Source organism: Paraburkholderia sp. RL17-368-BIF-A (genome assembly GCF_046054045.1).
Taxonomy (GTDB): domain Bacteria; phylum Pseudomonadota; class Gammaproteobacteria; order Burkholderiales; family Burkholderiaceae; genus Paraburkholderia; species Paraburkholderia graminis.
This window is the reverse complement of sequence record NZ_JARESN010000006.1, coordinates 284,313-341,078: the sequence shown is the minus strand read 5'-3', so window position 1 is coordinate 341,078 and position 56,766 is coordinate 284,313. Positions and strand designations below refer to the sequence as shown.

At 62.3% G+C, this 56,766-nt stretch carries 53 protein-coding genes and 1 riboswitch (2 of these 54 running past the window's edge); of the genes, 30 read left to right on the top strand and 23 right to left on the bottom strand.

Annotation, left to right across the window (positions count from 1 at the left end):
* On the bottom strand, window positions 1–78 hold the 5' end (the start) of the coding sequence (locus tag P0D87_RS13700) for a hypothetical protein (RefSeq protein ID WP_029968999.1). Its footprint begins 195 nt before the window's first position; the window shows 78 of its 273 coding nt (coding positions 1–78); it begins with the start codon at window positions 76–78; the stop codon falls past the left edge of the window.
* Window positions 79–348: 270 nt separating this feature from the next.
* On the opposite strand from P0D87_RS13700, the gene P0D87_RS13695 reads away from it, so the two are divergent.
* Entirely contained in the window at window positions 349–564 is a 216-nt protein-coding gene (locus tag P0D87_RS13695) for a hypothetical protein (RefSeq protein WP_006050340.1), read from the top strand.
* A 1-nt stretch (window position 565) separates the two neighbouring features.
* On the opposite strand, the gene P0D87_RS13690 is transcribed toward P0D87_RS13695, so the two are convergent.
* Window positions 566–2,059, bottom strand: coding sequence for an MFS transporter (locus P0D87_RS13690; protein ID WP_006050341.1), 1,494 nt, complete (start codon window positions 2,057–2,059; stop codon window positions 566–568).
* A gap of 277 nt (window positions 2,060–2,336) precedes the next feature.
* Between P0D87_RS13690 and P0D87_RS13685 the strand changes: the two genes are divergently transcribed.
* The 6 genes from P0D87_RS13685 (at window position 2,337) to P0D87_RS13660 (ending at window position 8,519) form a co-directional block, all read left to right on the top strand.
* Window positions 2,337–3,404, top strand: a complete 1,068-nt coding sequence (locus P0D87_RS13685) for an ABC transporter substrate-binding protein (RefSeq protein ID WP_053860559.1) — start codon at window positions 2,337–2,339, stop codon at window positions 3,402–3,404.
* Between the two features lie 16 nt (window positions 3,405–3,420).
* The gene (locus tag P0D87_RS13680; RefSeq protein WP_053860558.1) at window positions 3,421–4,284 is read left to right on the top strand and encodes an ABC transporter permease; all 864 of its coding nucleotides are present in this window, start codon (window positions 3,421–3,423) and stop codon (window positions 4,282–4,284) included.
* Between the two features lie 63 nt (window positions 4,285–4,347).
* Complete coding sequence (locus P0D87_RS13675; RefSeq protein ID WP_082367219.1) at window positions 4,348–5,238, top strand: ABC transporter permease; 891 nt, start codon at window positions 4,348–4,350, stop codon at window positions 5,236–5,238.
* 37 nt (window positions 5,239–5,275) lie between these two features.
* Window positions 5,276–6,118 (top strand): ABC transporter ATP-binding protein, encoded by an 843-nt coding sequence (locus P0D87_RS13670; RefSeq protein ID WP_408636850.1) that lies wholly within the window; start codon window positions 5,276–5,278, stop codon window positions 6,116–6,118.
* Window positions 6,119–6,163: 45 nt separating this feature from the next.
* Window positions 6,164–7,540 carry an LLM class flavin-dependent oxidoreductase gene (locus P0D87_RS13665; protein WP_053860556.1) on the top strand — a complete coding sequence of 459 codons (1,377 nt, stop codon included), beginning with the start codon at window positions 6,164–6,166 and terminating at the stop codon, window positions 7,538–7,540.
* Window positions 7,541–7,571: 31 nt separating this feature from the next.
* On the top strand, window positions 7,572–8,519 hold the full coding sequence (locus tag P0D87_RS13660) for a TauD/TfdA dioxygenase family protein (RefSeq protein ID WP_053860555.1): 948 nt from the start codon (window positions 7,572–7,574) through the stop codon (window positions 8,517–8,519).
* 42 nt (window positions 8,520–8,561) lie between these two features.
* Here P0D87_RS13660 and P0D87_RS13655 read toward each other — a convergent pair whose 3' ends face one another.
* On the bottom strand, window positions 8,562–9,020 hold the full coding sequence (locus P0D87_RS13655; RefSeq protein WP_044021358.1) for an MEKHLA domain-containing protein: 459 nt from the start codon (window positions 9,018–9,020) through the stop codon (window positions 8,562–8,564).
* Window positions 9,021–9,318: 298 nt separating this feature from the next.
* Window positions 9,319–9,418, top strand: a riboswitch (guanidine-I (ykkC/yxkD leader).
* 59 nt (window positions 9,419–9,477) lie between these two features.
* On the opposite strand from P0D87_RS13655, the gene P0D87_RS13650 reads away from it, so the two are divergent.
* The 7 genes from P0D87_RS13650 to atzF all read left to right on the top strand — a co-directional run bounded on the left by P0D87_RS13650 (window position 9,478) and on the right by atzF (window position 19,174).
* Entirely contained in the window at window positions 9,478–10,548 is a 1,071-nt protein-coding gene (locus tag P0D87_RS13650) for a putative urea ABC transporter substrate-binding protein (RefSeq protein ID WP_006050349.1), read from the top strand.
* 35 nt (window positions 10,549–10,583) lie between these two features.
* Window positions 10,584–11,396: an ABC transporter permease gene (locus P0D87_RS13645; RefSeq protein ID WP_006050350.1), complete on the top strand. Its 813-nt coding sequence runs from the start codon at window positions 10,584–10,586 to the stop codon at window positions 11,394–11,396.
* On the top strand, window positions 11,393–12,184 hold the full coding sequence (locus P0D87_RS13640; protein WP_006050351.1) for an ABC transporter ATP-binding protein: 792 nt from the start codon (window positions 11,393–11,395) through the stop codon (window positions 12,182–12,184). Before P0D87_RS13645 ends, P0D87_RS13640 begins: the two co-directional genes overlap by 4 nt.
* A 15-nt stretch (window positions 12,185–12,199) precedes the next feature.
* Window positions 12,200–12,904 carry an urea amidolyase associated protein UAAP1 gene (locus P0D87_RS13635; RefSeq protein WP_006050352.1) on the top strand — a complete coding sequence of 235 codons (705 nt, stop codon included), beginning with the start codon at window positions 12,200–12,202 and terminating at the stop codon, window positions 12,902–12,904.
* Window positions 12,905–12,919: 15 nt separating this feature from the next.
* Window positions 12,920–13,561 carry an urea amidolyase associated protein UAAP2 gene (locus P0D87_RS13630; RefSeq protein WP_006050353.1) on the top strand — a complete coding sequence of 214 codons (642 nt, stop codon included), beginning with the start codon at window positions 12,920–12,922 and terminating at the stop codon, window positions 13,559–13,561.
* Between the two features lie 184 nt (window positions 13,562–13,745).
* A complete protein-coding gene (uca, locus tag P0D87_RS13625; RefSeq protein WP_053860554.1) occupies window positions 13,746–17,348 on the top strand; it encodes an urea carboxylase in 3,603 nt (1,200 codons plus the stop codon).
* Between the two features lie 20 nt (window positions 17,349–17,368).
* Window positions 17,369–19,174: an allophanate hydrolase gene (atzF, locus tag P0D87_RS13620; protein WP_171800544.1), complete on the top strand. Its 1,806-nt coding sequence runs from the start codon at window positions 17,369–17,371 to the stop codon at window positions 19,172–19,174.
* Window positions 19,175–19,179: 5 nt separating this feature from the next.
* On the opposite strand, the gene P0D87_RS13615 is transcribed toward atzF, so the two are convergent.
* The 3 genes from P0D87_RS13615 to P0D87_RS13605 form a co-directional block, all read right to left on the bottom strand.
* On the bottom strand, window positions 19,180–20,358 hold the full coding sequence (locus P0D87_RS13615; protein ID WP_053860552.1) for a fumarylacetoacetate hydrolase family protein: 1,179 nt from the start codon (window positions 20,356–20,358) through the stop codon (window positions 19,180–19,182).
* A gap of 76 nt (window positions 20,359–20,434) precedes the next feature.
* Entirely contained in the window at window positions 20,435–22,219 is a 1,785-nt protein-coding gene (locus tag P0D87_RS13610; RefSeq protein WP_053860551.1) for an IlvD/Edd family dehydratase, read from the bottom strand.
* 158 nt (window positions 22,220–22,377) lie between these two features.
* Window positions 22,378–23,433, bottom strand: a complete 1,056-nt coding sequence (locus P0D87_RS13605; protein WP_171800545.1) for a LacI family DNA-binding transcriptional regulator — start codon at window positions 23,431–23,433, stop codon at window positions 22,378–22,380.
* A 352-nt stretch (window positions 23,434–23,785) separates the two neighbouring features.
* On the opposite strand from P0D87_RS13605, the gene P0D87_RS13600 reads away from it, so the two are divergent.
* Window positions 23,786–25,138: an MFS transporter gene (locus P0D87_RS13600; protein ID WP_053860550.1), complete on the top strand. Its 1,353-nt coding sequence runs from the start codon at window positions 23,786–23,788 to the stop codon at window positions 25,136–25,138.
* A gap of 49 nt (window positions 25,139–25,187) precedes the next feature.
* Here the strand turns inward: P0D87_RS13600 and P0D87_RS13595 are convergent, their stop codons facing one another.
* Both P0D87_RS13595 and P0D87_RS13590 read right to left on the bottom strand, forming a co-directional pair.
* A complete protein-coding gene (locus P0D87_RS13595) occupies window positions 25,188–25,544 on the bottom strand; it encodes a hypothetical protein (RefSeq protein ID WP_307259111.1) in 357 nt (118 codons plus the stop codon).
* A gap of 88 nt (window positions 25,545–25,632) precedes the next feature.
* The gene (locus tag P0D87_RS13590; RefSeq protein WP_053860549.1) at window positions 25,633–26,616 is read right to left on the bottom strand and encodes a LysR family transcriptional regulator; all 984 of its coding nucleotides are present in this window, start codon (window positions 26,614–26,616) and stop codon (window positions 25,633–25,635) included.
* Window positions 26,617–26,719: 103 nt separating this feature from the next.
* On the opposite strand from P0D87_RS13590, the gene P0D87_RS13585 reads away from it, so the two are divergent.
* Window positions 26,720–27,466 carry an SDR family oxidoreductase gene (locus tag P0D87_RS13585; protein ID WP_053860548.1) on the top strand — a complete coding sequence of 249 codons (747 nt, stop codon included), beginning with the start codon at window positions 26,720–26,722 and terminating at the stop codon, window positions 27,464–27,466.
* 66 nt (window positions 27,467–27,532) lie between these two features.
* On the opposite strand, the gene P0D87_RS13580 is transcribed toward P0D87_RS13585, so the two are convergent.
* Window positions 27,533–28,486: a LysR substrate-binding domain-containing protein gene (locus tag P0D87_RS13580; protein WP_053860547.1), complete on the bottom strand. Its 954-nt coding sequence runs from the start codon at window positions 28,484–28,486 to the stop codon at window positions 27,533–27,535.
* 158 nt (window positions 28,487–28,644) lie between these two features.
* On the opposite strand from P0D87_RS13580, the gene P0D87_RS13575 reads away from it, so the two are divergent.
* From P0D87_RS13575 to P0D87_RS13535, 9 genes are all read left to right on the top strand, one after another.
* On the top strand, window positions 28,645–29,703 hold the full coding sequence (locus tag P0D87_RS13575; RefSeq protein WP_029968964.1) for an ABC transporter substrate-binding protein: 1,059 nt from the start codon (window positions 28,645–28,647) through the stop codon (window positions 29,701–29,703).
* A 60-nt stretch (window positions 29,704–29,763) separates the two neighbouring features.
* Complete coding sequence (locus P0D87_RS13570; protein ID WP_006050364.1) at window positions 29,764–30,843, top strand: ABC transporter ATP-binding protein; 1,080 nt, start codon at window positions 29,764–29,766, stop codon at window positions 30,841–30,843.
* Window positions 30,830–31,702, top strand: a complete 873-nt coding sequence (locus P0D87_RS13565; RefSeq protein WP_053860546.1) for an ABC transporter permease — start codon at window positions 30,830–30,832, stop codon at window positions 31,700–31,702. The genes P0D87_RS13570 and P0D87_RS13565 overlap by 14 nt, the downstream gene beginning before the upstream one ends.
* A gap of 16 nt (window positions 31,703–31,718) precedes the next feature.
* A complete protein-coding gene (locus tag P0D87_RS13560) occupies window positions 31,719–32,516 on the top strand; it encodes an ABC transporter permease (protein WP_006050366.1) in 798 nt (265 codons plus the stop codon).
* Window positions 32,513–33,664: an NAD(P)/FAD-dependent oxidoreductase gene (locus tag P0D87_RS13555; RefSeq protein WP_006050367.1), complete on the top strand. Its 1,152-nt coding sequence runs from the start codon at window positions 32,513–32,515 to the stop codon at window positions 33,662–33,664. Before P0D87_RS13560 ends, P0D87_RS13555 begins: the two co-directional genes overlap by 4 nt.
* Window positions 33,665–33,671: 7 nt before the next feature.
* Entirely contained in the window at window positions 33,672–34,055 is a 384-nt protein-coding gene (locus P0D87_RS13550) for a (2Fe-2S)-binding protein (RefSeq protein ID WP_053860545.1), read from the top strand.
* Window positions 34,045–35,475, top strand: coding sequence for an FAD/NAD(P)-dependent oxidoreductase (locus P0D87_RS13545; protein ID WP_053860544.1), 1,431 nt, complete (start codon window positions 34,045–34,047; stop codon window positions 35,473–35,475). The genes P0D87_RS13550 and P0D87_RS13545 overlap by 11 nt, the downstream gene beginning before the upstream one ends.
* A complete protein-coding gene (locus tag P0D87_RS13540; protein ID WP_408636847.1) occupies window positions 35,468–36,640 on the top strand; it encodes an NAD(P)/FAD-dependent oxidoreductase in 1,173 nt (390 codons plus the stop codon). Before P0D87_RS13545 ends, P0D87_RS13540 begins: the two co-directional genes overlap by 8 nt.
* 81 nt (window positions 36,641–36,721) lie before the next feature.
* Complete coding sequence (locus P0D87_RS13535; RefSeq protein WP_006050371.1) at window positions 36,722–37,075, top strand: RidA family protein; 354 nt, start codon at window positions 36,722–36,724, stop codon at window positions 37,073–37,075.
* A gap of 132 nt (window positions 37,076–37,207) precedes the next feature.
* Here P0D87_RS13535 and P0D87_RS13530 read toward each other — a convergent pair whose 3' ends face one another.
* Window positions 37,208–37,807, bottom strand: coding sequence for an NADPH-dependent F420 reductase (locus P0D87_RS13530; RefSeq protein WP_053860542.1), 600 nt, complete (start codon window positions 37,805–37,807; stop codon window positions 37,208–37,210).
* A 102-nt stretch (window positions 37,808–37,909) separates the two neighbouring features.
* Window positions 37,910–38,644 (bottom strand): SDR family NAD(P)-dependent oxidoreductase, encoded by a 735-nt coding sequence (locus P0D87_RS13525; protein WP_006050373.1) that lies wholly within the window; start codon window positions 38,642–38,644, stop codon window positions 37,910–37,912.
* A 128-nt stretch (window positions 38,645–38,772) separates the two neighbouring features.
* Between P0D87_RS13525 and P0D87_RS13520 the strand changes: the two genes are divergently transcribed.
* Both P0D87_RS13520 and P0D87_RS13515 read left to right on the top strand, forming a co-directional pair.
* Window positions 38,773–39,348, top strand: coding sequence for a TetR/AcrR family transcriptional regulator (locus P0D87_RS13520; RefSeq protein WP_053860541.1), 576 nt, complete (start codon window positions 38,773–38,775; stop codon window positions 39,346–39,348).
* Window positions 39,349–39,501: 153 nt separating this feature from the next.
* Window positions 39,502–40,557 carry an LLM class flavin-dependent oxidoreductase gene (locus P0D87_RS13515; RefSeq protein WP_053860540.1) on the top strand — a complete coding sequence of 352 codons (1,056 nt, stop codon included), beginning with the start codon at window positions 39,502–39,504 and terminating at the stop codon, window positions 40,555–40,557.
* A gap of 79 nt (window positions 40,558–40,636) precedes the next feature.
* On the opposite strand, the gene P0D87_RS13510 is transcribed toward P0D87_RS13515, so the two are convergent.
* The 9 genes from P0D87_RS13510 to P0D87_RS13470 form a co-directional block, all read right to left on the bottom strand.
* Window positions 40,637–41,881: an acyl-CoA dehydrogenase family protein gene (locus P0D87_RS13510; RefSeq protein ID WP_053860890.1), complete on the bottom strand. Its 1,245-nt coding sequence runs from the start codon at window positions 41,879–41,881 to the stop codon at window positions 40,637–40,639.
* A gap of 14 nt (window positions 41,882–41,895) precedes the next feature.
* Window positions 41,896–42,900, bottom strand: a complete 1,005-nt coding sequence (locus tag P0D87_RS13505; protein ID WP_006050377.1) for an NrtA/SsuA/CpmA family ABC transporter substrate-binding protein — start codon at window positions 42,898–42,900, stop codon at window positions 41,896–41,898.
* Window positions 42,901–42,933: 33 nt separating this feature from the next.
* Window positions 42,934–43,614: an ABC transporter ATP-binding protein gene (locus tag P0D87_RS13500; protein WP_051153974.1), complete on the bottom strand. Its 681-nt coding sequence runs from the start codon at window positions 43,612–43,614 to the stop codon at window positions 42,934–42,936.
* Window positions 43,615–43,676: 62 nt separating this feature from the next.
* A complete protein-coding gene (locus tag P0D87_RS13495; protein WP_053860539.1) occupies window positions 43,677–44,516 on the bottom strand; it encodes an ABC transporter permease subunit in 840 nt (279 codons plus the stop codon).
* Between the two features lie 282 nt (window positions 44,517–44,798).
* Window positions 44,799–46,886 (bottom strand): HAD family hydrolase, encoded by a 2,088-nt coding sequence (locus P0D87_RS13490; protein WP_053860538.1) that lies wholly within the window; start codon window positions 46,884–46,886, stop codon window positions 44,799–44,801.
* 122 nt (window positions 46,887–47,008) lie between these two features.
* Entirely contained in the window at window positions 47,009–47,461 is a 453-nt protein-coding gene (locus P0D87_RS13485) for a hypothetical protein (RefSeq protein WP_006050381.1), read from the bottom strand.
* 68 nt (window positions 47,462–47,529) lie between these two features.
* Entirely contained in the window at window positions 47,530–48,576 is a 1,047-nt protein-coding gene (locus tag P0D87_RS13480) for a glycosyltransferase family A protein (RefSeq protein ID WP_053860537.1), read from the bottom strand.
* A gap of 48 nt (window positions 48,577–48,624) precedes the next feature.
* A complete protein-coding gene (locus P0D87_RS13475; RefSeq protein ID WP_006050383.1) occupies window positions 48,625–49,677 on the bottom strand; it encodes a glycosyltransferase family 2 protein in 1,053 nt (350 codons plus the stop codon).
* 562 nt (window positions 49,678–50,239) lie between these two features.
* Window positions 50,240–50,692 carry a winged helix-turn-helix transcriptional regulator gene (locus P0D87_RS13470; RefSeq protein WP_006050384.1) on the bottom strand — a complete coding sequence of 151 codons (453 nt, stop codon included), beginning with the start codon at window positions 50,690–50,692 and terminating at the stop codon, window positions 50,240–50,242.
* Window positions 50,693–50,840: 148 nt separating this feature from the next.
* Between P0D87_RS13470 and P0D87_RS13465 the strand changes: the two genes are divergently transcribed.
* Complete coding sequence (locus tag P0D87_RS13465) at window positions 50,841–52,070, top strand: MFS transporter (protein ID WP_053860536.1); 1,230 nt, start codon at window positions 50,841–50,843, stop codon at window positions 52,068–52,070.
* Window positions 52,071–52,168: 98 nt separating this feature from the next.
* Here P0D87_RS13465 and P0D87_RS13460 read toward each other — a convergent pair whose 3' ends face one another.
* On the bottom strand, window positions 52,169–52,582 hold the full coding sequence (locus P0D87_RS13460) for a VOC family protein (RefSeq protein ID WP_053860889.1): 414 nt from the start codon (window positions 52,580–52,582) through the stop codon (window positions 52,169–52,171).
* A gap of 176 nt (window positions 52,583–52,758) precedes the next feature.
* Complete coding sequence (locus P0D87_RS13455; RefSeq protein WP_053860888.1) at window positions 52,759–53,334, bottom strand: TetR/AcrR family transcriptional regulator; 576 nt, start codon at window positions 53,332–53,334, stop codon at window positions 52,759–52,761.
* A gap of 189 nt (window positions 53,335–53,523) precedes the next feature.
* Between P0D87_RS13455 and P0D87_RS13450 the strand changes: the two genes are divergently transcribed.
* Window positions 53,524–54,933, top strand: a complete 1,410-nt coding sequence (locus P0D87_RS13450; RefSeq protein ID WP_053860535.1) for an amidase — start codon at window positions 53,524–53,526, stop codon at window positions 54,931–54,933.
* Window positions 54,934–55,205: 272 nt separating this feature from the next.
* A complete protein-coding gene (locus P0D87_RS13445; RefSeq protein WP_053860534.1) occupies window positions 55,206–56,102 on the top strand; it encodes an oxidoreductase in 897 nt (298 codons plus the stop codon).
* Window positions 56,103–56,147: 45 nt separating this feature from the next.
* Here P0D87_RS13445 and P0D87_RS13440 read toward each other — a convergent pair whose 3' ends face one another.
* On the bottom strand, window positions 56,148–56,766 hold the 3' portion of the coding sequence (locus P0D87_RS13440; RefSeq protein ID WP_053860533.1) for a FadR/GntR family transcriptional regulator. The gene runs 137 nt beyond the window's last position; 619 of the gene's 756 nt are visible here — the last part of the coding sequence; the start codon falls outside the window, past its right edge; its stop codon occupies window positions 56,148–56,150.

Genomic DNA, 56,766 nt, shown 5'->3' with positions numbered 1-56,766 from the left:
GACGATTTCCTGCAACCGATGGATTCGCCGGCTTACCTCCTGCTGAAGCTGCGAGGCATTGAGCGTCTTGCGTATCATCCAGGCCCCCTTCCGTTTATTCGCGCCAGTCTAGCGCAACCGACGCGCGCCGCGACGCGGCGCCGGAATGGAAAGCGGGACCTGATGAGTGTTGGTATCGGACGAGTAAAACGATGCGGGCTGTCTGGGCAGACCCAACATCGATTTGCCGTTACGCTCCCGCCCTTCCCATGGAATGCCCGCCCACTCTGGCTCGGCGGGCGGTGAGCATAAGCGCATCACTGTCGGCACAGTAGTTGCAAATGCTAGCCGCATCACCAGGAGACAGTCATGATGCGGCTCTTTGCAAACTCATTCCGAGCGAACGCGGCCTATAAAAACGGCATCGTCGTGATCGGCGCATGCGCGGTCATCGCAATCTGCGTAACCGGACTTGCGGCACTTACAGGCATGCTGCCGGAATCGGAATCGGTCGCCGTCACCGTGACTGCCATGCCGTTGGTGGACCTGCAGACTGCGCTGTCGCGCGACATCGTCAGCCCATGACCTAACGCGCGGCGGTGACACCGCCCGGCTCCGCGTAGTCTTCGGCATCGATGTCGTAGCCCGACGGCTCCCAGCGGATTGCGAGCAGCACGAGCAACGAAGTCAGCGGCGCGATGGCGATCAACCAGAAGACCTTCGTGCCAAACGCGGCAGCGAGCACCGGAAATAGAAACAGCGAGACCGTCGACGCCGAACGCACCAGCGTCTGGTTAAAACCGACGCCGATTCCGCGCAGCGAGGTCGGATAGCTCAGCGACGCATAAGTCATCGAATGCGAGCCGGGTCCGAAACCTTGTCCGAACAGATAGCCGCCGAGCAGCAGAATCGCGACCACCACGAGCGCACCGCTGCCCGGTTTGCCGATCAGCGCGAGTCCGATCAGCGACGCGAATTGCAGCGCGTGCCCGAGCACAGTCATTTTCCACGCGCCGACGGTCGGCGCGGTGCGCACGCCGATCAGCCCGCCTACAAATGCAAATGCGAGATTCAGCGCGAGCGCCGCGACGATCGTCGTGAGCGGCCCCTGCTGGAAGAAACTCGTGATAATGACCGGCAAGCCGAAGATGATCGCGTTATAGCCGAATGACGAAGCACTGCCGATCACCGCGGCAAGAATCGTCCGGCGACGGTAAGTGGCGTTGAACAGAACCCCGTAATTGCGCCACGATGCCGCGCGCGGCGCCTTCTGCGGCGTCGCGCTTCGTTCGACTACTGTGTCGATGCCGTAAGAGCGCTTCAGGATGCGCGCGGCCTCTTCGAGATCGCCCTGATTCGCGGCCCAAACAGGCGACTCGCTGATATAGCGGCTACGCACGAGAATGATCGCGATGGCCGGCACCGCGCCGAATGCGAGCGTCAAACGCCATAGCCAGCCGAGTTGATGCTCCGGCAAAATCGCGTACAGCCCGAGAATCAGCAGATAGCAGGTGCTCGTGGCCGCGTACCATGCGGGGCACCACGCAGCGACGCTCGCCGCCTTGTTGCCCTTGCCCGCCACGCGCGAGAACTCGGCGAGAAACGCCATCGCCACCGGCAAATCGAGCCCCACGCCGAAGCCCATCAAAAAGCGCGCGCCGCCGAGCACCCACGCATTCGGCGCGAGGCCGGCCGCGATCGCCGCGACCACGAAGAACAGCATGTCGGCCATGAACACGCGATAACGGCCGATGCGATCGGTCAGATACCCGCCGAACAGCGCGCCGAGAATCGCGCCAAAGGTGATGGCCGACGAGACGAATCCCACCTGAACCGGCGACAACGAAAACTGGCGCGCGATGTCCTTGATCCCGTAAGCGAGCGACGTCAGATCGTAAGCATCGAGAAAGACACCACCCAATGCAATCGCAATCACGATCCGCGCATTACTGCCTTTCGCGGCGCCTGCGCTGACGATGCGTGACACGTCCTGCGCATTGCGAATGACGGTGGGACGCGCCGCGTTGCCGGCAGACGTTTGCGGATCGGCTTCGGCGGAGGGAAAAGCAACAGTGGACATGATCTCGCGTTCGCATGAATGGCTGAAGCGTCGCATGGTAGCCATGCAATCCATGCGGGCAAAACGACGAATTTAACTATGCAAATCGGGAATTGCGTACTTGCATGCGGCTCGTGCCGCATGCCGGCATTCAGTCACGCGATTCGAACTACTGCAGATTTTCTTATCAGCAATGATTGGTTGGATTCGACGGCACGCGAATCTAACGTGTAGTGCCAGGTCTCTGCCCGCCAGAGCATTCGCACTTCTTTTCCCTTCCATCGACCGGTATTGCCGCATGCGCTATTTCCGTCTGCTGAAATCTTTCTTCGCCGTGGCGACGTTGTCGCTCGCCGCGGTTCACGCCTATGCCGACAAGCCGGCGGTAATTCGCATCGGCGTCGCGCAACAGGGTAATGGCGATCCACCTACGTTTGGTGGATCGCCCGCAGCCACCGTGCAATTGCAGCAGTCGCTCGAAAAAGAATTTGCCGCCGACGGCATCAAGGTCGAATGGCTGTTCTTCAAGGGAGCCGGCCCCGCCGTCAACGAAGCGATCGCCAACAACGCGCTCGACTTCGCCTATCAGGGCGATTTGCCCTCGGTACTCGGCCGCGCCAACGGTTTGAAGACGCGCCTGCTCCTCGCCTCGGGCGTCCGCGTCGGCATCAAGATCGCTGTGCCGACGGATTCGGACATTCGTTCGATCAAAGACCTCAAAGGCCGGCGCGTGTCGATCTTTCGCGGCACCAATCTGCAGCTCGTCGCGGACAATGCGCTCGCCGCCAATCAGCTCGATGAGCGCGATCTTCGCGTGATCAATCTCGATTCCGCGAGTTCGCTGGCGGCGCTGGCATCCAAGGGGATCGACGCGTCGGTCAACGATTACCACCTGTACAAGCTGCGCGATCAAGGCCTCGCGAAGATCGTCTACGAATCGCAGAACGATGGACCGCAATTCACGCGTCAGGCGCATCTGCTCGTGCTCGACGACTTCGATCGCGCGCATCCCGATGTCGTGCAACGGGTCGTCAACGTGCTCGTCAAAGGCGCGCAATGGTCGTCCGATGAAGCGAACCGCGATGCGCTCTTCAAGCTGTGGTCCAGGAGCGGCGTGCCGTATGCGTCATGGCAGGCGGAGTTCGCGAATCAAACACTCAAAGACCGCAACTCGCCGTTGATCGACCCGTTCATCGTCGCGCGCTACAAGGCCGTCGCGGCCGATGCGCTGAAACTCAAACTGATCCGTCAGCCCGTCGAAGTCGATAACTGGTTCGAGACCAAGTATCTCGACAACGCATTGCGCACGCAGAAACTCGACCATTACTGGACACGCTACGACGCCGCCGGCAAGCCGCTCGGCTAACACGGGAGCGATCACGATGAGCGAAACCGCACTTGATGCCGGCAACGAACGCTTCGGCCACGACGCAGCGGCGCGCGAGTTGCCCGCGGCGTCGCCACGTCGCAATGCGCGGCTGCGCGCGCTTGCCTGGCGCCTCGCGCCCTGGGTGTTGCCCGCCGTGCTGCTCGCCTTATGGGCGACGGGTTGCGAGCGCGGCTGGATCGCACCGCAGATCTTGCCGCCGCCCGAGCGCGTGTTCGACACCTTCGTCGAACTGGCGAGAAGCGGCGATCTCGCAAGCAATACGTTGATCAGTCTGCAACGTGTGCTGGTCGGCTTCGCTGCGGGCACGCTGCTCGGCTTCGCGCTCGGCGCGGCGCTCGGCCTGTCCCGCACTTTCGAAGCGTATGTGCTGCCGAGCTTCAATGCGCTCGTGCAGATTCCGGTGCTCGGCTGGCTGCCGTTTCTGCTGCTGCTCGTCGGCGTCGGCGAGCCGCTCAAATACATTCTGATCGCGCATGCCGCGCTCGTTCCGGTGACGTTGAGCACGCTGCAAGGGTTTCGCCAGACGCCCGCATCGCTCGATGAAGTCGCGCGTGTCTTTGCGTACAAACGCTGGCAACGGATCGTCTATCTGGTCGTGCCCGCCGCCGTGCCCACGCTCGCGACAGGCGTACGGCTCGCGTTCACCAAAGCCTGGCTCGCACTGGTGGTGGTCGAACTGGTCGCGTCTTCGGAAGGGCTCGGCTATCTGATCGTCTATGGCCGGCAACTGTTTCAGCTCGATCTGGTGATGGCGTCGGTGGTCGTAGTCGGCGCTATCGGTTACGCAATGAATCGTTCGCTCGGCGCACTCGAAGCGCGCTTGCGGCGCGGTCAACCGTCGGCGTTTCGCGAGTAATGACGAGTAGCGACGACCCATTGCCGGGCCGCATCGCGTCGCATCGCCCATGAGGTATTCACGATGAGTCTTGCTGTCTTTAAGCGGTCCACCGAAGCATCGAAGCAGTCGACGAAGACGTTGTCGTGCGACTGCGGCAATAACGTGCCCGCCGCCTTCGCACGCGCCGCGCGACCACGCAAGCCACTGATCGCACGCGTCGACTGGCGCGGCGCCGTCTTGCCGATTGCGGCCATTGCAATCTGGTGGGCGATCTCCGAAGCGCACGTCGTCAAGAGCGGCTTGCTCGTCAGCCCCGCGCAGGTGCTGGCCACCGCCTCGCAGCAAATCGTCAGCGGCGCGCTGTTCAAGGCGCTTTCCGCGTCGCTCGCGCGTGAAGCAAGCGGCTTCGTGATCGGCACGCTAGGCGGCCTGCTGCTCGGCAGCGCGCTCGGCTTCTCGCGGCTCGCCACGCGCATGATCGGCCCGAGCTTCGACACGTTCAAACAGATTTCGCTGTTCGCGTGGATTCCGTTGATTTCCGTGTGGTTCGGTCTCGGCGATGCAGCGAAGGTCGTGTTCCTCTCGCTCGCAGCGTTGCTGCCCGTCGCCGCGCATACGTGTGACGGCATTCATGCGGTGCCGCGCGCGTACATCGAAGTCGCGCGCGCTTTTCGCTATTCGCGCTGGCAACTGATCCGCGCAGTCATTCTGCCGGCCGCGCTGCCGTCGATTTTCACGGGCCTCTATCTCGCGCTGATCTATTCGTGGCTCGCGACGCTGGGCGCGGAATATCTGCTCGTGGCAGGCAGCGGAATCGGCAATACGCTGATCGACGGCAGCGAGCAGTTCCGCATGGATCTGGTGCTGTTCGGCGTGGTCGTGGTCGGCGTGACCGGCTGGGCGCTGAACGCATTGGCGCGCGCGGTCGAACGGGCGATGTTTGCGCGCCGTTCGGAGGCGGCCGCCCGATGAACACGCCACACATTGCATTGCACACCGAGGGCCGCACATGACGTCTTCCACGCTTTCCGACAGCATCGACATTCTCCACGTCAGCAAGCGCTATGCGCGGCAAGACGGTACGCCGCTCGCGGTGCTCGACGACATCAACCTGCGGGTACGCCCCGGCGAATTCGTCAGCGTGCTCGGATCGAGCGGTTGCGGTAAATCGACGTTGCTGCGGTTGATCGCGGGACTCGATACCGATTACAACGGCGAGATTGTCGTCGCCGGAGACAAGGTGCGCGACACGTCGCTCGAGCGCGGCATCGTGTTTCAGGATCATCGACTGTTTCCGTGGCTCACGGCGTCGCAAAACGTTCTGGCCGCGTTGCGCAATGCGCCGCTATCGGCGAAACAGAAGCGCGATGCGGTCGCGCAGCACATCGCGCTCGTCGGCCTGAACGGTTTCGAGCATGCGTATCCGCATCAGTTGTCGGGCGGCATGGCGCAGCGTGTGGCGATCGCGCGCGGCCTCGTGAACCGGCCACGCGTGCTTCTGCTCGACGAGCCGTTCAGTGCGCTCGACGCGCTCACGCGCGGCCGTTTGCAAGACGAGTTGCAACGCATCTGGGAACACGAACGCATCACGATGATTCTTGTCACGCACGACGTGGACGAAGCGCTTTATCTCGGCGATCGGGTCGTCACGATGGCGCCGCGGCCGGGCCGGATCAAACGGATCGTGGATGTCGCGCTGCCTCGTCCGCGCGACCGCAACGATCCCCGCTTCATTCGTTTGCGCGAGGAAGTGCTGGCCGATTTCGCCGGGCACGAGGACGATACGCCGCACGGCGGCACGCGCATTCCGATAGTCAATCCGCCGATCACCGAATGGCGGCTCGCGTGGTGACGCTCGCGGCATTCCCACACACCTGGATCATTTTCGGAGATCACGATGAGCGGTGAAAATCGCCACAAGCGGCAAATCAAACTGGGCGCGTTCCTGATGGAGACGGGCCACCATATCGCCGCATGGCGGCATCCGGATGCGCACGCGGGCGGCGGCCTCGACTTCGCACACTATGCGGAACTCGCACGGATCGCCGAGCGCGCAAAATTCGACGCGGTGTTTTTCGCCGACAGCGTGAGCGTGCGCGACACGAATCTGCCGTCGCTATCGCGCACCGCGCGCGCCGATCATTTCGAACCGTTGACGTTGCTCTCCGCGCTTTCGGTCGTGACGAAAAACATCGGCCTGATCGCCACGGTCTCCACCACGTTTAACGAGCCGTATAACGTCGCCCGAAAATTCGCGTCGCTCGATCATCTGAGCGGCGGGCGCTCGGGCTGGAACCTCGTCACATCGAGCACCGAATCGGAGGCGCTCAATTTCAGTTTCGAGCGCCATCCGGATCACGCCGTCCGCTATGAGCGCGCGCGCGAGTTCTACGACGTGGTGGCCGGCCTGTGGGATAGCTGGGAAGACGACGCGTTTGTCCGCGACAAGGAAAGCGGCGTCTATTTCGACCCCGACAAACTGCACGTGCTCGGTCACGCGGGCAAGCACTTCAAGGTGCGTGGACCGTTGAACGTCGCGCGTTCGCCGCAAGGATGGCCGGTCGTCGTGCAGGCCGGCGCATCGGAAGCCGGGCGCGAACTCGCCGCACAAACCGCCGAGGTGATCTTCGTCGCGCATCAGACGCTCGAGGAAGCGCAGTCGTTCTATCGCGACATCAAAGGCCGCCTCGCGAAGTATGGCCGCGCGCCGGATCATCTGAAGATCATGCCGGGCATTTTTCCGATCGTCGGCCGCACGCAGGAAGAGGCCGACGCGAAATTTGCCGCGCTGCAGGACCTGATTCATCCGACCGTCGGGCTATCGCTGTTGTCGAACATGTCGGGCGGCGTGGACCTGTCGCAGTATCCCGTCGACGGCCCCCTGCCCGAGCTGCCCGAAACGAACGGCGGCAAGAGCCGTCAACGACTGCTGTTCGATCTCGCGCGGCGCGAGAACCTGACGATCCGCGATCTCTATCTGCGCATTGCCGGCGCACGCGGACACCAGCAGGTGGTCGGCACGCCGCAAAGCATCGCGGATCAGTTGCAGCAATGGTTCGAGGAAGAAGGCGCCGACGGCTTCAACATCATGTCGCCGTGGTTGCCGGGCGGCCTGACGGAGTTCGCCGAACACGTCGTGCCCGAACTGCAACGGCGTGGACTTTTCCGCACCGAATACGAGGGGCGCACGCTGCGCGAGAACCTCGGACTGCCGCGGCCTGCAAACCGCTATACCAACCTCACAAAACAGGTGCCCGCGGTCGCGGGATATTGACGCAACCTGTTCTCTTTTCCAGGAGCCTCGCATGAGCGCAGCCGCATTGCAGGACACGCAGTCGATTCAGGTGAACCCGCTTTCCGCGCACATCGGCGCGGAAATTCATGGTGTCGATCTCACGCAAAAACTCGATGCGCGGCAAGTCGCGGAGATTCGTGCGGCGCTTCTTAAATGGCGCGTCGTGTTCTTTCGCGAGCAGTTTCTGACGCACGAGCAGCACATCGCTTTCTCCGCGCAGTTCGGCGAGCTGACGGTGGGGCATCCCGTGTTCGGCCACGTCGACGGTCATGCGGAAATCTACTCGATCTCGAAGTATCGCCAGGCAACGCGTTTCGAAGGGCAAACGCTGCTGCGTCCGTGGACTGGCTGGCACACCGACGTGACGGCCGCCGTCAATCCGCCTTGGGCGTCGATCCTGCGCGGCGTGACGATTCCGCCGTATGGCGGCGACACGCAATGGACCAATCTGGTCGCCGCCTATCAGAAGCTCTCCGCGCCGTTGCGCGCGTTCGTCGACGGTCTGCGCGGCCTTCACCGCTTTGCGCCGCCCGCCGGCGCAAGCGGAACGGAAGCATTCGTCAAAGCCGTCGAGCAACGCATTCTCGTGACCAAGCATCCGCTCGTGAGAGTGCATCCGGAAACCGGCGAGCGCGCGCTCTATGTGAGCCCGAGCTTCCTGAAGTCGATCGTCGGCGTGACGCCGCGCGAAAGCCAGGCGCTGCTCGAACTGCTCTGGGAACATGTGACGCGGCCGGAGTTCACCGTGCGTTTCAAATGGGAAGCAGGCAGCGTCGCCTTCTGGGACAACCGCGCGACGGCTCACCTCGCGCCCACCGATATTTTCGATCTCGAGTTCGACCGGCAGTTGTATCGCACGACGCTGGTCGGCGATGTGCCGGTCGGGCCGGACGGTACGCCTTCGGTGGCGATTGAAGGCTCGCCGGTGAGCGCCGCGGCCGCGGTCGCGTTGAACTGAGTGCGATGCCGAGCCGAGGCGACGCGAGGCAAGACGATGCGCTCAGAGGTCGCGCGTGCGCGGAATCACGACCGCCTGGCCATGCAGTTTGCCTTGCTCATCGAGAAGCTGCCACAGCGTGGCTTCCTCGATCATGAAGCGCCGGCCTGACTGTGTCACGCGCACGCCCTTGTAGCCCGCTTCATAACCGAGCCGCTCCACGCGTGCAAGGAACTGCTGCCGCTCCTCGCGATTCGGGGCTTCTGCCGAGAGCCGGGACGGCAGCCTGGTGATTTCGTCCCAGCTATATTCGAAGCGGCGCTGCGCCGCCTTGTTGCCATAGATAAAGACCGGATCGGGATCGGTGTTGTGCGCAAGCACGGCGAACGGCGCGTGCTCGTAAAGCCATTCGGCGGCGTCGGCGGCAGACATGGGCTGCGGCACCAGCGGGACGCCGAGCAAGCGGGTGTAACTATCGCTGAGAAGCTGGTAGAAAGCGGGATCGCGGTGGAGTGGGGTCATCCAGGGCATCGTTACGGAGATCGGGGTCTCTGGGCAATGAAAGGCGTCTACGATACAGCATGCCCGTCACGTCCGTCATGCCGGCGAGCGCCCCGCTCGGCAATTGAAACTCATCATCAAGCCCACACCATCAGTGCACGCATGCGGTGCGATTCCGGCATGCGCCGGTGCGCGCAATCACCGGAACGGGGCGCAAACGCACTGTGACATCGCCAGATACGGCGATTTCCGCGTGGCACGCTTCTCGCTCTAAAAGGAGCGCAAGGAGCCGGCGCCTCATCCGGTTCAACACAATCTGGAAATGGACGGCTAGGGTTCCGGCCTGCTTCACGCAGGCGCTGGTCCGAGAGCTGTCGACCTCAGGCGAGGTTACACGGCGGGACAAAAGCCCGGGAGAGAACGCGATGTTTTGCGCTGCTCCCTGCCGTCGCTAACCGTCCCTTCCGAGGTCAACCTCATGCGCAAGCTCGTACGCTTTCTCGGCATCGCCGCCGTCTCCCTCGCCGCTTTCGCTTCCACGTCCGCCTCCGCCGCGGGCCGCACCGACTTCAAGGTTTGCTGGACCATCTACGCCGGCTGGATGCCGTGGGGCCAGGCGAAGACTCAGGGCATCGTCTCCAAGTGGGCCAAGAAGTACGGCATCAATGTCGATGTCGTGCAACTGAACGACTACGTCGAATCCATCAACCAGTACACCGCCGGCAAGTTCGACGGCTGCGCGATGACCAACATGGATGCGCTGACCATTCCGGCCTCGGGCGGCGTGGACTCGACGGCGCTGATCGTCAGCGACTACTCGAACGGCAACGATGGCGTGCTCATCAAGGGCAAGGGCAAGCAGATCGCCGACCTGAAGGGCAAGCAGATCAACCTCGTGCAGTTCTCCGTCTCGCACTACCTGCTGGCACGTGCGCTCGAAAGCGCGCATATGAGCGAGCGCGACCTCAAGGTGGTGAACACGTCCGACGCCGACATCTCCGGCGCATTCGCAACGCCTGCCGTGCAGAACACGGTGACGTGGAACCCGATGCTCGCGGACCTGAAGGCGCAGCCGAACGTCACCGAAGTCTTCGACTCGAGCAAGATCCCCGGCGAAATCATGGACATGATGGTCGTCAACACGAAGACGCTGCACGACAACCCCGCACTCGGCAAAGCGCTGACAGGCGCATGGTTTGAAATGGTCGCGCTGATGCACGCGAACAACGCTGACAGCAGCGCCGCGCTCACCGCAATGGCCAAGGCTTCGGGCACCGACCTCGCGGGCTTCAAGGGTCAACTGTCCACCACCGCCCTCTTCTACACGCCGAAAGCCGCACTCGATTTCGTCACCAGCCCGGAGATGCCGAAGATCATGACGCGCGTCGCCAGATTTTCGTTCGATCATGGCCTGCTCGGCCAGGATGCGAAAAGCGCGGACGTGGTCGGCATGGCGTTCGACAAAGGCGTCGTGATCGGCAACAAGAGCAACGTGAAGCTGCGCTTCGATCCGACCTACGTCGAAATGGCCGCGGCCGGCAAGCTCTGAGCGAGACATTCACGCATTCGACAAGGCGGCCATTCATGCGACTCATCAATCGACATCCCAGCCGAAGCGGCGGCCTCATGCTGCTGGTGATGCCGTTCATCGTGCTGATTGCGGTGTATTTCACGGGGTCGTCGATGCGGCTTGCAGTCAATCCCGACGACAAGCTGCTGCCCGCCGCGACGCAGATGAGCGAAGCCATCAAGCAAGCCGCTTTCACCGAAGACAAACGCACGGGCGAATACCTGCTGTGGGCCGACACGGTTTCGAGCTTGCGGCGGCTCGGTATCGGCCTCCTGGTGAGTGCCGTGATTGCACTGGCAGCCGCCATCGCGACCGGCTCGTTTCCGCTCGTCAGCGCGACGTTTTCGCCGTTCATCACGGTCGTTTCGATGATCCCGCCGCTCGCCGTGCTGCCGATTCTGTTCATCGTGTTCGGGCTCGACGAGTTGTCGAAGGTGGTGCTGATCGTGGTCGGCATTACGCCGATGATCATTCGCGATCTGCATTCGCGCGCCCGCGAAATTCCGGCCGAATTGTGGGTCAAGGCGCAAACGCTCGGCGCCAATAGCTGGACGTTGATTCTGCGTCTCGTGCTGCCGCAGTTGCTGCCGCGTCTGCTGGTGGCGATCCGTCTGTCGCTCGGTGCGGCGTGGCTTTTTCTGATCGCGGCGGAAGCGATCGCGTCGACCGACGGCCTCGGCTACCGCATTTTCCTCGTGCGCCGCTACCTCGCGATGGACCTGATCCTGCCTTACGTCGCGTGGATCACGCTGCTCGCGTGGCTGATCGACGAGTGCCTGCGCCGCGTGACGCAGTGGTCGTTTCCCTGGTTCGGAGGCGCACGATGATCGAAGTCCGCAACGTGTGGAAGGAATACGGCGATCAGGTCGTGCTCGAACGATTGAACCTGCGTATCGAAGCGGGCGAGTTCTGTTCGCTGGTCGGCGCGTCGGGTTGCGGCAAGTCGACGTTCCTGCGGCTTCTGCTCGGCCAGGAGCGCGCGACGCGCGGCGACATTCTGCTCGACGGTCAACCGTTGCCCGCAGAGCCCGACGCGCATCGCGGCGTGGTGTTTCAGCGCTATTCGGTATTCGATCACCTCACGGTGCTTCGCAACGTGATGCTTGGGCTCGAGCTGCCGCGCGCGACATTCACCGGCCGGCTGTTCGGCGCGCAACGGCGTGCCGCGCGTGACGAGGCCGCGGCGATGCTCGACCGCGTCGGCCTCGGCGCGGCGTTGGACAAGTATCCGCAGCAACTGTCGGGCGGCATGCAGCAGCGCCTCGCGATCGCGCAGGCGCTGATGATGAAGCCGCGCGTGTTGCTGCTCGATGAACCGTTCGGCGCGCTCGATCCCGGCATCCGCAAGGACATGCATGACTTGCTGCTGAGCCTGTGGCGCGAATCGAAGCTCACCGTCTTCATGGTCACGCACGATCTGAAGGAAGGCTTCACGCTCGGCAGCCGCGTGCTGGTATTCGACAAGGTTCGCGTCGATCCGCAGGCGCCCGGTGCCTACGGCGCGCGCATCACCTACAACATTCCGCTCGACCACAGCCGCGATTCGGCCTCGTCCCTCCATATGGCTCAGGCCGTGGTGGAAGGTGCATCGCGTGTCGAAGCGGTCTCAGCCTGACAGGAATCTCAACACATGGATCTGCTACTCGAAGAAACCGTTCCCGGCGGCGGGCATGCATCGCTGATCGTCAAGCGCGGCCAGTCGTTGCGCGTGACCGACCTGCGCGGCGGCGCGAACGTCAGCGTGCTGCTGTTCAATGCAACGGAGAAAAGCGAACGGCTCAACCTGCCCGATACGCTGAAGTGCCAGCACACGGCGAAGCTCACGGCCGGCCATTGTCTGTACTCCGATATGGGCCGCGTGCTCGCCGCCATCGTGGCGGATACGTGCGGCTGGCATGACAGCATCGGCGGCGTATCGAATGCGGACGAAGTGCAGGAACGCTACGGTGTGGGCCGCTATCAGGAACGACGCAATGCGTTCTATCGAAACGGCGCCGACAACCTGCTCGTCGAAATGGGCAAGTGGGGACTCGGCATTCAGGACCTGCTGATGACGCTCAATCTGTTCAGCCGCGTCGACGTGACGGATGCGGGCGCGCTCGACTTCGTAGCGGGCAATTCGAAGGCCGGCGACTACGTCGATCTTTACGCGCCGATGAACACGCTCGTCGTGCTCACCGCGATCCAGCATCCGCTCGACCCGAATCCGGAATACGCACCGAAGCCGGTCAAGCTCGAGTTGAGCCGCGCCGAGCCGGGTGTTGCCGAAATCTGCCGAACCGCCTGCGAGGAAAACGTGCGCGGCTTCATTAATACGGATCGTTTCTTTCTTTGAGCGGAGCGCGACACCATGACAACGACGCTGACCGTCAGCGATAAACGCCCCGAACACGCGGTCTTTCGCGAGACACTCGCGGCCGGCGAGCCGTGGCTTCACGAACTCAAAGCCGGGCAGACGCTGCGCATTCTCGATCTGGAAGGCAATCAGGCCGTCGATACGCTGTTCTACAGCCTCGCCGATCCGCGCGAGCGCTTCGATCCGCAACGCACGCTGCGTCGGCAGAAAAGCCTTTATCTGACGACCGGCACCGTGCTGTATTCGAACCTCGGCAATCCGCTGCTGACGATCGTCGCCGATACGTGCGGCCGTCACGACACGCTCGGCGGAGCGTGCGCACAGGAAAGCAACACCGTGCGTTACGCGCTCGAAAAGCGCTACATGCATAGCTGCCGCGATAACTACCTGCGCGCGTGCGCGCACGACGGACGTTTATCGAAGCAGGACATCGGCGCGAACATCAACTTCTTCATGAACGTTCCGGTCACGTCCGAAGGCGGCCTCACATTCGAGGACGGCATTTCGGCGCCGGGCAAGTACGTCGAATTGCGCGCGGAAATGGACGTGATCGTGCTGATCTCCAACTGCCCGCAGTTGAACAATCCGTGCAACGCCTACAACCCGACTCCCGCGGAGCTGCTGATATGGAACTGACGCGTGTTCGCCACTGGCTTTACTACGTCATGCTGGTTCGCTCGGGACGATGCTGTCGCTGCACGCGCGAGCAACTGACTCAAGCGGATCGATAAAGCCTCTTTGAAGCCGGTCTCTGCCGCGGACGACCGCGGCATGCATTCCCACGTGGCGGGACGGCCCGCCCACGAATCAAGCTCCCTTCATGTTCGAGAAAATCCTGATCGCGAATCGCGGCGCGATTGCGTGCCGCATCCTTAGAACGCTGCGCGAACTTCAAGTAACGGGTGTCGCGGTTTATGCCGAAGCGGATCGCGCGAGCCGTCATGTGAGCGAGGCGCCTATTGCGCATGGTCTCGGCGACGGACCAGCAGCGGCGACCTACCTCGATGTGCAAAAGATTCTCGAGATCGCTCGCCGCGAGAACGTTCAGGCGATTCATCCGGGCTATGGTTTCCTGTCGGAGAACGCGAGCTTCGGCGAAGCGTGCGAAGCGGCAGGCATTGCGTTTATCGGACCGACGCCCGCGCAACTGCGGGCATTCGGCCTGAAGCACACGGCTCGCGCGATCGCGGCGGAACAAGGCGTGCCGATGCTCGAAGGCACGGGCCTGCTCGACGATCTTGCGGCGGCGCTCGATGCAGCGGCATCGATCGGCTATCCGGTGATGCTGAAAAGCACGGCGGGCGGCGGTGGTATCGGCATGCGGGTGTGCTGGAACGTCGACGAACTGACCGCGCATTTCGACGTGGTCAAACGGCTCGGCCAGAACAATTTCAGCGACGCCGGCGTGTTCCTCGAAAAGTATATCGAGCGGGCGCGGCATCTCGAAGTGCAGGTCTTCGGCGACGGGCACGGCGATGCGATTGCGCTCGGCGTGCGCGATTGCTCGGTGCAGCGGCGCAACCAGAAAGTACTCGAGGAAACGCCTGCCCCGTGTTTGCCGGACGGCATGCCGGCCGCATTGTGCGACGCTGCGGTGAAGCTCGCTAAAGCGGTGAGTTATCGCTCGGCCGGTACGGTCGAATTCGTCTACGACAGCGCCGCGCAGCGCTTCTACTTTCTCGAAGTGAACACGCGCCTGCAAGTCGAGCATGGCGTGACCGAACAGGTCTGGGGCGTCGATCTCGTACGCTGGATGATCGAACTCGCTGCGGGCACGCTCGCGCCGCTGCAAGAACTCGCAGCAGGACTGAAGCCGCAAGGACACGCTATTCAGGCGCGTCTTTATGCGGAGGACCCAGGCCGCGATTTCAAGCCGAGCCCCGGCTTATTGACCGACGTCGCGTTTCCAACCGCCGACGGTCGCGCGCTGCGCATCGATACATGGATCGAAGCGGGTTGCGAAGTACCACCCTACTTCGATCCGATGCTGGCGAAGGTGATCGCGTGGTCGCCGACGCGCGACGAGGCACGACGCGCGCTCGGTCAGGCATTGCAGAACACGCGCATCTACGGAGTAGAAACGAATCGCGACTATCTCCGGCAGATTCTCGACGATCAGCCGTTTGCGTCGGGCGAACCTTGGACGCGCTGCCTCGAAGGCCTTCACTATCGCGCGACCACCGTCGAAGTCGTGAGCGGCGGCACGCAGACGACCGTGCAGGATCATCCGGGACGTCTTGGCTATTGGGCAGTCGGCATTCCGCCTTCGGGTCCGATGGATGACCGCGCGCTGCGGCTCGGCAACCGGCTGCTCGGCAATGCGGCAGACGCAGCCGCGCTCGAAATCACCATGAGCGGACCGACGTTGCGCTTCAACACGGATGCCGTCGTGGCGGTGACGGGCGCGCATCTGTCCGTATCGCTCGACGACATCGAGCAGCCGTTGAACACGACGCTGTTTGTTCGCGCCGGTTCGACGCTCGCGCTCGGCACGATCCGCGGCGCCGGCGCACGCGCGTATCTGTGCGTGCGCGGCGGCTTCGATGTCGCGATGTATCTCGGCAGCCGCAGCACGTTCACGCTCGGCCAGTTCGGCGGACATGGCGGGCGAGCGTTGCGGGCGGGCGACGTGCTGCATCTTCACGCACTCTGCGACGACAGTGCGGGCGTTGCGCTTGCCAATGTTCCGAAGCTGGAAACCGTGCGGACGCTGCGCGTGATTTATGGTCCGCATGGCGCGCCGGAGTATTTCACGCCGCGTTATATGGAACGGTTCTTCGACACCGAATGGGAAATTCATTTCAATTCGAGCCGTACCGGCGTGCGTCTGATCGGACCGAAGCCCGAGTGGGCGCGCGAGGACGGCGGCGAGGCCGGGTTGCATCCGTCGAACATTCACGATAATCCGTATGCGGTGGGCGCCGTCGATTTCACCGGCGACATGCCCGTGATTCTCGGTCCCGATGGTCCGAGTCTTGGCGGCTTCGTTTGTCCGGTGACGATCATCGAGGCGGACTTGTGGCAAATCGGCCAGTTGAAAGCCGGTGACAAAGTGCGCTTCGCACCCGTTCGAATCGATGAAGCGCGCGAGGCGGCACAACAACGTCTGCGTGAATTGCAGACGCTCGAATTCGATGCGAAGCCGGTTGCTATCGCGAACGCAGCACCGCTCGTATCGCCGGTCGTTCTCGATACTGGCGCGGATCGCGAACGGCTTGTCGCGCGCGTGTCTGGCGACACGCATCTGCTGCTCGAAATCGGTCCCGCCGAACTCGACCTCGTATTGCGTTTTCGCGGTCACGCGTTGATGCAGTCACTCGAAGCGATGGCATTGCCCGGCGTGATCGATCTGACGCCCGGCATCCGCTCGCTGCAGATTCACTATCAACCTGAACGCTTGCCCTTGCCGCAGTTGCTCGCGATCGTCGAGCGTGCATGGCAGCATGTTCTGTTGCAGAAGGACTTGCGCGCGCCGTCACGCATCGTGCATCTTCCGCTGTCCTGGGACGATCCCGCATGCCGGCTCGCCATCGACAAATACATGACGACGGTGCGCAAGGACGCGCCCTGGTGTCCGAGCAATCTGGAGTTTATCCGCCGCATCAACGACCTCGATTCGATCGACGCCGTGAAGCAGATCGTCTTCGATGCGAGTTATCTTGTGATGGGGCTCGGCGATGTCTATCTCGGCGCGCCGGTCGCGACGCCGCTCGATCCGCGTCATCGGCTGGTGACGACCAAGTACAACCCGGCGCGCACGTGGACGGCCGAGAACTCGGTGGGCATCGGCGGCGCGTATCTCTGCGTGTATGGTATGGAAGGGCCTGGCGGCTATCAGTTCGTCGGCCGCACGTTGCAGATGTGGAATCGCTATCGCGACGTTGCCGATTTCGCGGGGCGCCCGTATCTGCTGCGCTTTTTCGATCAGATCCGTTTCTACGAAGTCACTGCCGACGAATTGCAGCGTATCCGCGCGGACTTTCCGCTGGGGCGTTATCCGCTGAAGATCGAAGAGACCGAACTGTCGCTGGCGGATTATCAAACGTTTCTCACGCGCGAATCGGCCGGCATCGAGCAATTCCGCGTGCGTCAGCAAGCGGCGTTTCAGGCCGAGCGCGAACGGTGGCGCGAAGCGGGATCGGCGGAGGAAAGTTTCGAGCCGCCTGTCGCTGACGATGCGGAACTCGCGCCGCTCAAAGACGGCGACATCGCCGTGGACAGCGAGATCGCGGGCAGCCTCTGGCAAGTGCGCGTGAATTCCGGCGATACGGTTGAGGCCGGCGACGTGCTGCTCGTCATCGAGTCGATGAAGATGGAGATCTCCGTGTGCGCGCCGTGCGCGGGGACTGTCGGCGAGATTTATGTGGCGCCCGGCTCCGCGGTGCGGGCGGGGCAACGCGTCGCGGTAATCGAACGCCTTTAAACCTTCCTGGAAAATTATCCATGTCTTCATTCGATTTGCGCCTCTCCACGCTGCGCGCCGCTTACCTTAACGGGACGATGACGCCGCGCAAGCTGATCGGCGAACTGCTGGAAAAAGCCGCTGCGCTGAATCCGGAGTTTCATCTGTTCATCCACCTTCTGAGCGAGGCGGAGATCGCGCCGTATCTGGAGTGGCTCGATACTCAGGATGTCGAGTCATTGCCGCTCTACGGCATTCCGTTCGCGATCAAGGACAACATCGATCTCGCCGGTATTCCGACTACCGCAGCGTGCCCTGCTTTCGCCTATACGCCCGCCGAGTCGGCCACGCTCGTCGCGCAGTTGATCGCGCTCGGCGCCGTGCCGCTCGGCAAGACCAATCTCGACCAGTTCGCTACCGGCCTGAACGGCACGCGTTCGCCGTACGGCAAGTGCCGCAACAGCGTGCATCCGGACTATCCGTCGGGTGGATCGAGCGCGGGCTCGTCGCTGGCCGTCGCGCTCGGTGTCGCGAGCTTCGCGCTCGGCACCGACACAGCCGGCTCCGGCCGCGTGCCGGCGGGCCTGAACAATCTCGTCGGGCTCAAGGCGACCAAGGGTCTGCTATCGACAGCCGGCGTCGTGCCGGCTTGCCGCACGCTCGATTGCGTGACCTACTTCACGGCGACCGCGCGCGAAGCCAGCGAACTGCTCGCGCTCACCGCGCACGCCGATCCTCGCGACGCATACAGCCGCAGAAATCCGCAATGGAACGACGCGCGCGCGTTCGGCAAACTGACTCGCTTCCGGTTCGGCGTGCCGTCGAAGCTCGAATTCGCGGGCTGCGCCGAAAGCCCGGCGCTGTTCGCGAAGGCCCGCGCGATGCTCGAAGCCGCGGGTGGCGAAGCCGTCGAAATCGACTTCGCGCCGTTCGTCGAAGCGGCGAATCTGCTTTATCAAGGGCCGTGGGTCGCGGAGCGCTACACCGTCGCGGGAGAGTTGATCGAGGCTAATGAAGACGCTGTGTTACCGGTGATTCGCGATGTGCTGGCGAAAGCGCCCGGTGCTACCGCGGTCGAGCTTTTTCGCGCGCAATATCGTCTGCAAGCGCTGAAGGTCACGTGCGACGCCGCGCTTGAATCCGTGGACTTCGTTCTCACGCCGACCTATCCGCGTCCGGTCACGTTAGCGGAACTGGAGCGCGACCCGATCGGACCCAACTCGCTGCTCGGCTACTACACGAACTTCATGAATCTGCTCGACTATGCAGCGGTGGCGACGCCGACCGCATTCATGAAAAATGGCTTGCCGTGGGGCGTGACCGTGTTCGGTCGCGCGTTCACGGATCAGTATCTGCTGAGCGTGGCGGACACGTTACAGCGAATGAGCGGAGTCGAATGCGTGGGAGGCAATGCGCCTGATGCGAGCAACGGGCGAGCAGCAGCCAACGACCGCATACGCGTCGCGGTATGCGGCGCTCACATGCAGGGCCTGCCGCTCAATCGCGATCTGCTTCGTCGTGGCGCGCGCCTGGTGGAAGCGACGCAAACCGCTCCGCACTACCGCTTATCCGCACTGGCCGCCACGCCGGACGGCACGAGGCGGCCCGGCATGTGGCGAGTGCCCGATGGAGGCGCCGCGATCGCCGTCGAAGTATGGGAGATGCCGAGCCTGGAACTGGGCTCGTTCATCGCAACCATCCCGTCTCCGCTTGGGCTCGGCAAAGTCGAACTCGCGGACGGCACGTGGGTCACGGGCTTTGTGTGCGAGCCGTATGGCGTGGAGTCCGGGGTCGACATCAGCGAGTTCGGCGGCTGGCGAGCATGGCTTGCCAGCGAGCGCAAATAATGCGCTTAAAGCACGCCCCGCGACGCCAGGTTGCGATACAGCGCGCGCACCCCGAAAGTCCACGGGGCGACCTCGGTACTCAGGCGCACGGTGTTGATTAGCGCACCGAGTTCCGGCGTCGAGATGGTCACCTTGTCGCCAAGGTGATGCGTGAAGCCGCCGCCCTTCGTGTCGCGGTCCTTGATAGGCGAAAACATCGTGCCGAGGAACAGCATGAAACCATCGGGATACTGGTGATGGCGTCCCCACGTCTGCGCGACGAGATCCTCGGGGTCGCGACTGATCTCGCTCATGTGGCTCACGCCCTCGAGGACAAAGCCATCGTCCGACCCTTCCACGCGCAGGGCAACGCTTGTCGCGCGGATCGAGTCGAGATGGAACGATTCGTCGAACAGACGCACGAAAGGACCGATCGAACAGGACGCGTTGTTGTCCTTGCATTTGCCCAGCAGCAGCGCCGAGCGGCCTTCAATGTCGCGCAGGTTGACGTCGTTCCCTAAAGTCGCGCCGACAATTTCTCCGCGGCTGTTGACCGCAAGAACGATCTCCGGCTCCGGGTTGTTCCAGTTCGACGCAGCCAGCAATCCGACGTCTGCACCGAAACCTACTGCGGACATCGGCTGCGATTTCGAAAATACTTCGGCATCCGGACCAATTCCGACTTCCATGTACTGCGACCATGCGCCGCGTCGTTCGAGTTCCGCCTTGAGCTTCATCGCTGCTTCCGAACCCGGCTTGATTTTCGACAAGTCGGTTCCGATAGTCGCGGCGATGGTTTGCCGCACTTCTTGCGCTTTGCTGGCGTCTCCGCCCGCCTGCTCTTCAATCACGCGCTCGATGAGGCTCACCGCGAACGTGACGCCGCATGCCTTGATCGCCTGCACGTCGTTGGGCGCAAGCAGCCGCGGTGCGTGTTCCTGCACAGCGCCCAGGTTCGCTTCCACCAGTGTCTGAACAGAGCCGAGCGCTTCACCCGCAACCGTCCGCGCAAACTGAACGACGTCTTCACGATCGAACAGATCGGCCGTGGTGGGCGCGCTCGCGGTTATATCCAGCACTTCGCCGTTGCGGACCACGACCACCGACGGCCCTTCATACGTCGCGGTTTTGCGCCAGACGCGGCCGACAAGCAGCGCCCGCTCGACATCGTGCGGCAGATAGTTGGTAGCGAATTGTGAAGTCATGGTAGCGATTGTCTCCGTGTATGTTGGCAGATCATGTCGGCGCAACGTATCGCCGATTGAAGTCAGTGCCGATAGTTTAGTGGGAATGCCGCGGGTTGCCGCGCTCCTCGATCACTTTCAGATAGAGCGTCGCGGGCTCGAGGCATCCGCCCGTGGACAACTGGCCGACGGTTTGCCGATATAGCTCTTGCCACGGGGTCTGTGCCGGCGGAATCGAGATGCTGACTGTCTCGCGGCGGCGTGCAAGCTCTTCGTCATCGACCAGCACGTTCACCGAACGCGCGTTCAGGTCGACACGCACGCGGTCGCCTGTTTGCAGCAGAGAGAGTCCGCCGCCCACGGCCGCCTCGGGCGACATGTTGAGGATCGAAGGGCTTGCCGAGGTTCCGCTTTGCCGGCCGTCGCCCATCGTCGGAAGAGACGTTATGCCCTGGCGCACGAGCGCGGCGGGAGGCGCCATGTTGACGACCTCGGCGCTGCCCGGATAACCCACGGTGCCCGCGCCGCGGATAACGAGAATGCAGTGCTGGTCGATCTCGAGCGACGGGTCGTTGATGCGCGCATGGTAATCCTCGGGTCCCTCGAACACGATTGCCCTTGCTTCGAAGGTGTTTTCCGCACCGGGCTCGCTCAGATAGGTATTGCGGAAAGCATCGCCGACGACCGACATCTTCATGATCGCGCTGTCGAAGAAGTTGCCCGACAGCACGATAAAACCAGCGCCATGCTTGAGCGGCTCGTCCGTGCTCTTGATGACCTCACGGTCCGGTTCGGCTGCACGATCGGCGACAGCACCAACGAACTCGCCCGACACGGTCAAGCACTCACGATGCACGAGGCCAGCGCGGTCCAACTCGCGAAGCACTGCCGGAACGCCGCCCGCGCGATGGAAGCTCTCGCCGAGATACTCGCCGGCGGGCATGCAATTGACGATAAGCGGCACGTTTTCGCCGACGCGCTGCCAGTCGTCCAGACTCAGTTCGATACCCATATGACGGGCAATCGCGATCAGGTGCGGCGGACAATTACTCGACGCGCCCAGCGCCGACGCCACGACAATCGCGTTCTCGAATGCGGCCTTCGTCATGATCTTCGACGGCCGTACGTCGTCCCGCACGAGGTCGACGATACGCTTGCCGGTCGCATACGCCATCTGCCCTCGCTCCCTGTACGCTGCCGGGATGCTCGCGCAGCCAGGCAGCGACATGCCGAGCGCCTCGGCGAGACTGTTCATCGACAACGCCGTGCCCATCGTATTGCAATGACCAATGGACGGCGACGAGGCGGTGGTCAGTTCCATGAAGCCTTCGTAGTCGATCTCGCCCGCCGCGAGCAGATTGCGCGCGTGCCAGATGACCGTTCCCGACCCTACCCGTTTGCCGTGATGCCAGCCGTCGAGCATCGGGCCGCCCGACAACACGATGGCCGGCATATCGACCGTTGCGGCCGCCATCAGGCAAGCCGGCGTGGTCTTGTCGCAGCCCGTCGTCAGCACGACGCCATCCAGCGGGAAGCCGTGCAGGATTTCCACCAGACCCAGATACGCGAGATTGCGGTCGAGCGCCGCCGTGGGACGGCGGCTCTGTTCCGCGAGCGGGTGAACCGGAAACTCCATCGGAATGCCGCCGGCATCCCGAATGCCCGCCTTCGTGCGCGCCGCGAGTTCGATGTGGTGACGGTTGCAGGGCGCGAGATCACTGCCTGTCTGCGCAATACCGATGATCGGCCGGCCCGACTGCAACTCCTCGCGCGTGAGGCCATAGTTCATGAAGCGCTCAACGTAAAGCGCGGTCATGTCCGCATTGGCGGGGTCGTCGAACCATTCCTGGCTGCGCAACCGCCTTGAATTGAGTTGAGTCATCGCTTGTACTCCTCGTTCGATGTCTTGACGATATGGTAGCCACTATCGCCGTGATTGCCGCTTGCCTCTGGCTTCGTCGCGATATTTTTCGCAGGCGTTGTTATCGGTAACATTTTTGGATGTTATCACGCTGCGCGGGCATCGTGCAGCAGAAAAGGCTACGCGCTTTCGCGTGCAATGACGGTGTAATCGATGGTTAATTTGCGGCGCTGCGGCACCGCTTGTGCGGTGACCGAACCGAGCGACGACAGCAGTAGCTTGCCGGTGCGTGAGCCGATGCCATAGGCGTCGACGGAGACCGTGGTAATGGTCGGATGACAGCAGACGGCAACTTCGAAATTGCCGAAGCCCGCCACTGCAATGTCCGTGGGAACGCTGAGCCCGCGGCGGTGGCATTGCATGATCGCGCCGAACGCCGACATGTCGCTCACGCACATGACGGCGTCGGTGTCGGGCCACTGTTCGAGAAGCGCGTCGAGCGCCGGAGCGCCGTGGCTCATCGTAATAGGCGATTCGCCGAAGCGGATCACGCGAGGCTCGCCGAGACCTTGCGCTTTCATCTCCTGCTGATAGCCCTTCAGGCGCTCGAGACCGCGTCGATCGAGGTCGCTGGCGCCGGCCAAAAAACCTATCTTCCGGTAACCACGCTCCTTCAGATATCGGACCATCTCGCGCGCTGCGCGGGCGTTCGAAAAGCCCACTGCCATATCGATCGGATTGGCCGGCAAGTCCCACATTTCGACGACGGGTATGCGCGAGCGCTCGAGCAGTTGCCGTGTGCCTTCAGTGTGCTGCGAACCCGTCAGCGCGATACAGCGAGGCTGGTATCGGAGCATCGAGCGAACCAGCCGCTCTTCGCGAACGAGGTCGTAGTCGGTGTCGCCTATCAGGAGTTGCAAGCCGTGTGGTTCGAGTGTGGCCGATAGTCCGCGCACGGTATCCGAGAAGTTGGAACTCGCCAGAGACGGCACCAGTACCGCGACAAACTCCGACCTGCCGGACGACAGCGCGCCTGCCGCGGCGTCGGCCACGTAGCCGAGTTTGTCGATTGCCTGCTGCACGCGCTCGCGGGTTGCCGGCGCGACGCTGTGCCCGGCGAGTACGCGCGACACCGTCATCTTCGAAACGCCCGCGATGCGCGCAACGTCGGACATGCGAGGCGGACTCGCTTGCGGGTCGCTGACGACACGGTCGTTGATGCGGGTAGTGCCCATCGGTCTCGGGGTTGGGTTGCCTGAATGTTGTTCGAATGTTGCCTGAATGCGCGAGTCGGCGGAATACGGCAGCACCGGCTGGCAGCGACTGAGCATGATACGACACTCGGTACGGGGCGCCTAAGTAGATTCCCCTGGCTTGCCGTTTTGGGCCGCATCGTGCTACCTTCGTTACCGATAACATTTTCGCCGCCGGCAACGTTTCGCCCCGATATGTTATCGGTAACATAAATAGCAGCGCACGGCGAGCATGTATGAGCGGCACGACGTATCGGTGCATGACAACGAGATGCTGAAAGCGGTCTCCGCTTTAACGGGACCGTTCGAGACACACCAAAAAGGAGACAGTCCCATGCCAACCCTCACTCAGGCGGCAGCCGCGCCGGCGGTAGCCAACGAGGTCGAAGAACAGTTGTATCGCAAGGTCTTGAAGCGCATCCTGCCGTTGCTGCTTCTATGCTATGTCGTCGCGTATCTGGACCGTGTCAATGTCGGATTCGCGAAGCTGCAGATGCTCGACTCGCTCGGCTTCAGCGACGGCGTCTATGCCGTGGGCGCCAGCATTTTCTTCTGGGGCTATTTCTTCTTTGAAATGCCCAGCAATCTTCTTCTGCATCGCTACGGCGCGCGTTTCTGGATTGCACGGATCATGGTGACATGGGGCATCGTCTCCTCGTCACTCGCCTTCATCTCCCCGCTTTCGCACTTCTTTCATGTCGAGACTTCGACGATGTTTTACACGCTCCGGTTTCTGCTCGGAGTATGCGAGGCCGGGTTCTTTCCCGGCATCATCCTGTATATGAATTACTGGTTTCCGGCCAGGCGCCAAAGCGTGGCGATGTCTGGGTTCCTGATTGCCATTCCGGTCAGCCTGACGCTCGGCGGCATCGTCTCCGGCTGGTTGATGGAAAACACGCACGGTCTGCTCGGCATGGGAGGCTGGCAATGGATGCTTCTGCTCGAAGGCATTCCTTCTATTCTCGTCGCGTTCGTCGTGCTTTTCCGTATGGGCGACGGATTTCAATCGGCGACCTGGCTGACACAGTCCGAGAAGGGTTTGCTTCAAAGAAATCTCGAACAGGAAAGTGCTAAAAAGACCCACAGCGTTGGCGCTGCGCTGAGAAGCCCGCGCGTCTGGTTGCTGACGTTCATTCTTCTCACGTTCAATACCGGCTTTTACGGGTTGGCCTTCTGGCTGCCTTCTATCATCAAGGCTTCCGGTGTAAAGAGTACTTTGAACATTGGCCTGCTGACCGCCATTCCCTACCTTAGCGCCGTCGTGGCAATGCTTTGGAATGCATCGCACTCGCGCAAGACCGGGGAGCGCAGATTGCATGCGGCTATTCCTGCGTTCATCGGTGGCGTCGGCCTGATTTTGAGTGCGCTGTTCGCGAACAATGTTCCGGTGTCGATTGTGTTTCTGACGATTTCGACCTGCGCGATTCTCGGCCTGATGCCGATTTACTGGACCTTCCCAGGACAGATTCTTTCGGGCACCGCTGCCGCTGCGGGCATTGCACTCATCAATTCGGTCGGCAACCTGTCCGGATTCACGGGCTCGATGATTACGAGCATCGCTAAAGACCTGACCGGCAATATCAACAATGGTACGTACGCGCTTGGCGCATGCCTGCTTGTCAGTTGCGTGCTTATTTTGTCGATTCCGAAGAGCATGCTGAACAAGGACCCGGTTCAAGACGCATGAGCGAATCGTCGCTGGCGCGATCGGGAGTCACACCTCGGTCACGCCGGCGTCAGACGGGAGTGAAGACGATCGCGCCATCGTTCTCGACTTGCGTGAAGGTGCGCAGGAATCGATAAGGTTGCCCGCCAATCAGCAGGTCGTTCCGGCCAGACTGCGTCGCTTCCAGTATCGAGCTCACCGCGGCGTTGCTGATCGAGCCGGAACGGGTCCATTCGTCGGCGGGCGCGCTCGCGTCGCCGATGTATAAGGCGCTCGAGTCGGAGCCCCGTCGCACGACGATGAAGCTGACGCCTTTGCTCAGCGCGAGTTCGAGGTATTCGCCAAGCGCCGCGAGCGCCTCAGGGCTAGATGATGGGGTCTCCGACTGATACGTGGTCATAATGCCGCCCGAGGTAGTTCGACTCAATGTCCCATGCTACCAGCAGCAGCGCGACAGATGGAATCAGCCGCTTGCGAACCGCGTCGGGCGCGAGAGGATCACACTTGATTTGATGCTATCTCGACGGGCGTCCGGCGCGTCCTTTGAGTGATTTTGCCGCAGCACGCGCGTGTCGCTCGACGTCCACGTCCCACGGCGCCGGCGACGGAAAAACTTCTTGCAAGAAAGCGATAAACGCTTTCACCGCGGGATTGCTCCGGCGACTCTCGGGCCATATCGCGTGAAGCTGAAACCGGTCGTAAGCGTACTCGAACAGCACGGGAACGAGTTCGCCACGTTTGACGTACGGGGCCGCGATATAGGTGGCCGAAATGCCGATGCCGGCACCGGCTGCGAGCGCCGTGGCGATGGCATCGCTCAAGTCCATCGTCAGCCCTGACGGCGGCGACAACTCCAATAGCTTGTCTCCCATCCAGAACGGCCAGACGGCTGGCTGCCCCGTCGATTGATAGCGGAAGTTCACGCAATCGTGGCTCTGCAGGTCGCTCGGGTGCCGGGGCGTGCCGCGCGCCTTCAAATAATCCGGCGACGCAAACGCGCATATCCGATGCGGAGCGAGCCGGCGTGCAATCAGTCTCGTGTCGCCCGGATCGCCGACGCGAACCGCAACATCGATCCCCTCCTCGATCAGATCGACAATCCGGTCGCTCAGTCGAACGTCGACGTTCACCTTCGGAAAGCGCTTGCGAAATTGCGGCAACGCGGCAGCAAGAATGTGCACGCCAACGGGAAGCGAGGTGGCCACCTTTAGCGTGCCGGCCGGCTCGGCGCGAGCCGCGGCCACAGCCTGCTCGATGTCTTCCGCTTCGCGCAGCAGGCGTTGCGTCCTTTCGAGCAGATCGCGGCCTTCAGGCGTCAGCGTCAGCGAGCGCGTTGTGCGGCTGAACAGCTTGAGCCCGAAGTGCTGCTCGAGGCGTTGCACGCTTTTGCTGATCGCGGACGGCGAAACCGCGAGCAAACGTGCGGCAGCCGTATAGCTGCCGAGCGACGCGGCACGCGCGAACGCCATGAGCCCGGTGAGTCGTTCGATTTGTTCCATGGTGGCACTATTAAAGCGATGTCTGGCCCAATTATCAAGCTGCACGTCGTCAATTAATCTTCTTTCCAACGACGCCAACGGGCGTTCATCCCTGGAGAAGAAAATGACTAACGCAGTGCAGGCAGGCAACGCGGCGCAACTCGCGGACAAGACCGTTCTGGTTTTCGGCGGCACTTCGGGTATCGGGCTCGAGGCCGCGATTCAGGCCAGGCAGGCAGGCGCGCAGGTCATCGTTGTGGGCCGCAACGCGGTTGCCGCTGAACAGGCGGCGAAAGACCACGGTTTCGCGGGATGGCGCGCTGCAGATGTCACCGACGCCGATTCGCTCCAACGCGCCGTGAAGGACATACCTCGCGTCGACCATCTGGTGCTGCTGGCCGGCACATTCGTCGCGGGCAAGGTGCGCGACGCCGAGGTGGCCTATCTGCGTCAGGCGTTCGAGGAGCGTATCTGGGCCGCGGTCCATGTGATCCGCGCATTGGGCGATCGTCTGAGCAAGAACGGCTCGATCACGCTGATCTCCGGCAGCCTCGCGGATCGTCCGAACGCTTATGGGACTGCGGTACTCGGCGCGGCGTCGGCGGCAATGGAGGCGTTCGCTCGCGGTCTTGCCCTCGAGTTGGCGCCGGTTCGCGTCAATGCGCTGTCACCGGGACCGATCGACACACCCATCTTTCACAAGGCGCTGGGCGAGGCCCGCGACGGCTTTGTGGAAGGACTCAAGCAGACTCTGCCGCTGCACCGCTTGGGCACTGCCGCCGAGGCGGGTGCGGGCGTCGTGTTCCTGATGACCAATGGCTTCATGAACGGCGTCACGCTGAATCTGGATGGCGGCGCCCGACTGGTTTGAATCAAGAAAGCCTGCGGAGCGGTGGCTCGCGCGATATAAGGAACCCGGGAGCATGAGCGCAACGCATCACGCGCCCGCTCGCAACCTCGCCCGCCCGCGCGGCGCGGAATTGCGCGACGGCGGCACGACTTCCGCCAGCAATTCGTCATGCAAGCCGCGCAACACCTCGACAAACGCCGACGCGAGCCGCTCCCGCGGCCGATGCGGCGGAAACAGCAAATAGGTCTGAAAACGCGTAGCCGGCACAAACGGCCGGATCGCAATATCAGGTCCGGCATAGTCCCGCGCGACGATAGGATGCGCGAGCGTCACGCCCATGCCGTGACGGACCATCTCGCAGCACATCGCGGTGTACTGCGCCTCGATGGCGAGCACGCGCTGCACGCCCGCGCGCAAAAACACCTCGTCCATCAAGGCTCGCGTGCCGTCGCCGTGGCACAGCGATATGAACGACTCGCCCTCCAGGTCCTCCGGCTTGATGCTGCGCTTTGCAGCGAGCCGATGCGCCGCCGGCATCACGCAGACGGCCGCCACGTCCGATAGCTGCTCGACCTCGCAGTCCGAAGCCTCGCTCACATAGACCGCCACGCCGAGATCGCAGAACTGCGATGCCGTCCAATGATTGACCGTCGCCGACGTATTGACGTGGAGCGACACCGTCACATCGGGAAACAGCTCGACGAAACGTTTGATCGCATGCGGCACGAGCGTCATGCCCGCCGACGGCATCGCCGCGATCCGCAAGCGCCCGCTGCCGAGATTGCGAATCTGCGCGGCCGCATTCGCCAGTCCCTGCAAGCCCACGAAAGCGCGTTCGACCTCGCGGAAAAAAGCCTCGCCCTCGCTAGTGGGAATCAGGCGCACGCCGCTGCGCTGAAATAGCTGCAGGCCCGTATCGCGCTCCAGTTGCGCAATCAGACGGCTCACGTTCGGTTGCGACGTGAAGAGCGCCTTGGCTGCGGCGGTCATCGACCCGGACACCATCACCGCGCGAAACGCCTCGATGTGCTTGAGATTCATGCGTATTTTCCCCAGGAGACGGTCTGCCTATCCATATCATCCATGTATGGATAGGTATTTTATTCGTATTGGACGACATAGCCAGCCGGCGCGACACTGCATTTCAGCGACGGGCAGCGAAGCCCGCCCCACACATACCGGAACTGGAGATCGTCGTCATGAAAAGAGCGTTGCATCGCCGTCTGTCCGCCCCCGCCCTTGCGGCCGTTTCGCTCGCCGTCAGCCTCGCCGCGCCGCTCATCGCGCAGGCCGAGACCACGCTGTATGTCGCCAACGTCGGCGGGTCGAACGAACAGCTCTATCGGCAGAAAATCATTCCGCCGTTCGAGAAGGCGCACAACGTGAAGATTGTGTACGTCGCGGGCAATTCCAGCGACACGCTCGCGAAGCTCCAGGCGCAGAAGGGTCATCAGCAGATCAACGTCGCGGTGATGGACGACGGCCCGATGTACCAGGCGATGCAGCTCAACCTGTGCGCGAAGCTCGACGACGCGCCCGTGATGAAGGACGTCTACCCGCTCGCGAAGCTTGGGCCGTCGGCAATCGGCGTCGGCATGGTGGCGACGGGCATCGGCTATAACGAGGAAGCCTTCAAGAAAGCCGGCTTGCCGCCGCCCGACTCGTGGAAGTCGCTTACCGACAGCCACATCAAGGGCAAGCTCGGCGTGCCGCCGATCACCAACACGTACGGCCTGCACACGCTCGTGATGCTCGCGCGCCTCTCGGGCGGCGGCGAGAAAAATATCGACCCCGGCTTCACCGCGATGACGAAGCAGGTCGCGCCCAACGTGCTGTCCTGGGCGCCGACGCCTGGCGAGATGGACGGCCAGATGCAATCCGGCGACGTGATCCTCGCTCCGTACGGCAGCGGCCGCGCGGTCGCGTTGCAGAACACCGGCTTTCCGCTGAAGTTCATCTACCCGAAAGAAGGCGCGGTCGCGTTGCAGGTGGCCGCGTGCGTGGTCGCTGAAAACGCGCAGCCGCAGTTGTCGCAGCAATTCGTGCAGTACCTGTTGACGCCGGAAGTGCAGGTGTTGCAGGCGCAAGGCATCGGACTCGGTCCGGTCAACAAGACCGTGAAGCTGACGCCCGAGATTGCTGCACGCGTGCCCTACGGTCCCGATCAGATCTCGAAGCTGACCGCGATGGACTGGACCACGATCAACCAGCATCGCACGGAATGGACGGAGCGCTGGAACCGTTCGGTCGAGCGCTGAACATCTTCGGCACTGGCAGATTCCTCGCGCGGCGCGCGATCTGATGAAGGAGCGAGGCGCATGGCCTTTCTGACTCTGCAAGGCATTTCGAAACGCTACGGCGATTTCACGGCGATCGAGCACATCGATCTGGACGTCGAACGCGGCGAGCTGCTTGCGCTGCTCGGCCCGTCCGGCTGCGGCAAGACGACGACGCTGCAGATGGTCGCGGGTTTCGTCTCGCCGACCACCGGCCGCATTCTGCTCGATGGCCGCGACATCACGAACGAGCGCCCCGAGAAGCGCGGCATCGGCGTAGTGTTTCAAAGCTATGCGCTGTTTCCGCACATGACGGTGGCGGGCAACGTCGGCTTCGGGCTCGAGATGCGCAAGGTCAGGCGCAAGGAGCGCGAAGAGCGCGTTGCGGAAGCGCTGTCTCTCGTGCGGCTGAAAGGCCTCGGGCATCGCTATCCGAAGGAGCTGTCGGGCGGCCAGCGTCAGCGCGTCGCCATTGCGCGCGCCATCGCAATGGAACCCGAACTGCTGCTGCTCGACGAGCCGATGTCGAACCTCGACGCCAAGCTGCGCGAGGAGATGCACATCGAACTGCGCGCGATCCAGAAGCGTCTCGGCATCACGACGATTCTCGTCACGCACGATCAGGTCGAGGCGATGACGATGAGCGATCGCATCGCGATGATGCATCGCGGCGTGATCGCGCAATTGAGCACGCCGTACGACGCGTATGAGCGCCCCGCTACGCCGTTCACATCGACGTTTCTCGGCCGCACCAACGCATTGGCCGGCGAAGTGTTGCGGCGCAATCCGCGTTGCGCCGAAGTCGATGTCGCGGGCACGACGCTGCATGTTCCGCACGAAGGCCGGCACGTCGACGGCGCCGTGCATGTCTACATCCGCCCGGAAAAAGTCCATCTCGCCAACGGCGATGCACGCGTGCGCGGCCGTATCGCGACGCGTGTGTTCGTCGGCAATCAATGGCTGCTCGAAGTGGAAACGGAGCTCGGCAAGCTGCGCGTCGCGCAACCGAATCACGGCGCGCCGCCGCCCGAGGAAGGCGACGAAGTCGGCCTCGCATGGACCGATGACGACCTGCGCGTACTGACGCAAGACCGGCCGGAGGGCGCTCATGGCCACGCTTGACGACGACCGCCCAGGCGCCGCGCCGTGGCTGCTGTCGGGGCCGGCGCTGCTGCTTTTCATCGGTCTCTTACTGGTGCCGCTGCTGCTCACGCTGATGTTGTCGTTCCGCGTGTTCAGCGACACGGCCGGCGTCACGTCCGCTTATACGCTCACGAATTACTGGGAGGTCGTCAGCGATCCGTACTACGGCACGATCTTCCTGCGCACCGCCGGTCTCGCCTTCGCCGTCACGCTTCTTTCGATCGTGCTCGGCGTGCCGGAAACCATCGTGCTCGCGCGGATGAAGCGTCCGTGGCAATCGCTGTGTCTGCTGGTCGTGCTCGGGCCTCTGCTTATTTCGGTGGTGGTGCGCACCCTCGGCTGGCAGATTCTGCTCGGCAACAACGGCGTGCTCAACAACGTGCTGCAGTCGCTGCATATCACCGACGAACCCGTCCGCCTCGTCTTCACGATGACCGGCATGATCATCGCGCTCACGCATGTACTGGTGCCGTTCATGGTGATGTCCGTGTGGGCGACGATGCAAAAGCTCGACCCGCAAATCGAATGGGCCGGTCGTTCGCTCGGCGGCTCGCCATTCGCGGTGTTTCGCCGCGTGGTGCTGCCGCAGATCATGCCGGGCGTGTTGTCCGGTTCGATCATCGTGTTCGCGCTGTCGGCGTCGGCGTTCGCCACGCCCGCGCTGATCGGCGGGCGGCGCCTCAAAGTGGTCGCGACCGCCGCCTACGACGAGTTCCTCGGCACGCTGAACTGGCCGCTCGGCGCGAGTATCGCCGTGCTGCTGCTGATCGCCAACGTGGCGATCGTGATGGGCTGCAGCCGCCTCGCCGAACGCCGCTTCCGGCATATCTTCGACTGAGCGAAGGAGAGCGATCATGAAACAGAACGGCATTCTCGGGCTCGTCTACAACGCGTTCTTCCTCACCTTCATTCTCGCGCCGCTCGTCGTCGTGATGCTCGTGGCGTTCACCGACAAGGGCTTTATTTCGATGCCCTTCGATGGCGCGTCGCTGCGCTGGTTCCGCGCGATCATCGAGAACGGCGATATCGTCTCGGCGTTCTGGCTGTCGGTGCGGCTCGCGTTTGCCGCGGCGACCATCGGCGTGCTGCTCGCAGTGCCCGCAGCGCTCGCCATCGCGCGTTATCGCTTTCCGGGCCGCGCCGCGCTGACCAGCTTTTTCCTTTCGCCGATGATGATTCCGGCCGTCGTGCTCGGCATCGCTTTCCTGCGTTTTCTTTCGCTGCTGCATCTGTCGGGCTCGTTCTGGTCTCTCGTTTGTGCGCACGTGGTCATCGTGCTGCCGTATGCGCTGCGTCTCGCGCTGTCGTCGGCGGTCGGGCTCGATCGCGATGCGCAACGCGCCGCGCTGTCGTGTGGCGCGAGCCGCTTCACCGCGTTTCGCCGCGTCGTGCTGCCGATGATCCGCACGGGCGTCGCGGGCGGCTGGGTGCTGTCGTTCATCCAGAGTTTCGACGAACTGACGATGACCATCTTCGTCGCGACGCCCGGCACGACCACGCTGCCCGTCGCCATGTACAACCAGATCGCGCAGACGATCGATCCGCTCGTCGCTTCGGTGTCGGCGGTGCTGATTGTCGGCACGGTCCTGCTGATGGTCCTGCTTGACCGCATGGTCGGACTCGACCGCATTCTGATCGGAGAAGCTCGATGACATTGACAAGCACCGCCGCGAGTGCCGATAAGCTCGCGGACGTGGTAGTCGTAGGCGGCGGCCTCGTCGGTTCGGCCGTCGCTTACGGGCTCGCCCGCGAAGGCGCGCGCGTCACCGTGCTCGACGAGGACGACGGCGGCTTTCGCGCCTCGCGCGGCAATTTCGGCCTCGTCTGGATTCAGGGCAAGGGCTACGGCCTGTCGCCCTACGCACGCTGGTCGCGAAGCTCAGCGACGCGCTGGCCGCAACTCGCGCAAGCGCTGCAACAGGAGAGCGGCATCGACGTCGCGTTGAAGCAGCCAGGCGGCTTCCACTTCTGCTTTAACGACGACGAACTCGCCGAGCGCGAAAAACGTCTGTCGACGCTGCGAGCCGAACTGGGCGATTACCCGTATCAGATGCTCGATGCCGCCGAAGTCCGCGCGCGCATTCCGCAAGTCGGGCCCGCGGTGATCGGCGCGAGCTACACGCCGATGGACGGCCACGTGAACCCGCTCAAGCTGCTGCGCGCGCTGCACACGGCGATGCAGGCGCGCGGCGTGAAGCTCGTCTCCGGCGAACGCGCGGCGCGCATCGAAGCTCAAGGACACGGCTTTGTCGTGCATGGAAAACGCGGCACGTATCGCGCTGCTAAGGTCGTGCTCGCCGCAGGACTCGGCAATCGCACGCTCGCGCCGTTCGTGGGACTTCATGCACCGGTTGCGCCGAATCGCGGGCAAGTGCTGGTGAGCGAGCGCGTCGCGCCGTTTCTCCACTATCCGACGCTCAACGTGCGCCAGACCGACGAAGGCAGCGTGCAGTTCGGCGATTCGATGGAAGAAGTCGGCTTCGACGATTTCACCACCACGCATGTGCTCGCCGACATTGCCCGGCGCGGCGTGCGCGCTTTTCCGATGCTGCAACACGTGCGGCTCGTGCGCATGTGGGCCGCGCTGCGCGTCTATAGCCCTGACGGCTTTCCGATCTACGACCAGTCCGAAGCGCATCCGGGCGCGTTCGTCGTTACGTGCCATAGCGGCGTGACGCTCGCGGCCGCGCATGCGCTGCGCGTCGCGCCGTGGATCATGGGCGCGGCCATGCCCGACGAGTTGCCCACCTTCTCCGCGCAACGCTTCGAGCACGCGAGAGAACTGATTTCCGCACACTGAATCCGACATGACTACTCAATCGACTCACACACCGGCTCACACGCTCTTCAAGGTGCTGCCCGGCGCTGAAGGCGCGGCCGTCACCAACGTCGCCATCTGGTTCAACGATCAGCCGCTTACCGTGCCCGGTGGTCGTTCAGTGGCCGCGGCCCTGCTCGCGGCAGGCGGATCGCGTTTTCGCGCGACGCCGGTTTCGGGCGCACCGCGCGCGCCGTTCTGCATGATGGGCGCGTGCTTCGATTGCCTCGTCGAGATCGACGGCGTGCCGAGCCGCCAGGCCTGCATGGTCGAAGTCAAGGCGGGCATGCGTATCCGCTCGCAGGAAGGCGCGCGCGATCTGCCGCCCGTGAGCTTCGCCGACGCACCGATGGAGAACGCACATGGCCGCTGATTTCGCTTCCGAGTTCGCTTCCGAATTCGCTTCCGAAGCTGTCGACGTCGTCGTGGTCGGCGCCGGTCCTGCCGGCATGAGCGCGGCCACGCGCGCGGCGCGCGCCGGCCTCAAGACTGTGTTGATCGACGAGCAGGACGCCGTGGGCGGCCAGATTTATCGCGCGATCGGTCGCGCCGATGCGCGCCGCAAGGAGATTCTCGGCCCCGACTACGCGGCGGGCGCGGCGCTTGCCGAGGCCTTCGCCGCCTCCGGCGCGCGTCATCTGACCAATGCGACGGTGTGGCAGGTCACGCGCGAGCGCGGCGTCAATTATCTGAAGGACGGCAAGATCGGCAGCTTCGACGCGCAGCGCGTGATTCTCGCGAGCGGCGCATTGGAACGGCCCTTCCCGATTCCCGGCTGGACGCTGCCCGGCGTGCTGACGGCGGGCGCGGCGCAGATTCTGTTGAAGAGCGCGGGCGAAGTGCCTGCCGCGCCGCCGGTGTTGGCCGGCTGCGGACCGCTGCTGTATCTGCTCGGCTGGCAGTATGTGCGTGCGGGCGTGCCGATCCGCGCGCTCGTCGATACCACGCGTCATGAAGACCGTTGGCGCGCGAAACGTCACATGTTCGCCGCGCTGCGCGCATGGCCGTTTCTCAGCAAGGGCCTGCAATTGATTCGCACGTTGCGCGACGCGGGCGTGCCGATCTTCGAGGCCGCCGACGATCTGCGCGTCGAGGGGCGCATCGGCAGCGATCAGGTCGAGCGCGCCGCCGCGCTGCACTTCACGAGCCACGGTAAAGCGCATCGTATCGAAGCCGATGTGATCCTGCTGCATCAGGGCGTGGTGCCGAATACGCAGTTCACGCAGGCGCTGCGCGCGGCGCATCGCTGGGACAACGCTCAACTGTGCTTCACGCCGAAGGTCGACGCATGGGGCGAGCTCGACGTGCCGGGCACCTTCATCGCGGGCGATGGCGCGGGCATCGGCGGCGCGCAGGCGGCCGCGTTGCAGGGCACGCTCGCGGGCCTCGCGGTGGCCGCGCAACTCGGCGCGCTGACCGCGGCGACACGCGACGCCGAAGCCGTCGAACATCGCCGCGCGCTTGCCGGTGTGATGCGCATTCGGCCGTTTCTCGACAGCCTGTACCGTCCGCGCGACATCAACCGCATTCCGCGCGACGAGACCGTCGTGTGCCGGTGCGAGGAAGTGACCGCGGGGGAATTGCGCCAGTTCGTCGAACTCGGCTGCGTCGGACCGAATCAGGCGAAGTCGTTCGGACGCTGCGGCATGGGACCGTGCCAGGGACGCATGTGCGGTCTTACGGTGACCGAAGTAATCGCCGATGCGCGCCGCGTCTCGCCGGCCGAAGTCGGCTATTACCGCATCCGTCCGCCGATCAAGCCGCTCACGCTCGGAGAACTCGCCGGTGAATGACACGACCGTCACGCAGGAAGCCGATGTGCTCGTGGTGGGCGGCGGGCTGCACGGCACGAGCAGCGCGTTTCATCTGGCGCGTCGCGGCGCGAAGGTGATCGTGCTGGAAGCCGATTATGTCGCGCGTCATTCGTCGGGGGTCAACGCGGGCGGCGTGCGGACGCTGGGCCGTCCGCTGCCTGAGATTCCGCTTGCGCTGATGTCGCGTGAAATCTGGCACGGCATGACCGATCTGCTCGGCGAAGACGGTGGGTTTGTCGCGTCCGGCCAGTTGAAGATCGCCGAAACCGACGACGAACTTCAGGTATGCCGCGAGCGAGTCGCGCTGCTCGAATCGCACGGCTTCACGCATGAAAAGGTGATCGACCCGGAGACCGTGCTCGACCTCGAACCGGCGCTCGCGCGGCATGTGACCGGCGGTATCTGGGTGGAGCGCGACGGCTACGCGTTGCCGTATCGGACCACGACGGCTTTCCGGCTCGCCGCACAGCGCCTTGGCGCGCGTTTTCTCGAAGGCACCGCCGTGCGCCGCATCGAACAACGCGGCACGCGCTGGCTCGCGCACACGCCGCGCGGCACGTTCAGCGCGGAGAAACTGCTCGTCACCGCAGGCGCGTGGTCCGGCGAACTGGCGAAGCAGGTGGGCGAGCCCGTGCCCGTGCATCCCGAAGGTCTGATGCTGATGGTCACGCATCGCGTCGCGCCCTTTTGCCGCGCAACGCTCGGCGCAACCGGCCGGCCGCTGTCGTTCAAGCAGTTCGACAACGGGACGGTCGTGATCGGCGGAAAACTGATCGGCATTGCCGATCTGGCGAATCGTCACGGCGAAGTCGATTTCGTGCGGCTCGTGCGCAGCGCCCGAACCGTGACCGACCTGTTTCCGCATCTGCGCAATCTCGGCGTGAATCGCGCATGGGCCGGCGTCGAAGCATTCACCGAAGATGAACTACCGGTGATTTCCGCGAGCCGCGAGGCGTCGAATCTGTATTACTCGTTCGGCTATTGCGGCAGCGGTTTTCAGTTGGGACCGGGTTGCGGCAAGCTCGTGTCCGAACTGATGCTCGACGGCACGCCAAGCCTTTCGCTCGACGCGTTCGCGATCGATCGTTTCGAGCGCAAAGCGGCGCCCTCTCACGCTGGCGCCGCGCAACTCGCGACGCATTAAGCGGTTCTGTTTTTTGTTCCGTCGTGCGCGCTTCGCGAGCACGCGCGGCGGCTTCGTTCGACCTCAACCTGAGAAATTGTCATGACCGATATTGTTCGTATCGAAACCAATCAACGTATGAGCCGCGTCGTGAAGGCTGCCGGCCTCGTGTTTATCGGCGGCCAGACTTCCGCGGATCACGCGCCCGACGTGAAGATTCAGACCGCCAAAGTGCTGGAGAAAATCGACGGCTTTCTGGAGAAGGCCGGCATCGACAAGACGCGGCTCGTTTCCGCGCAAGTCTGGCTCGCGGATATTTCGCGCGACTTCGCCGGCATGAACGAGGTCTGGGACGCGTGGGTTCCGCAAGGCTGCGCGCCGACCCGCGCGACGGTGCAGGCCAAACTTGCCGCGCCGGAGCTGCTGGTCGAAATTGCTGTTGTGGCGCTTGGCTGAGGCAACGCGGTAGGGGAAACGTGGGAGCGGCTGTCGTGTCGGGCAAGCGCTGAGATAGGAGTTGTGCGGATCACGGCCACGCGTCTAGCGATGCGATACGCGTGGCCGCTGCGACTTTCCCGCGACGCGCCGCTATTTGAACTTGACGAGATCCTTGAAGATCAGTTTGGCCCACGTATTACCCTTGGCCTGCACGAGCGAGCCGCCATTCTTGAGCGGTCCGAGCGCGATCGGCGCGAAGCCGAGTTGTTCGGCCAGAGCCGCGACCGGTGCCACCGCCTTTTCGTCATCGCTCGACAGAAACACGACGCGGCTGCCGCCGTTCACGTTCGGATCAGAGGCAAGAACCCCTGCGGGCAGATGGTTAAAGCCCTTTACGAACCGGGCGCCGGTGAACGCTTTGGCGATAACCGCGGACGACGGCTGACCGTCCAGTTCCTCAACGGGAACACCGAAAGCATTGGTCGCGTCGATGATCGTCTTGCCCTGCCAGTTCGGGATCAGCTTCGCGACTTCGCGATGTTCCCAGAACGGAATGGCCAGGAAGATGATGTCGGACGCGATGGCGTCTTGCAGCGTCTTCGGGACAACGGTGGGGCCGATCGCTTTTGCCTGCTGCGTCAGGCTCTCGGGCGGGCGCCGGCTGGCGACGGTCACTTCGATGTTCTTTCTTGCAAACGCTCGGGCGAGCGCCTGGCCTACCGCGCCAAAGCCAATAATCGAATAGCTCATGCAAAAACTCCATTCAATATGATAAGGAATCCGGATTTATGGAAGTACTTGGACCACCTTCATCAAGTCGATAGCTACTTCTACACGCTTATCGGCGCGATCTCAGATAGCCGACGTGCCGCCGTCGACATACAACTCCACGCCATTCACGAAGCTCGAATCGTCTGAAGCGAGAAACAGCGCAACCGTCGCGATTTCCTCGGGACGACCCATCTTTCCGCGCGGCACCAGCGATTCGAACTGCCGCTTCGTCTCTTCGTCGAAGACTTGTTCCTGAATCGGCGTGGCGATCTGCCCCGGGCTCAGCACGTTCACGCGGATATTCCTGCCCTTCAGTTCGTTGAGCCAGCCGCGTGCGAACGCGAGCAGCGCCGCCTTGCTCGCCGCATACACGCTGAAACCAGGGAAACCTTTGATCGACGCAATCGATCCGGTCATGAAGATCGATCCGCCATCGTTGAAGAGCGGCAACGCCTTTTGAACCGTGAACAACGTGCCGCGCGCATTCAGGTCGAAGGCCGCGTCGAAGTGCTGCTCGGTAATCTGACCCAGCGGCAGCGCTTCGCCCGTGCCGGCGCTTGCGTACAGGATGTCGATCTTGCCCTTCTCCCGCTTGACCGTATCGAACAGGCGGTCGAGGTCGTCGAGATTGGCCGCGTCGCCGCGCACGCCGGTCACGTTGCGGCCAATCTGCTTGACGGCCTCGTCGAGCGCCTCCTGCCTGCGGCCCGTGATGAACACATACGCGCCTTCTTCAACAAACCGCTTCGCGCTCGCCAGCGCCATGCCGCTCGAACCGCCCGTGATGACTGCAACCTTACCGTCTAGCTTTCCCATGACTTCTCCTTTCGTGGTGTCGGGCAGCGCCTCTATTCCCATTTGAACAAAAGCGCTGTATCTTATGGATCACTGATCCACATCCTGAGTCAAATATATGGATCACCGATCCACTTGTCAAGAAAATCATGCGAGCCGACGCCAGAAAGAACTACAGCCATCTACTTGAAGTCGCGCGCGACGTCATCAGCGAACATGGCGCCGATGCGTCCATGCGAGATATCGCCCGCCGCGCCGACGTCGGGCTGGCAACCGTGCTGCGCCATTTCCCGACGCGAGAAGCGTTGTTCGAGGCGTTGCTGCGCGAGCATCTGGACGCGCTGACGCAAAAGGCGGCCGAACTCGAAGCGTCGAGTCCACCTGACGAAGCGCTCGTGTCCTGGTTTCGCGAAGGCGTCGCATTCGTCCATAGCTATAACGGCGTTGTCGCGTTGATGGCGAGCGCCCACGCGGACCCTGAGTCCGCGCTTTACGCGTCATGCGCAGCGGTGCACTCGGCGGGCGAGCGGCTATTGCTCCGCGCTCAGGCCGAAGGAACCGCGCGCGCCGACATGAACGGTGTCGACCTGTTCGCGCTGATGTCGGCACTCGGCTGGGTCGTCGACCAGCCGTCGTTCGCGCCACGCGCCGATTATCTCTTCGACTTTATCGCGGGCGCGATGCTGACGAACCGGTCGAGCAAGGATGTGAAGAAGGGAATGTGAGATTCGTCGCAAGCTTCCTAGAGGTACGTGGATGGGTTGACGCGCTGCAAATGCCAATACGGCAATTGCATATCGATAGAAATTGGAACGGCGCACGCGTGCGGCCTTTAACATAGGCATCCTTCCTGTTCCGTCCTCGGGGTTACTCGCGCAATGTCCCAACCTCTCCGCTTCGGCGTCTGGGCGCTCGTACATGGCAGCCGTGCGGCGCTGCAGGACCCCGCGGAACCCTACGACGCTTCATGGGCGCGCAACAAGGCGCTCGTGCTGGAAGCCGAGCGTCTCGGCTACGATTCCGTGCTCGTCGCGCAGCACACCATCAATCCGCACGATCCTTCGCTCGATCAGCTCGAGGCGTGGACGGCATCGGCTGCATTGGCGGCACTGACCTCGCGCATCGAGATCATCGCCGCGATCAAGCCGTATCTGTACCATCCGGCCGTGCTCGCGAAGATGGCGCAGCAGATCGAGCACATCAGCGGCGGGCGCTTCGCAATCAATCTCGTGAACGCATGGAATCGCCCCGAGCTTGAGCGCGCCGGCATCGGCTTTGCGGAACACGACGAACGCTACGCGTACGGCCGCGAATGGATCACCGTCGTCGATGCGTTGCTGCGCGGTGAAGCGCTCACGCATCGCGGCGACAACTTCCGTATCGACGACTATCAGTTGCGTCCGGCCGATCCGTTCCGCGCGCGGCCGCGCATCTATGTCGGCGGCGAGTCGGAGCCTGCGCGTTCGCTGGTGGCCGCGCATGGCGATGTGTGGTTCATCAACGGACAGCCGCATGACGACGTGGCGGCTCTTATCGCCGATGTCTCCGCCCGCCCTCGTCCGGCCGGCCACGATGCGTTGCGCTTCGGCCTGTCGGCGTTCGTGATTGCACGCGAGACGCAGTCCGGGGCCGACGCTCATCTCGAGCACCTGTTCGCGCTGGCCGAACTCGACAAGCCGCTACGGGAACGGCAAAAAGCCAACATCGATCCCAACGCGGTGATGCATCAGACCTTCGCGCGCTCGGCGCGCGTCGGATCGAACGGCGGCACGGCTGCGGGCCTTGTCGGCGATTACGATACGGTCGCGCGGCGCATTGCGGAGTTCCATCGCGCGGGCATCGAACTGTTCATGCTGCAGTTCCAGCCTTTCGAAGCCGACATGGCCCGTTTCGCCGAGGAAGTCATGCCGCGCGTTCGCCGCCTGCTGGACTGAACACAACGCCACCGCCGAAAGTCAAACGCCCGCCCGTCATGTCACATCGTGGCACGCGCGCGGGCGCTTTCATGCACGCCTAGAAAAACGCACCGGTAGGCGGCAACTGACCTGTCAGCAAATTCTGTCCAAGCAAACGCTCCTTATAGAGCCGCGGATTGTGCGAGGCGATGACCTTGATGTTGCGCCAGTGCCGGTCGAGCGCACCGACACGCGAGACGACCGAGCCCGAGCCGAGATCGATCAGCCAGCTTGCGATCTGCGGCGCGAGGTCGTCGATCACGACCTTGGCTTCGGACGCTGTAAAGGTGGCAGCGAGCGTGGCCTCGTATTCGCCGTCCGTGCCGTAAGCGTCCCAGGCGCGCTGCAACGCAGCGACAGCGCGATCGGCGGTTGCTTCGACGCTCGCCGCATACGCGCGGATTCGACCGAGTTGCGACTGAAGCACGGGTTCGTCGGCGGGATGCTCGGCTTCGCCGTGATAGAAGTTGCGGCCGCGCGTGCGCAGCACGTCGACGGCGTCCACCGCGACGCGGCGCACAATGCCCGCAATGCAGTTGGTCAGATAGACCTGATGGAACGTGAATCCCCACGGCGCGGCGTGTTCGGACGCCGGCGGGTCGAGCGGATAAAGATGCGTCGCCGGCACGGTGACGTCGCGAAAGCGGGCCGTGCCCGAGCCGGTCAGCCGCTGGCCGAAACCTTGCCAGTCGTCGTCGTTGCTGACGCCTGCGCTTCGCTCAAGCACATATTGCACGGTTCGCCCCGCGCGGCTCTCCACCGCGAGGCCGACGAACGCGTCGTTGTACAGATTGCCCGTCGCGTACACCTTCTCTCCCGAGCCGACGTACAGGTCGCGCGAAGCGTCCCATTCGAGCCGGCTCAACACTTGAGTCGGACGCGCGCCGGCCGCCTTCACATCGCTTTCGGTAAAGCTCAGGCCGACGGTTTTTTTCTGCGCGCTCAATGCGAGGACGTGTGCATGGAACGGATGATCGCGCTTCCTGAGCGCCGTTTCCACTTGCCACAGATGATTGCGGAATGCATGCGCGATATTCGAATCTGCGGCGGCCACGTCGCGGGCTACGACCAACAATTCGCTGAGCGACACGCCATGCCCTCCTCTATCGGACGGCAGACGCAACGCGCCGAAGCCGATCGCTTTGAGTCTCGCGATCTCGTCGTACGGCAGACGATGTTCCCGTTCGCGCGCCGCGGCAGTCGCGGCGATGTCGGCAATAATCTCCGCGAAGCCGAGCTTCACGCTCAGCGGCGAAATCCACTGCGTGGGCCCCGCTTCCTTGATGTTGCTGGTGTCAGTCATGCGCTCGCCCGTGTTCAAACTCTGATGCTGTAGTCCGCGACCTTGATGCGCGAGTTGATGATCTTGCGCTCCGCGAGCCAGTCGGCGGCGCGCTGAAACTGCGCGATGAAGGCGGCGTCGTCTGCTTCGTGGAACTGGTTCACGCGCTTGAGGCCGGCGAGATAGTCGCGCACCTGATCCGGATACTTGCCCTCGCGCTGCACGAGCTGCTCCGCTTCGACGGAGTGCGACGACTGCCATGTCCCTTCAACGTAATACGCATCGATGACCGCGCGGATCAGTTCGGAGTTCTCTTCGGTGAACTTGCGGCGCGTGACCAGCGAGCTATAGTCGATCAGGAAATCCAGGTCGCGGCCTTCGTTGAATATGTCCTTCGCGTCGTTCGAGAAGCGCGCGATGTCCACGCCCGGCGACCACATGGACCAGGCGTCGACCCGGCCTTGCGCGAACGCCGGTGCGGCGTCGGGCGGATTCAGATAGACGAACTGCACCTTGTCCCGGTCGATGCGATGTTTCTCCAGCGCGGCGATAAGCAGAAACTCGCCGAGTCCGGAGCGGTTGACGGCGACCTTGCGGCCCGCGAGATCCGCAATCGAGTTGATGCCGCTCGACTTCTTCGCGATGATGGAAGTGGAGCGCGGCGAATAGATATCGAACGCATTGAAGACGATCGGCGAGCCGGCGAGCATTGCGGCGAGCGCGGGCGTCGTCGATCCCCAGAAACCGAAGTCCGCGCTGCCGCCGACCACGGCCTGAATCGACGGCGCGTGGTTCGGGAACGGCCCGATCCATTCGACCTTGATGCCTTTGGCCGCGAGCGTCTTTTCGAACACGCCGCGCTGTTTGGCGATGTCGGGCAGGCTGCCGTAGCCCCAGCCGATTCGTACGGTGTCCGTATTACGTGTGAGCTTGCGCGGTTCGGCTGCCTGCGCCGGAACGAGGCCGCCCACGGCGGCGCCGGCCAGCAGGCCGCCCGCCGCGCGCAGCAACTGGCGGCGGCTCAGCAATGAATCATTCATCCTTTGAGATCCTTCGGTTTGACGTGAAACGGGTCAATGCGACTGAACGCCCAGCTCTTCGAGCAGAATGGACCGCAGCGTGCCGGCGTGGTCTTTGGGGCGGAACGAGGCCGCGATGCGGCCTGCGCGCATGACGATGATCCTGTCTGCAAGGGTCAGCGCTTCGTCGACATCGTGAGTGACGATCAGCACGCCTGGCTGGTGGAGCGCGACAAGCTCTTTGACGAGTCCGTGCATCTTGATGCGGGTCAGCGCGTCGAGCGCCGCGAACGGTTCATCGAGCAGCAGCAGCGCGGGATCGGGAACAAGCGCGCGTGCCAGCGCCACGCGCTGAGCCTGGCCGCCCGAGAGGTTGCGCGGCCAGTCGTCCTCACGGCCGGCGAGCCCGACTTCGGCGAGCGCGCGCGCGGCGCCGTCGCGGCCAATCGTCCTTTCGTGACCGAGCGCGACGTTCTCCCACAGCGGCGCCCACGGCAAAAGGCGAGGTTCCTGGAACACGACGGACGGACGTTCCGGCGCGCGAATCGTCCCCGCGTCCGGCTGATCGAGTCCGGCCAACGCGCGCAGCAGCGTCGTCTTGCCGCAACCGCTCTCACCCAGCAGCGCGACGAATTCGCCCTTCTGGATGTCGAGGTCGAGCGAGTCGATCACGACGCGGCTGCCATAGCGTCGCTTTAGTCCACGCACTGAAACGGCCAATGCTTGAGTACCGATGCGTTCGCGTTCCCGTGAAGGCGCTGCCGCAGCGCGATCGCGAGATGGAGCGGTAGGCTGATTCACTTGCGCGCTCCTTTCGTGTAATTCGCGTGCCACGAGAGGAAGCGGCCTTCGAGCAGACGCACCAGCGCGTCCGCGACGACGCCGATGATCGCGTAAATGATCATCGTGAGGATGATGACGTTCGTATTGAGGAATTCGCGTGCATCCATCGCGAGGAAGCCAATGCCCTTCGTCGTTGCGAGCGTTTCGGCGATGACCAGCGCGAGCCACGCATGCGCGAGCGCGTAGCGCACGCCCGTGAGAATGGAAGGCATCGCGCCCGGAAGAATGATCCGCCGCACGATCGCGGCCCGCTCGAGTCCGACCACGCGGCCAAGCTCCATGAGCTTCGGATCGATCTGGCGAATGCCGAGCATCGTGTTGATGTAAATCGGAAAGAGCACCGCGAGCGCCACCAGGAAAATCTTCGCGACTTCGCCGACGCCGAACCACACGATCACGAGCGGCAGCATGGCGAGGAACGGAACTGCACGCACCATCTGAACGGAGCGGTCGAGAAGCGCCTGTGCAAGCGGCGAAAAGCCGACGATGACGCCAAGCGCGAGGCCGAGCGTTCCGCCGATCACGAACCCGCCCGCGGCGCGCAGCAGCGACACACCGAGATGAACGAAAAGATCGCCGTTACGTGCCAGGTTGAGGGCGGTTTCAAGCACGCTGCTCGGAGCAGGCAGCACTTGCGGCGCAATGAATCCGGCGCGTGCAGCGGTTTCCCACAGCAGCACGACGACCGCGGGAATTATCCACGAGAGCCAGATGTACAGCGTCGCTTGAGAAACGCCTACGCGGGACGGTTGCGCGGCGACATAGCTGTTGCGGATGGAAGTCAGGTCGGCCATGCGGCGGGAGACGTCATGAGTCATCGGGAAGGAGTGTGGAGATACATCCCGCAGCCTAAGTAAAAACTTTGCTGTTCTCCAACGAATCAATCCTTCTAACGATATGCGCTGCGTATGCAATGTGCACCGGCATGCCGTTATAACGACGAATTCCGTCCGTATTGCGTCACCCTCCCATGCGATGTTACGTACTTTGAAAACATAACGACGTGCTTAGCACTGCGCCGTCATAGCAAAGCATCGAATATTGTTAGTCGTTTTCTCCTCTCAGAAGCCGGCGGGCTACAGACGCCTGCGTAACCATCTCGCCACGCTGAGACCGCCCAGCATCATCCCAGCCGTAAGCGGCGGCGCTGCGCGAACCACGCTTGCCTCAGGCCATTCGGAAATCATCGGCTCGCCATCACGCGCTACCAGTCTCGATATCCACTTGCGCGCGCTGAGCGGCAACGGAGGCGCGACTTGCCCAAACACGTTATGCAACTGATCGCTCGCATGCGGAAACGAGCCTAGCGCGATGGCCTCTTTACGTGACGGCGAGCCTATCACCTGGCTCGTCACGACGGCCGCCCCGCGCGCCAAGCCGTCCATACAATCCAGTATGTCGATTTCAGCCGCCGTCAGGACGGCCAGTACATCATCGACATAAGCGTTGATGACATCCTGTTGGATTTTCAAACCCCATTCCAGCGCCTGCGGATTGTCGCGAGTGAGAAGCTTCGGAAAGACAGAGCCGTCGTCCGCCCGCGTGTATCCGGTCGTCGTGCCATGATCCGCCGCACACAAGGCTTCGAATATGGGCGCGCGAATCAGCGGTCTTATAGGCTCTCCCACGGACTCGCTGAGATAGTCATCGAGGCTGCCGCAGTTTTCCGGGCGATGATAGAGGCCAAAGTAAAAGCCCGAGAGGCGTCGGTCGAAGCCTGCTTCCCGGCTGCACGCAACCTTTGCCAGCGAGCGCTGCAAATTTGCGCGCCATCCAATATCGACGACACCGACGTTACCGTCCGCGAAGAATGCGTGCTGCTCCAGATAGTCGAGCAGTAGCCGTCGCGCAGAAGAAGCGGACGCGTTGATCAGATCGCGAACCTGATCGTCGGTCTGGATGTACCGGATCAACTGCTCTACTTCAGCGCGACTCATCGCGGCATGCGGGGAGCGAATACCAAGACGTTCCTGCAAACCGGCGATGGCCGTGTGATTGATATCCAGATCGAATTTCCTGAACACGTCCGCGAGCGAATTGCCTGCCTTGAAACCGAAATGACTCAGGTCGCCTTCCGATATGTCCAGAACAGCAGGCAAGTGAAGCGATTGCCGCGACACGTGCAGATACCGCAAATCGATCGGCAAGTCGTATGCGCTTACTATCTTTTTCGCAATCGATAAAAGTATCTGGCCGTCACGCGCGAGGAAGAACAATCGATCGACTTTCCTGCGTCTCGCCTCTGTGAGAATCCACACGACAAACGCGAGCAGCAACGGACCCACGAAGCCAGCCGATACCTCTGCGAGCGTCTCGTCGTGGTCGCTGACGGGCTTGACGCGCAGCCGCGCCGTGCGCGCGCTTCCCGACAGAGCAGACCCAAGCAGCGGCGGCTCGATCGCCGCCTTGTCCAGTTCGCGTTCGAGCCGCCCGGGCGCAGTCTTGAAGAACGGCGCGGCACGACCGCCTACGCGCCATACCTGGAATACATCGGAGAATACGTTGTCTCCGACGTGCAGGTGTTTGACTCCACTGCCCTTCGCATCCGAAAAGAGAGTCCCACTCCTCTTGGTACGACGGTTCTCGCATGAAATGAACAACTGCCCCGGCTGCACGCGCACGCCGCAACCGCTGAGCATGCTTTCCAGATCCGATCGTGAAAAGTAGATATCCGAAATAATTGCCGTTCTTCCCAATGCCGACAAGCGATTGAATATCTCGACCATGCCGGTTATGGGACGTAACAAGCGCTTTTCGAGCGCGACTTCGATGCCCTGCGCCGCGGACAGGAATTCGCGTGGCAAATCCACCGACTCTGCGATCTCCGCATAAATGTTGTCGAGCGTCACTTCACGCTCGACACGGGCCTTGCGTGCCCTCCACTCCGCCGATTGCCTGATCGCCATCCATTCGCCCGGCTCGACGACAGAACCAAATTCGCGTTGCAGCCGATATCCCGCCACAAGGAACAGATCGGAGGGTCGCCGCAAGGGCCTTGTTATTAAAGTGTCGAACGCATCGAAAGAGACGAGGCCATCGCCGGTCCAGATTCGCTGTGCATCCAGGTCGTGTAGTGGATTCATCCCCGCAAAAAGTTGCTGGATGCCAGCTGATACAAATCGTTGGTTGATGACGCGTTCGAGAAGGAGGTTCGTCGCATTCATCGGTGCCTTCCGCCTTAAAAGAGAGGAACTACTTTCGACCGCGCCGAGCTTGTCTGCTCGCTCGCCCGGCATGGGTCTTCCGCACGCCGGTTCAACACTAACGATCTAAAAAACGCGCGCCGTCAGCCATGACTCATCAACCATGACTCATCGTCAACGCAAGCGGTTAAAGCTACCCGGTCGCAGATCACGACGATCTCCGCGCCATATGACGGCTCGATCACCAGCAGATTCCAATCCCCACTGGCGATGCTCGTCTCGTACCTCGTCATGGAGGGCGAACCAAGCCGGACCTCGGTGCCATCGAGTGAATTGGCCCAGTTGACTTTCGCTGCCAGTTCACCCTCCGCGAATCGATGCCACGAAGATAGCAATACTCTCGACACCACATTGTGACGAATGATGTCTGCCGCCCTCAGCGCATGTATTCCTTCGCAGGTTATTGCTCGCACGTTGTCGCCCCTCAGCGCGAACGTCGTGCGTAATTCGGACCTGGCGCGATCATGTGTCACGGACAGTAGCTCCGCGTCATGAAAGCTGCGCGCCACGTCTTTCGTCAGTAATTCGTCTTTCATAGCGATCCTCAAAGCCTTGAGGTGTTCACGGTATAAAGCACGGCCGGGTTCTGTGACGCACCTCGCTCCTATAAGTGCGTCGCTCGTGCTTCGCTAACAACGCGAACTCCTTTTTTAGCGGTGTGATTGCGAGCTAACGGGTTGCAAATATAACGGACTGCGTAATCAGCAATAGGCGAATATGGAACGAGACAAAGACTGGAAAGCGCGAGCGTCCCGAGCTTTTTCTTCAGGCTCCAGAACGGATTTGCCACGATCGCATGGAGATAAGCATGCGAATGTTTTAACATCCAGCGCCAGCGGGCCGTCAGCGGCGCGTTGTAGACACTCGCGCAGAAATACGCCCTTTCAAGCGCGAAATCGTGAAAGTCCCGTGGCAACTGCATGCCCAGGCGGCGCGATGCTATTTCGCGCAGAGTCGCCCACCGCGACGTGAATGCTTTAGGCGCCCTGTCGGTCTGCTCGGAATTAGCAAACGTAGCGCCTCGCGCTCCGCAATACACGCGGTAACCGCCGAGCGACTTTGGAATGCTCAATACTGTTCCAACGAGAGCCGCCCCGTAAATCGCGTAGAAATCCGCGCCATACCGGCTCTTGGCCGTCTCTGGTACGGGGAAGATTTTTCGCAACGCACTGACGCTATACGCGTTGCCGGACGCAGGCGGTGACGGGTACAGCCATCCGTCGAGCAGAGGTTTCAAACAGTCGCCGTCGGCTAACGAGTGAGGTACATAAACTCCCGTACATTTGCTGGTGCAGTCGATCACATCCAGCCGGAACTGCACCTTTGCCACGTTTTCTCTCTCGAAGCTCTGCATCACTTCGGTCACTGCGCCGGGATAGAGTACGTCGTCCGAATCGAGAAACAGAACATAGCCCGTCTTGAGCCGCTGAAGCGCCAGATTGTAGGCGGAGACCTGTCCGCCGTTGTCCTTGAAAATAGTCGTTATGCGCGTGGCGTAGGCTTGCATGATGGCGCGCGATCCATCCGTCGATCCGTCGTCGATGACGATGACGCGTGTATTCATGTAGTCCTGCGCGAGCGCGGAATCTATTGCCTGTGCCAGATACTCTTCATAGTTGTAGTTGCAGATCACAACGTTCATTTCTTTCATGGTGACTTCCCGGCAAGAGCTCAAGGCGATCTGACCGACCGGATACGTTCAAACGAATCGGCGCCGGATGAGCGATCTTGCAATGTTCATGGGGGCGAGCAACGTGACGATGCTCCATCCCGCAATCAGGCAACGAAACGCGGCTCGCTCGAAGTTCGGGCGAAAGGGAATGGACAATGCGTCGCGCAGGGCGCGCAATCGGCTGTCGCCGGGCAGCGGATGTTTTTCCGGTGTCAGCCGCAAAGAAGCAACTCGCAATTGAAGCAAATGCGGTGCGCAGAACAGCGTGCTAATCGGCGGTGGCGGCCTGCCGGTCATGGCGCAGGCTTTGCACGCGGCATGGTGTCGCTTGAGCGCCCGCGCAATCTCGCGGCCGAAGTTATTCGTGTTCGCGCTCATCGCGCTATCGTTCTCGCCATGCATGCGATAGAGCACCAAAGGCGCGGGAATCGTCTCGACGTCGCCCATATAGGGAGCCATCGCGATGCATGTCGAATCCGTGAACGAATCGCAACTCGCGTCCAGTGGAAAGATCTTTCTGAGGAAGCTGCGCGCCCACGCATTTCCCGAACCCGGCGGCGTGGGATACTCCGACGTCCTGTATGCCCACTGACGGATCGCCTCCGGCGAGAGTCCCGGCGGGACCTTTGGAATCACGTTTCGAATCTTCGGAATGGCGTTGTCGTTGTGTATGGGACGCCCGTGTGCGTCGACTCGCTCCATCAATACCTGCACTTTGGTGAGGCCCGTGCGCCACACCGAAGCGATCGAGCGCAGCGCGCCGGGCACCAGAACGTCGTCCGCATCGAGGAAGATAACGACGTCGCCCGAACTCTTCGCGAAGCCCATGTTGTTCGCTTCACGCTGACCACCGTTCTCCTTGAAGATGGCCGTAATCGCTTCGCCAAACGAGTCAATGACTTCCGCTGAGTTATCGGTCGAGCCGTCGTCGACGACGATGACTTCGACGTGCGGCCAATCCTGCGTCAGCGCGCTTTCCACCGCTTGCCGGAGAAAGCGACCGTAGTTGTAGTTGGCGATCACGACCGAGAAGAACAGCTCGGAATGGTTCGCTGGACATTCGCTGTATCGAACTCTCATCGACTACCTCCAGCCCGCCTGGATGAATACATCCTGAACACATCCGTTTTGCGAAGCCGCTCACGGGTACGCTTTTTCGTTGAATCAGCCGCCGGCCCGGACGGTAGGTTGCGTTACTTCGCCCGAACCGGATTCGCGCACCCTGCCCTCGCGCAGCAACAGAGTGCCTGGCGATATTCAAGTTATGCGTTCATATAATCAGTGCAGTCGGCGCGGCCTAAAGTCGAGTAGTAATGTCGCGAATCGCTGAATCGTCGATAATATCGTCGTACGAAATAATCGTATTTAGTCGTCCGTAGATGCGCTTATTCGCACTGCGCTACTTTTCGTACAATCGCTTCGCAGAATGGGAACAGGTTATGCAGACTGCTCCATCTGCACTACGCGGAAGGCGGCGGCTGTTTCGTCGATTGCAGGATGCACGCTGTAAAAAGCCGAGCTGATCGAAGACGTGCCGTTGCCGCCGTAATCGGCCAGTCGTTTATGAATCGAGCGATACGCGTTTCGCGTACATTGGGACGGCGCGGCTAAATTCGCGCTTCGAGAATAGCGGCTAGAAACGTTATGGCTGCGCCACCTTTCGGACCGCACTGGTCGCTGCATTCAGCAAGCGGCCATCATCGTGCCTCAATGTCTGCTTCTTGATTACGCGTCCCGTCTTGCGGTCCACCAGTACCGAGTGCTTCTCTCCCGGAGCAAACAGATTGGCCTCGCCCCATTGACGCAACATCACAATGACAGGGAAAAGCGCTTCGCCCTTCTTTGTCAGGACGTATTCCTGGTGTCCGGAACCATCCGACGCTGGCACAACCTCGAACACCCCGCCTTCAACGAGCATCTTGAGGCGGTCGGCTAGAATATTGCGGGCGATGCCCAGGCTGGAAACGAACTCACCGAACCGACTCACGCCGTCGAAGGCGTCTCTAACTATCAGCAGTGCCCACCTGTCTCCCACGATGTCAATCGCCCGGCCAACCGGGCACGATAAATCAACAAGACTTCTCTGTCTGGCCATCTGGCGCTCCTCGATCTCAATGCGAACGTCCGAGCCCGACCGACATTACCGACGGTCGCACGTAAGCTCAATCGTAAGTTGCATTTTAAAACAACTGTCCCTACACTCTTCGTAGTTGCAATTTGAAACTACACAAATCGACTTTTCCATGAGCACGTCCTGTACCCCCGAAGTGCAGCATGATCCGCCCACTGACTCGATAGAGCGCAAAGAAATGCCCAGGGGCCTCGTCGCCCTGATGTCGGTGTGTTGTGCGGTGAGCGTTGCCAACGTCTACTACGCCCAGCCGTTGCTCGACGCCATCTCCCACGACTTCCATATTTCTCATTCCGATGTGGGTGGCGTCATAACAGCGACTCAAGTGGGCTGCGCGCTTTCGCTGATGTTTGTCGTGCCGCTCGGCGACCTGATCAACCGCAAGCGGCTTATCGTCTGCCAGCTGGTTTTGCTCGCCATCGCGTGCGTAGCCGTGGCTCTATCAGGATCGCAGCATGCCTTGCTCGCTGGAATGATTGGCGTCGGATTGCTCGGCACGGCAATGACGCAGGTTCTGATCGCATGCGCAGCCGCGCTTGCCAACGAAAGCGAGCGCGGCAGAGTAGTCGGTACGGCACAGGGCGGTGTTGTCGTTGGCTTGCTGATGGCTCGATCACTCGCCGGCGTCGTGGCAGATGTGGCTGGCTGGCGAGCCGTCTACCTCGTGTCTGCAATTTTCGCTGTCGGCATGCTGATTGTGCTTCTTCTCTTTCTACCGACTCCGCGGCCGTCCCGAGTGCAATTGAGCTACGCCGGCCTGCTGCGCTCGATGATCGAACTCCTGCTGCGTGAGCGCGTACTGCAGGTACGAGGTTTCCTTGGTCTTCTCATGTTCGCAGCATTCAGCATTTTCTGGAGTGCACTTGTTCTACCGCTAAGTGCGCCGCCTCATGCAATGTCACATACGGGCATCGGTGCATTCGGTCTGGTCGGGGCACTCGGCGCGATGGCGGCGGCACGTGCCGGGAGCTTGACCGACCGGGGCCACGGTCAGACCACAACGTGCGTCGCGCTAGTTCTTCTCTGCGCGTCATGGCTACCGATCTCGCTTATCGATAAGTCAGTGATCCTATTGATTGTTGGCATCATACTTCTTGACATAGGCGGGCAAGCGATACACGTCGTCAACCAGAGCATGATATTCAGCACGCGTCCCGAGGCGCATGCCCGCCTGGTCGGCTGCTACATGCTTTTTTATTCCGCTGGAAGCGGCTTGGGCGCGATATCGTCGACGGTGATTTATTCGCGTGCAGGGTGGCCAGGCGTTTGCGCACTAGGTTTCGTCGTCAGCATGACTGCATTCGCATTCTGGGCAGCGACGGTCCGGCATGCCGGGAGATAAATGCCGCTTGCCGGAACGTCTGTGCCCGTTCCTGTCGAAGCCGGACTGTCGCGGCCTTCGCGACTAGTCGCGAAGGCTCCTGCCCGGCGAAGTACTCGTCAGCCGTGTGGCGGAACCGCCTCGGGATCCATCCACATCACTTCCCAGATATGACCGTCCGGGTCCTCGAAACTGCGGCCATACATGAAGCCGAAATCCTGCACAGGCGTAGGGTCTGCCTTGCCGCCGGCATTACTCGCCTTTTCGACAAGGCTGGATACCTGCTCGCGATCATCCGCCGACAGACAGAGCAGCACCTGCGCGTCGGTGTGCGCATCGACGATCCGCTTGCTGGTGAACTGGCGCCACTTGTCGTGTGTGAGAAGCATCGCGAAAATGGTATCGGAGAGCACCATGCACGCGGCGGTATCGTCACTGAATGCGGGATTATTGACCGCGCCAACTGCCGCGTAGAAGGCTTTCGACCGCTCCAGGTCCGTCACTGGCAGATTAACGAAGATCATCTTGGTCATCATTTTTCCTTTGAGATCGAGCCGCGGCAGGATTGCCGCCACCATACATACCGACGAATGACGTGGAGAAGAATCGACGAAAGCCGCGAAGAATTTTTGAACGCGCAACGCGCACTCGGAAATAGCATGTCTGCTTTCGACGGTCTCGCGGATTAGGCCGACGTTGGTTCGACCTCTTACCCCGGCAATAAGCCAACTGCCCTGTAAGTGCCGATCAAGGTGTCGAACAAGGCAATGTCCGCCCGCCCGCGCGCCATCAACTGAGCGCCCGCGACTGCGGCGTAAATCGCGCACGCGCGTTCGCGGCTGGCCTCGCCGGTGACGACGCCAGACGCCTCCAGCGACCGACGGAGCCAGGCCACGTTGACGTCAGCGAAGGCCTGCACTTCCTTTTTGACCGCTTCAGGCAGATCGTCGTATTCCGCGGCCATGAAGCTGCTCAGGCACATGCGGTTGTCGCACTCCAACGACCGGCGAAACGTCTCCGGGTATCGACGCAAGCTGACGAGCGGATCGCCTGATGCCGCCGAGAGTTCTTCCAGCGCAGCGGCCGCGTCCTCGTAGTAGCGTCGCGCGACTGCCGCCGCGAGGTCCGCCTTGCTCGCGAAGTGATGGTAAATGCTGGCAGCTTTAATGCCGACATCCTGCGCCAGGTCCCGAATATTGAGCCCGGTATAGCCGTGCGCCTGCGCCATTCTTGTCGCAGCAGCAAGGATGCGGTCCCCTGAGCCGGTGACGGCTGCAATGGTCACGACGGTCTCCTCAAAAAGTTGTTGACCTGACGCATTGTACCGCCTAAAGTTGCCCCTAACAAACGTTAGGTAGGTAACCCGCATGTCGCATCGCAAGAGCGGCATTTTTTTGATAATGGTTACCTAACTACTGTTAGGTAGTCTCATCAGTTTTGATTCAATCCGTCCCACAACCGCCAAGGAAAAACCATGACCTCCGAACTCCTTTACCTCGATGCCACCCGACTGGCCGAACTGATCCGCACACACGAAGTCTCGCCCGTCGAGGTCGTGAAGGCACACCTTGATCGCATCGACGCGGTCGATCCGAAAGTCAATGCGATCGTGACAGTCGCGGACGATGCGCTGGAAGCCGCCAGGGCTGCCGAAACGGCAGTGCTGTCGGGCAAGGCGTTGGGGCCGCTGCACGGAGTGCCCTTCACCGCAAAAGATTCGATCGACACGGCGGGCGTGGCGACGCAACGTGGCTCGCCCATCTTTAAAGGACGCGTTCCTGACGCCGACGCAACTAGCGTGGCCCGGCTGAAAAACGCAGGCGGCATCCTTCTCGCAAAAACGAACTTGCCCGAATTCTCGTACTGGATCGAAAGCGACAATCTGCTCAGTGGCCGATCGAATAATCCGTGGGATCTGGAGCGCACTCCGGGCGGCTCCAGCGGCGGCGAATCGGCGGCCATCGCAGCGGGTATGTCGCCGCTGGGGCTCGGCACCGATCTGGCGATCTCTGTGCGCGGACCCGCTGCGCAGACAGGCATCGTGTCGCTAAAGGCGACTCACGGACGCGTGCCCATGACAGGGATCTGGCCGCGCGCCCCACGCCGCTTCTGGCACGTGGGTCCGATGGCTCGCAGCATCCGCGACCTGGCGCTCGCGTTCTCGCAGTTGTCCGGTCCCGATGGGCACGACGCTTTTGCAAGCAGTACCGTCCCGTTCGATGCCGGCGTGGGCCGCTCACCAGACCGTCCGCTGCGAGTGGGCTGGATGGTTGAACCGGGCTTCGGGCCCGTCGATCCGCAAGTCGCGGCAACGGTGCAGGCGGCGGCGGAAGCGCTCAAAAGTTTGGGGCTAGTGGTGGAGCCTGTACGCATTCCTGCCCTCGAGCGTGACTTCGCTCTCGACGTCTTCAACCGCCTGCACGTCATGGAAATGAAGCCGGCCTTTGCGGAAGTGACAGCAGGTCGCGCTGAGGACGAACTCTACAAGATGGCCAAGACGATGCTGGCGCTGCCCGACACTTCGATGAGGGACTACATCGACGCTGAACAGGCGGCCGAGCGTCTGCGAGACGGATACGCCGAATACTTCCGGAATTACGACGCGCTGATTACGCATGTGCTTCCGATCCCGGCTCACAAGCACGGCGTGGACACGTTCTCGATCAACGGCCACGCAGTGGATGCCACCTATCTGCAGGGCGCAACTGTGCCGTTGAACGTCACGGGCTTGCCCGGCATCTCGATGCGCTTCGGCACGAGCAAGGAGGGGCTGCCGATCAACGTACAGATTGTCGGGAGTTGGCAGGCTGAGTCAACCATTCTTCACGTTGCGTCACTACTCGAATCGGTCAGCCCGGTGCGCGATCTACATCCGCATATTTGAGCCTTCAGCCCTGCGCAAACCGGCCATCGCCGCACTGGATCAAGCGACCGCAGCGGCAAAAGTTTAGACTTCGCATCTGGCCGCAAACATGTACGACGCGCTCGACGGCCCGCAGCAAATCGAGAAATCGACCTCGGCGATTTGCCTGCCTGCAGCGAGTTCGCCGATGTGCTAAAACCTGCGTGGTCGCTCAACGAACTACTGCTCAAACTGCCGGCGCGGCATGCTGCCAAGCCCGCACCAACTACACTGACTATTGAAACGGGACGATAATGACGATGTCAGAAAATCCAACGATCGCCCTGGTTGGGCCGGGAGCAATCGGCACGACCGTAGCGGCGGCGCTTCATGAAGCCGGACGCACGCCGGCCATTTTCGGCCGCTCGGCGCACGAACATCTGGAACTGCGCTTCGACGGCGGCCGCATCGCGGTGCCGGGACCTGTGCGCACCAATCCGTCCGAAGTCGACAACACGTTCGACCTGGTTTTTGTCGCGGTGAAGTCAACGCAAATAGACGCGGCAGCGCCGTGGCTCTCCGCGTTGTGCAACAAGAACACCGTGGTCTGCGTGCTGCAAAACGGCGTCGAACAGAAAACGCTTGTCGCGCCGCATGTGCCCGGCAGCCCGGTCTTACCCTCGGTGGTTTGGTTTCCTGCTCAACGCGAACCGGACGCCTCTGTCTGGCTACGCGGCAAAGCTCGCATTACGTTGCCGGACACGCCAGAGAGCAGCCTTGTCCTTTCGGCATTGAGTGGCACACGGTGTTCGGTCGACGTAGCAGCCGATTTCACATCCGTCGCGTGGCGCAAGCTTTTGCAAAATGCTGTCGCAGGTTTAATGGTTCTGGCGGGACGCCGTGCCGGCATGTACTCACGAGCCGATATCGCCGGCCTGGCTCTCGCCTACTTGCAGGAATGTCTCGCGGTTGCCCGTGCGGAAGGCGCGACACTGGGCGACGAAGTCCCGCAAGAAATCGTCGATGCATTTCGTGGTTATCCGGCCGACCTGGGCACTTCGATCCTCGCCGACCGGGAGGCTGGCCGCCCGCTCGAATGGGACAGCCGGAACGGCGTCGTGCAGCGACGTGCCCGGTCTCACGGTATCGCCACACCGATCAGCGATCTGGTCGTGCCGCTTCTCGCGGCCGCGAGCGACGGACCGGGCTAATACTTCCACGAAGGATGTGACGGCGCGACGCGCCCACTCTCGGACTCACCCGCCAAACAGGTTGTGCCGGATCTGCTTCAAATGTCCGGTCAGCAATTCGCACGCGAGATCGGCGTCGCGGTCGCGCAGCGCATCGACGATCGCGCGATGCTGCGCCTCATACTCGGCGCGCCGCTCGGCCGTCAGCGACTTGCGTTTGAGCCGGCCCCACTCGCCCTGCTCGCGCACCTCGTTGGTCAGTTCGAGCACGCGCAGAAAGAAGCTGTTGTGCGTGGCCAGCGCGAATGTCTTATGCAATTCGCCGTCCCACTTCTCGAACTCTTCGATGCTCTGCGCGGCTTCGGAACGCTCGATGCATTCGACCATCCGCGCGAAGTCCGCGGCCGTCGCATAACGCACGATCAAGCCGGGCATCAGCGGTTCGATCAGCAAGCGCGCTTCCATCAGCTCTGCGGGACTGGTCTGCACGACCTCTTGTGCGCCATGCGCGGCCTGCGCGGCCTGCGCGTTCTGCGCGTTCTGCGCTTCGACACGCACCGCCGCTGCGGCGACGTCCTTCTGCGGCAGCACGAAAGTGCCGCTTCCCACCACCTGCGTGATGAACCCGCGCCCCTTCAGATCGGCCAGCACGCGCCGCACCGCCCCGCGTGACGCGCCGAATTCC

Excerpts from the sequence above, each read along its gene's own strand:
- P0D87_RS13670 (WP_408636850.1), top strand. The coding sequence starts at position 5,276 with ATGACGTCTTCCACGCTTTCCGACAGCATCGACATTCTCCACGTCAGC.
- P0D87_RS13640 (WP_006050351.1), top strand. The coding sequence starts at position 11,393 with ATGATCGAAGTCCGCAACGTGTGGAAGGAATACGGCGATCAGGTCGTG.
- P0D87_RS13675 (WP_082367219.1), top strand. The coding sequence starts at position 4,348 with ATGAGTCTTGCTGTCTTTAAGCGGTCCACCGAAGCATCGAAGCAGTCG.
- P0D87_RS13505 (WP_006050377.1), bottom strand. The coding sequence starts at position 42,900 with ATGAATGATTCATTGCTGAGCCGCCGCCAGTTGCTGCGCGCGGCGGGC.
- P0D87_RS13610 (WP_053860551.1), bottom strand. The coding sequence starts at position 22,219 with ATGACTCAACTCAATTCAAGGCGGTTGCGCAGCCAGGAATGGTTCGAC.
- P0D87_RS13590 (WP_053860549.1), bottom strand. The coding sequence starts at position 26,616 with ATGGAACAAATCGAACGACTCACCGGGCTCATGGCGTTCGCGCGTGCC.
- P0D87_RS13480 (WP_053860537.1), bottom strand. The coding sequence starts at position 48,576 with ATGAAAGAAATGAACGTTGTGATCTGCAACTACAACTATGAAGAGTAT.
- P0D87_RS13660 (WP_053860555.1), top strand. The coding sequence starts at position 7,572 with ATGAGCGCAGCCGCATTGCAGGACACGCAGTCGATTCAGGTGAACCCG.
- uca (WP_053860554.1), top strand. The coding sequence starts at position 13,746 with ATGTTCGAGAAAATCCTGATCGCGAATCGCGGCGCGATTGCGTGCCGC.
- P0D87_RS13565 (WP_053860546.1), top strand. The coding sequence starts at position 30,830 with ATGGCCACGCTTGACGACGACCGCCCAGGCGCCGCGCCGTGGCTGCTG.
- P0D87_RS13450 (WP_053860535.1), top strand. The coding sequence starts at position 53,524 with ATGACCTCCGAACTCCTTTACCTCGATGCCACCCGACTGGCCGAACTG.
- P0D87_RS13665 (WP_053860556.1), top strand. The coding sequence starts at position 6,164 with ATGAGCGGTGAAAATCGCCACAAGCGGCAAATCAAACTGGGCGCGTTC.
- P0D87_RS13655 (WP_044021358.1), bottom strand. The coding sequence starts at position 9,020 with ATGACCCCACTCCACCGCGATCCCGCTTTCTACCAGCTTCTCAGCGAT.
- P0D87_RS13615 (WP_053860552.1), bottom strand. The coding sequence starts at position 20,358 with ATGACTTCACAATTCGCTACCAACTATCTGCCGCACGATGTCGAGCGG.
- P0D87_RS13650 (WP_006050349.1), top strand. The coding sequence starts at position 9,478 with ATGCGCAAGCTCGTACGCTTTCTCGGCATCGCCGCCGTCTCCCTCGCC.
- atzF (WP_171800544.1), top strand. The coding sequence starts at position 17,369 with ATGTCTTCATTCGATTTGCGCCTCTCCACGCTGCGCGCCGCTTACCTT.
- P0D87_RS13510 (WP_053860890.1), bottom strand. The coding sequence starts at position 41,881 with ATGACTGACACCAGCAACATCAAGGAAGCGGGGCCCACGCAGTGGATT.
- P0D87_RS13475 (WP_006050383.1), bottom strand. The coding sequence starts at position 49,677 with ATGAGAGTTCGATACAGCGAATGTCCAGCGAACCATTCCGAGCTGTTC.
- P0D87_RS13525 (WP_006050373.1), bottom strand. The coding sequence starts at position 38,644 with ATGGGAAAGCTAGACGGTAAGGTTGCAGTCATCACGGGCGGTTCGAGC.
- P0D87_RS13530 (WP_053860542.1), bottom strand. The coding sequence starts at position 37,807 with ATGAGCTATTCGATTATTGGCTTTGGCGCGGTAGGCCAGGCGCTCGCC.
- P0D87_RS13550 (WP_053860545.1), top strand. The coding sequence starts at position 33,672 with ATGACTACTCAATCGACTCACACACCGGCTCACACGCTCTTCAAGGTG.
- P0D87_RS13520 (WP_053860541.1), top strand. The coding sequence starts at position 38,773 with ATGCGAGCCGACGCCAGAAAGAACTACAGCCATCTACTTGAAGTCGCG.
- P0D87_RS13460 (WP_053860889.1), bottom strand. The coding sequence starts at position 52,582 with ATGACCAAGATGATCTTCGTTAATCTGCCAGTGACGGACCTGGAGCGG.
- P0D87_RS13645 (WP_006050350.1), top strand. The coding sequence starts at position 10,584 with ATGCGACTCATCAATCGACATCCCAGCCGAAGCGGCGGCCTCATGCTG.
- P0D87_RS13630 (WP_006050353.1), top strand. The coding sequence starts at position 12,920 with ATGACAACGACGCTGACCGTCAGCGATAAACGCCCCGAACACGCGGTC.
- P0D87_RS13685 (WP_053860559.1), top strand. The coding sequence starts at position 2,337 with ATGCGCTATTTCCGTCTGCTGAAATCTTTCTTCGCCGTGGCGACGTTG.
- P0D87_RS13495 (WP_053860539.1), bottom strand. The coding sequence starts at position 44,516 with ATGGCCGACCTGACTTCCATCCGCAACAGCTATGTCGCCGCGCAACCG.
- P0D87_RS13465 (WP_053860536.1), top strand. The coding sequence starts at position 50,841 with ATGAGCACGTCCTGTACCCCCGAAGTGCAGCATGATCCGCCCACTGAC.
- P0D87_RS13490 (WP_053860538.1), bottom strand. The coding sequence starts at position 46,886 with ATGAATGCGACGAACCTCCTTCTCGAACGCGTCATCAACCAACGATTT.
- P0D87_RS13690 (WP_006050341.1), bottom strand. The coding sequence starts at position 2,059 with ATGTCCACTGTTGCTTTTCCCTCCGCCGAAGCCGATCCGCAAACGTCT.
- P0D87_RS13575 (WP_029968964.1), top strand. The coding sequence starts at position 28,645 with ATGAAAAGAGCGTTGCATCGCCGTCTGTCCGCCCCCGCCCTTGCGGCC.
- P0D87_RS13695 (WP_006050340.1), top strand. The coding sequence starts at position 349 with ATGATGCGGCTCTTTGCAAACTCATTCCGAGCGAACGCGGCCTATAAA.
- P0D87_RS13560 (WP_006050366.1), top strand. The coding sequence starts at position 31,719 with ATGAAACAGAACGGCATTCTCGGGCTCGTCTACAACGCGTTCTTCCTC.
- P0D87_RS13515 (WP_053860540.1), top strand. The coding sequence starts at position 39,502 with ATGTCCCAACCTCTCCGCTTCGGCGTCTGGGCGCTCGTACATGGCAGC.
- P0D87_RS13555 (WP_006050367.1), top strand. The coding sequence starts at position 32,513 with ATGACATTGACAAGCACCGCCGCGAGTGCCGATAAGCTCGCGGACGTG.
- P0D87_RS13470 (WP_006050384.1), bottom strand. The coding sequence starts at position 50,692 with ATGGCCAGACAGAGAAGTCTTGTTGATTTATCGTGCCCGGTTGGCCGG.
- P0D87_RS13445 (WP_053860534.1), top strand. The coding sequence starts at position 55,206 with ATGACGATGTCAGAAAATCCAACGATCGCCCTGGTTGGGCCGGGAGCA.
- P0D87_RS13605 (WP_171800545.1), bottom strand. The coding sequence starts at position 23,433 with ATGGGCACTACCCGCATCAACGACCGTGTCGTCAGCGACCCGCAAGCG.
- P0D87_RS13485 (WP_006050381.1), bottom strand. The coding sequence starts at position 47,461 with ATGAAAGACGAATTACTGACGAAAGACGTGGCGCGCAGCTTTCATGAC.
- P0D87_RS13600 (WP_053860550.1), top strand. The coding sequence starts at position 23,786 with ATGCCAACCCTCACTCAGGCGGCAGCCGCGCCGGCGGTAGCCAACGAG.
- P0D87_RS13635 (WP_006050352.1), top strand. The coding sequence starts at position 12,200 with ATGGATCTGCTACTCGAAGAAACCGTTCCCGGCGGCGGGCATGCATCG.
- P0D87_RS13535 (WP_006050371.1), top strand. The coding sequence starts at position 36,722 with ATGACCGATATTGTTCGTATCGAAACCAATCAACGTATGAGCCGCGTC.
- P0D87_RS13580 (WP_053860547.1), bottom strand. The coding sequence starts at position 28,486 with ATGAATCTCAAGCACATCGAGGCGTTTCGCGCGGTGATGGTGTCCGGG.
- P0D87_RS13585 (WP_053860548.1), top strand. The coding sequence starts at position 26,720 with ATGACTAACGCAGTGCAGGCAGGCAACGCGGCGCAACTCGCGGACAAG.
- P0D87_RS13680 (WP_053860558.1), top strand. The coding sequence starts at position 3,421 with ATGAGCGAAACCGCACTTGATGCCGGCAACGAACGCTTCGGCCACGAC.
- P0D87_RS13545 (WP_053860544.1), top strand. The coding sequence starts at position 34,045 with ATGGCCGCTGATTTCGCTTCCGAGTTCGCTTCCGAATTCGCTTCCGAA.
- P0D87_RS13570 (WP_006050364.1), top strand. The coding sequence starts at position 29,764 with ATGGCCTTTCTGACTCTGCAAGGCATTTCGAAACGCTACGGCGATTTC.